Raw genomic sequence first — 57,671 nt, 5'->3', positions numbered from 1 at the left:
CCGCTGGGGATCGTGATTCTTACCGTGCTGACTTACAACTTCCTAGGTGACGGGATGCGGGATGCCGCCGATCCGTACAAGAAATGATCTGACGATACTATGAAGCGAGCGAGGTGACCGTATGACGACACAAACCTTAGTCGAGCAGCCGCTGCTCTCGGTACGAAACTTGAAGATCCGCATCCAGATGGACAACGGCGTCATGCATGCTGTTGACGGGGTTGATTTTGATATCTATAAAGGGAAGACCTTAGGGCTCGTAGGTGAGTCCGGCTGCGGAAAAAGTCTTACCAGCCGCTCGCTCATCAACCTGAATCCGAAGGAATGCGAGACGACGGGCTCGATTGTCTACCGTCCAACCGACACCAAGGAAGGGAAGGAGGTTGACATCCTCTCCCTTGAACCCAATGGCAAGGCTATCCGCTCCATTCGCGGCCGCCGCATCTCCATGATCTTTCAAGAGCCGATGACGGCCTTCTCTCCGATGTATACGATCGGTAATCAGATTGTGGAAGCGATTCGGATACACCGGACGAAGGATAAGAAGGAAGCCAAAAAAATCGCGCTCGAAATGCTATCCAAGGTCGGTATTTCGGACGAGGAGAAGCGGTTCGATCAATATCCGCACGAGTTTTCGGGAGGCATGCGGCAGCGCGCGATGATCTCGATGGCGCTGTCGTGCAACCCCGAGCTCTTGATCGCCGACGAGCCAACGACAGCGCTGGATGTGACGATTCAGGCGCAGGTGCTTGAACTGATGCGGGCGCTTCAGCAGGAATTTGGCATGTCGATCTTGCTCGTCACGCACGACCTTGGCATCATCGCTCAAATGTGTGACGAGGTCGCGGTGATGTACCTTGGCAAGATCGTCGAGCAGGCGCCGGTGAAGGAATTGTTCCGCAATCCCAAGCATCCGTACACCAAAGGCTTAATGCGATCGATGCCGCGGCTTGGGGGCGGCAAGGAGAAGCGCCTCGAGTCCATCGAAGGCTCGGTGCCGATGGCGATCGACATGCCGCCGATGTGCGGCTTCTATGAACGCTGCAAGGACCGCATCGAAGGGGTCTGTAATGCGGCCGCCGTGCCGATGACATCGATCTCTGAAGGGCATTCGGTCAGATGCTTCCTGTATTCGGAACCGCAAGGAGGCGAAACGCCATGACCAACGCGCTGCTTGACGTCGTCGGGTTAAACAAAGAATTTCAGGTTAAGCCGAAGTCAGCGAGGATCTTTGCGAAGCCAACAAAGGTCCAGGTCCTGAATGACATCTCGTTTGAGATGTACGAAGGGGAGACGCTAAGTATCGTTGGGGAATCAGGCTGCGGCAAAACGACGCTAGGTCGTTGTCTGGTCCGAGGGATTCCCGCTACCTCTGGGCAAGTCATTTACCGTACTGAGGAGGATGAACGCGTTGACTTCTTGAAGTTAAAGGGGAAGGAAGCCAAGCGGCTGCGCAGAGATATCCAGATGATTTTTCAGGATCCGTATTCTTCCCTTAGCCCGCGCATGAGCGTGTTCGATATTATTTCGGAGCCGCTCGTTGCGAACTTCAAGCTGAGTCGAGATGAAGTTGAGGAGAGAGTGAAGGATATCGCGGAAAAAGCCGGCCTCAACCCCAGTTACCTGCGCCGCTACCCGCACGCGTTCTCCGGCGGCCAACGGCAGCGGATCGCGATCGCTCGTGCACTGATCATGAAGCCGCGGCTCATTGTCTGCGATGAGGCGGTGTCCGCGCTGGACGTGTCCATCCAAGCGCAGATCATTAATCTGCTTAAGGATCTGCAGGAACAGTTCAAGATTACGTACTTATTTATCTCGCACGACTTATCCATTGTGCAGAACATATCAGATCGTGTGGCCGTCATGCACTTGGGACGTATTGTGGAGTTGGCGCCAACCAAGGAGCTGTTCGAGGCTCCCAAGCATCCATATACGGAAGCCTTGATGTCGGCCGTGCCGCAGCCTGATCCGGAAGCGAACCATAGCCGGATCATTTTGGAAGGAGAGGTGCCGAATCCAGCTCATCCGCCAAGCGGCTGCCATTTCCATCCGCGTTGTGCCTACCGTACCGAGAAGTGTATGCAGCAATCGCCGGAACTGCGAGAGATTAACAACGGCCATTTTGTGGCCTGCCACTATGCAGAACAATTAAACTTAAGAGGTGTAACGATATGATTGTTGAACATGCCCCAGCAAATCCGAATCCGAGAAAGCTGATTATTTTCCTGGATTGCGGGGATACGATTATTGACGAAAGCTCGGAGACTCGAGACGAGGAGGGCATCGTACTGGACGGCCGGGTCATTCCCGACGCGGACGTGATGGTCAAGACATTGGCGGAGCGGGGATTCCGGCTGGCTATCGTCGCCGACGGCGCCGCGCAGTCCTTCAAAAACCTGCTGACCCGAAACGGGATCTATGAATGCTTCGAGACGCTGATCTATTCCGAGAACATCCGGGCCACGAAACCCAGCCCAAGGATGTTCAAGGCCGCGATGGGCGCCATGGAGTTGGAGGAAGCCGACATCCCCCGAATCATTATGGTCGGCAACAACCTCAGCCGCGACGTGAAAGGAGCGAACGCACTCGGCATTACGAGCGTGTTCCTCAGCTGGACGCCGCGTTATCCGAAGACGCCGGCAGACGATTCGGAGATTCCGCGTTACACGATTGAGACTCCGCTGGAGCTGATCGAGCTGGCAGAAAAATTGGATAGACAACTGTCCTCGTGATGAAAAAAGCGGGACGCAGCGGAGCTATTCCGCTGCGTCCCGTTTTTGGTTTTAACGATCGGTTTAGTGGCCCGCACTCAACGCAGCGTTGCGGCCGGCCGTATATCCGGTTGAGAAAGCTGCCGTAATGTTATATCCGCCGGTATAGCCGTGAACGTCCAAAATTTCTCCGCAGAAATAAAGTCCTGGCATCAGCTTCGATTGCATCGTTCTAGGATCGATTTCTTTTATATTCACACCGCCGCCCGTTACGAAGGCTTCTTCAATCGATAACGTTCCGTAGACCCGAATCGGGAAACGTTTAACCAACTGGGCAAATTGCAGCCACTTTTGCTTTGGAATATTCGCGTAAGTCAGGAGAGGGTCTAATTCGGCTTTTTGCAGCAGGATCGGGATGATTTTCTCTGGCAAATACGCTTTTAATACATTTTTAATTGATTTTTTGGGATCTTGTTCAGCAAGCTTCAGCGTTTCGTTGTAGACTTCATTCTTCGTTTTATCAGGAGTAAAGTCAATGGAAACTTCAATATTGCCAGTGCCAAACTGCTTTAGCGCTTTGACGACGAACTGGCTGCACCGTAAAGCAATTGGTCCTGATATCCCGAAGTGTGTAAACAGCATATCGCCATAGTGCTCGATCAGCTTCTTGCCCTTAGGGTTCCATACGGAAAGGGAGACGTTTCTTAAGGACAGCCCTTGCAGCTCCTTGCTTTGGATAAAAGGTTCATTCGAAGTAAGCGGAACTTCGGTCGGGAACAGTTCAGTAATCGTGTGACCGGCTTTTTCGGCCCAAGCATATCCGTCACCGGTCGACCCGGTATGCGGGACGGATTTGCCTCCTACAGCGATAATCACCGCATGGCTCTCCAGCACTTCTCCGGTTTTTAGCTTGACGCCCACAGTTTGACCATTGTCGTAGAGCACTTCTGCGACGGGGCTGTTGACCCGGATTTGTACGCCTTGCGAGCGCACTTGGTTGATCAGCGCATCGACCACGGTTTTGGCTTTATCAGAGACAGGGAACATTCGCCCGTTATCTTCCTCTTTGAGCTTGATTCCAAGTCCTTCAAAGAAAGCGATGATCTCTTTATTGCCGAACGTGCTTAAAGCACTGTAGAGGAAACGGCCGTTACCGGGAATAAACTGGATGAGCTCATCCAGCTCCTTGTTATTGGTGACATTACATCTTCCGCCGCCGGAGATGCCTAATTTCCGTCCTAACTTGTCTCCCTTGTCCACTAAAAGAACCTTTGCACCCTGCTCACTTGCCGCGATGGCGGCCATCAGACCGGAGGGGCCGCCGCCGATGACGATGACATCTGCTTTTTTCATGTAGATATCCTCTCTATTTGTACTATTCTTACTATTTAATAAATCATGAATTATTGTAAAACTTTGTCGGCTATGATTTAATCGAAACTAGAGTCGTATTCTTGTATTCTTCCGCCAGAGGAGGGAGAACGTGGATGTTGTTAAAGAGATCCTGCTTCAAGTCCTGATCGCCAGTTTGCCTGCATTTCTATTTCCGTTGACGTTTGAGAAAACGAATTGCTGCTGGCCTCATAACAACCGTAGCACTGAGGGACATTCATACGCCGTTGGCTTAATGTATACCTGCTTGTCCAGCATGCTGCTTTGCGATATCTTTGCCTCACGGTTATGGGAAGTTATCCCATTAAATTTCGGGATATTGCCCCTTTTTGCTCTCATGCTGTATGGTCGGTTCCGGGACGGGGTTGCTTTAGCTCTGCTGCAGATCATACTTCATCCTCTGTTTGCAGTAAATTACACCCTTATCGGGTTTATCATGGAGACGGGAATTCTCCTGTATCCATTTGTTCTACTCACTTCCCGTTATTTCAAAAGAACCGGTCGCCAGGGCAAAGTGGCCATCCTCTCTCTTTACTTTATGGGCGGAGAGACGATGATTGGCATGTCTCCATTTTTGACCGGAAGTCTATCATTTAATTCAGACCTTAACGCTTTAACGAATGGATTCATTAATGTGTTGGTCACGATGGTAGTTGGCAGCTTGTTCGTTTACATGATCGAAAGCACCATGGAGAAGGAGAAGCTGCGCGGCCAAGTGATGGAGCTGTCGCGCGAATATTTCCGTGAAGCGGAGAAGCTTCAACAAATGATGGACGCTGCTCCATTAGGTATCGTTCTGTTGGATCAACAAGGTTATATTATATCGATAAATGAAACGTTTCTCCAACTCTATCGGACGTACCAAAAAGAGCCGAACGAATCGCGACGCGAGGATCTGCTGCTGCGCCGGTTGAGCGATGTGCTCAGCGGCGTGCCGATTGAGTCCATCGCCTCCCGAGTCGAGCAGTCGCTCGAAGGGCAAACGAAAGTGACCGACTTGATCAAAGCGGATAATCATATTTATTTTACCAGTACGTCTCCGATTCAAAAAAGCAAATCCAACGAAGTGATCGGTGCGGTAGCTATCGTTCAGGATATCACCGAACTGGAAACGCTGCGGATGGAGCTGAACCATGTGGAGCGGCTGAGTCTGGTGGGTCAGATGGCTGCCGGGATCACGCACGAAATCCGCAATCCGATGGCGGTGGTGCGGGGCTTTCTGCAGCTCATGCGGGAGAAGAGCCCGCCAACGCTTGATCATTATTACCGGATCGTGATGGAGGAGCTCGATCGGGCCAATGGCATCATCAATGACTTTCTTTCCCTGGCGCAGAATCGTCCGGTTGAAAGCGAGAAATGCCATCTCCACGATATCATTAAGGAACTGACGCCGTTGCTTTGGGCAGATGCGAACCTCCGCGGTCAAACGATTGAGGTCAAGCTGGATGATTCCATGCCGGAATTGTTGCTGAATGCCAAAGAGATCAAGCAGCTGATCTTAAATCTGTCGCGTAATGCGATGGAGGCGATGACCGAAAAAGGGCAGCTCACTATAGAGACCCGCGTTACTAATCAGGGGGGCCTCCTGATGGTCAGCGACACAGGGCCTGGGATTCCTTCCGGGCAGCGAGAGAAGCTGTTTGAGCCATTTTTTACGACGAAAGCGAAGGGAACAGGGCTGGGGCTGGCGTTATGCCTTAGCATCGTCGAACGCCACGGCGGCAAAATTACTGTCGATTCAACAGAAGGCCAAGGCACAACCTTTACCGTTCTTTTTCCGCTCGCCTAAGCTAAGGTTGGGCCTATTGACGTCGATAGGCGGAGTTGCTTTCCTTCCCTATGAATGTATAATTAAATTAATCTGGCTAAGAGCGAGGCGAGTGCGAGAGCTCAAAATAGAGCCATATGATTATGCATAAGGAGTGATGGGTAATGTCGATGTCATTTGATCAATATATGAGAGACATGGTACAACCGATGAGAGACGAATTAACCGTGCTGGGGATTCAAGAACTGCGTACGCCGGAGGAAGTCGAAGAACAGTTGCCTAACGCGAAAGGCACTGCGCTGGTCGTTGTCAATTCCGTTTGCGGATGCGCAGCGGGACAATGCCGCCCGGGCGTAGCAAAGGCGTTGCAGCATGATGTGACACCGGACCACTTGTTTACCGTGTTTGCCGGTCAAGATAAAGAAGCTACGGCGAAAGCACGCGAATATTTCGCACCGTATCCGCCGTCTTCGCCTTCGATCGCTTTGATGAAGGACGGCGAGCTCGTCCATTTCATCGAACGTCACCAAATTGAAGACCGTTCGGCTGAAGAAATCGCCGCTGATCTGACCAGCGCGTTCGACCGCTTCTGCCGATAAGCTGTAGCGGCCGTTAATCAGTCGCTTTCGCCCCGCCATCCAGCTTGTCTGGATGGTTTGGGGCGTTTTTCGATTTAGGGCATACTACTGACATGAAATGTTATATCTTGGATGTGGAGGGATTTAAGATGAGTTTGCAGCAGGAAATCATTAAACGGCTTGGGGTTAAACCTGTCATTGATGTGGATGAAGAAATTCGCCGTCGGGTTGACTTTTTGAAGGAGCAGGTCAAAGCGGCACGCACGACCGGTTTATTAATCGCGATCAGCGGCGGGATTGATAGTGCAGTAACCACCGGCTTGTGTAAACGGGCAACGGACGAGCTGACGCAGGAGACCGGCCAACCATACATGACACTGGGCGTATTCCAGCCTTACGGGAAGCAGGAGGACATCGAGCACAGCTACGAGGTGGCCAAGGCGTTTGGCCTTGAACATACCGTGGAGACGAATATTGAGGAAGCCGTAGATGAAATCGCCCTCGAAGTCGAGCACAGCCTGAAAAATATCGGGCAATCCCGTCACCTCAGCCCGCAAGGCAAAGGTAACGTGAAAGCACGGACCCGGATGGTCATGCAATATGCGCTGGCTTTTGAGCTGAACCTGCTCGTTGTGGGTACCGACCATGCGTCAGAAGCAATTACCGGCTTTTACACCAAATGGGGGGATGGAGCCGTTGACGTGACGCCGCTCAGCTCGCTGAACAAACGTCAAGTCCGTCAGCTTGCCGTCCGCCTCGGCGTACCGCAAAGCGTAATCGACAAGGCGCCAACCGCTGGTCTGTGGGAAGGACAAACGGACGAGAAGGAGCTCGGAATCAGCTACGAAGATAACAGCGATTATCTGGAAGGCAAGCAGATCGATCCAGCCGTCCAAGAGCGCCTAGAGGCCTTCTACCGTAAGACCGAGCACAAACGCAGCCCAATCCCAGGCATTTAATTCAACATAGGCGCAGGAGTGTCGTTGTGTGATAGGCATGGACTCAAACGGCACGCCATCGCCAATTAAATTTATCGCCACCCTCAACGCGTAACGCGGGCCCGGGCGCTAATGCCCGGAGCCCGCGTTTTTTTCAGGATAAGTGTACGGAGCTAGTATTCCGGCCGCTCTCTTTCAATGATTATCCCGTTGCCTCAGGCGGTGAGTGAAACAAGGTAGCAGATCTGCACGGCAGTAGTTATTACTAGCAAGGGAAATTGGTAGCAATAAGAAATTGCGAGAAAATCAATGGGTTGAGATCGTTTCAACAGGGGTACTCTGGCCTCTTCTCTCTTCGCCACCCTCTTTTGATGATTATCCCGTTGAGTCAGTTAGTGGAGTGGAAGAAAGAGAAGGGATGGGAGTAGGCGCGCCAGTACTTCAATTAGTATCATTAGTAACTCACTCGTATACAATAAGCATCGAGCAAGTATTTTAAGAATCAGTAAGAACAAGCATCGAATAAACATCGAATAAATATCGAACAAGTACTGGCAAGCACTAGTAAGTATCTAATAAGTATCTAATAAGTATCTAATAAGTATCTAATAAGTATCTAATAAGTATCTAATAAGTATCCCATTAGCTAAGTATCCCATTAGCTAAGTATCCCATTAGCCCCCTTACGATCATAATCACATAACTGTCTACGAGCATTACAGCACCAGATTAGCACCTAGCCAGCTCTCATTAGTCTCTCATTGTCCCCTCATTATGACCCCACTCGTATCTCGATAGCAAAGTAATTTTAAGCCGCTGCTGCAAAGTACGGCTTCTGATGATGTGCGTTCTGATGGCGTTCGATTAACTGGCGGTAAGGAATCGCTGGAATAGACAAGCACATCTGCAGCAAGCTCTGACGGATTGCTTCCTCGGAAAAGGACATGCGAAGGTAACGACGGACGGTGTACTCATTCAAATAGGCTTGCAAGTGAGTTAGCCCCAAGGCAACATACGTGCGCTTCAGCGAATTCCACGCCGCTCTAACTTCTTTGCGCAAAGGCAAATACAGTCGAAATGCCAAAGGGAATGACTGAACGGTGGAGGTCGGGACATCGACATGCTTATGGATGAACGCGGCGACATCGTGCTTATTGGCTCGTTGTCCGTCTCCTCTTTTATGTGAAATCAATTGGATCTTTACTCGCTCCGGCTCGCCAGACTCCTTGACCGTGCATCCGGCGACAACCGGGGTCGCATAAGGCTGAGCCGCCGGATGATAGCGTAACGAATCATACGCATATTGATCGCAGTTGACCTTCACGTCTCCAGAGAGCAGTTCCCGGGCATCGCATTCGCCGAGGGTATGACGGATTTTGTGCAGCATGAGCCAGGCGGTCTTGTAGGTCACTTCAATGACCTGACTCAACCGCAGCGCTGAGATGCCATCGGGAAGCAGGAATAACTCGAGGGCACGAAACCACTTTACCAGGGGCAGATGGGTTCTTTCAAAAATCGTACCAACCAAAGGCGACGCTTGATAGCTGCATCGTCCACACTCGAACAAAGGAAGTCGCCGGGAGGACAGGCGGGTGCACTCCGTATAAGCACAACGCGGGCAAACGAAGCCATTTGGCCACTTCATCGCGATGATGGCCTCTATGCAATCACCCTCGCTTTGAAAGCGGCTGCTAACAGTTTGAAACAGCTCCGTATTCATACCAAGCTCCATGTCCGATCCCTCCAACTCAAATTCCGCATCCCAATAATGCGTACAGATGTTCTCTTTTTCATTATAACAAACATATGTTCTGTTAACAAGAAAAAAATCCCAAAAAATTATTCCTATATAAAAATGTTCTCCCAGAGGAGCTTATATCACTTTTCGTCCCATGTAACTCCTAATTCTGAGCAAAACGGATAGCCTTGTGCAGAGAAGCGGTAGAAAGCCCTTCTTTACACGATTCTTCCGTTCTGAGTTAAAGGGATATTCACGTAAAGTGGGCGTAACGAGAGGATCCCTACCTTGATCTTGTTATTCTGAACCAAAGGGATAATCATACAAAAAAGCAGCAGGAAGGACTCCAACCTAGCCCCTGCATTTCTGAGTCAAAGGGATAATAGTGTAAAGAGGTGTAGCAAGAGGAGCTCCTCTTTAAAGATTTAGTCACGAAAGGTCGCAAGGTCCGCGAGGTCCACAATGGGACGCTGACTTTTTTGCAAATTGAGTGGGGTTGGGCTTAGGTCTAGCAGTGATCCTGGTCTTGAGACTGTGGCGGAATCGAAATAGAGGGGTATAATGGCAGGGAAACCCAGTGAGATTCCTAGGGATGCGATGTTCACGAGATTTTGCATGAGTTGTAAAATGTGCCTAACTTGAATCTCTTTGCGACTTTGTTCGTATATATAACATGATTCTAGTCTTACATATTTATGGGATGGAACAATGTTGGGAGATTTGAGGAGGAGTTTCTATGAAAAACGTGTTTACGATTTTTACAGCTCCGGTGGAAACGTTCAGGCGGGTGCGGGAGAGTAAGACCGCTTGGCTCTTTGCGCTTGCGGCAATGATCATTGTTTCCGTTGTCGTAATCTACATGCAGATGCCGGTGATCGAGAAGGAATTTCTACGGCAGATCCAAAGTCAATCAGTGGATGCCTCGATGCAATCGACGATGATGGCAACAGCGAAGACGTCTGCTTACGTAATGGGTGTGGTGATGCCGGTTATTACGTTTTTTGTGACGGGCTTGTTGTTGTTGCTGCTGAATTTAGTCGTTCGCGGTGAAGGCAAGTACATGCAGTTCGTTTCCATCGCTGCTTATGCCGCATTGCCAGGGTTGTTAGGCAGCTTGATCACGGGAATTATGATCATGACGATGGACGTGCAGTCTGTTACGGATGTTTCGCTGAGCTTGGGAGCTCTTGTCTCTGATAAGTCCAGTGCAATGTACCAGTTCTTATCCTTGATGAATCCATTTTCAATTTGGGGCCTCGTACTGTATATCATCGGCTCTTCCGTCATGATGAAACGGCCTTACAAATCGGTGGCTGTTTGGATTATTGCAGCATGGCTCGTGTTATCGCTGGGATCGCTGTTGCTGGTTTAAGTCCGGAATTATACATAACAGGATAGGTGATGGACTTGTTGAAGAAGAAGTGGTTTTGGGGCGCTGTCGTCGGATTGGCGGTCATCGCGTTGGTCATTGCCAATATGATCGGGTTGAATCGGGCCGCTGAAGTGAAGGTCGCCACCGTAGAGATGGGCAAAATCGTCGAGCAAATCTATACGAACGGCAAGCTGGAACCGGGACAGACGACCTCCGTGTACGCTCCGGGAAGCGGGGTGATCGAAGAGGTAAAGGTGAAATCGGGCGATACGGTTAAGAAAGGGCAGGTTCTCCTTACGCTGAGCATGGAGCAGGTACGGGAACAGCTGGAGAAGGAACGGATTAATCTGCAATTGACTGAAGCGGAACGACTGGCGGCCAAAAAACAGCATTTTGAGAGCTTTAAGCAAGCGCGTCTCGAAAACCCGGACCTCGAACCGGAGGAGTTGGACCTTACCACCTATGATTTGCGCATTCGTTCCAGTGAGCTGACGATTCAATCCCTGGAGAAGCAGCTTGCTAACCAGAAGGTGCTGGCCCCAGCCGACGGCGTTGTTACCAGCCTGACGGTAAACGCAGGTCAAATGCTGGCCGAAGGCAGCGAGATCGCGACAATTGCCGATGTGAGCAAGCTTAAAGTAAGTGCATACCTGAATGAGCTGGATGCAGGCAAAGCGGAGCAAGGGATGAAGGCTGTGGTTACGGGGGAGGCTTTTTCGAATAGTTATGAAGGCAGTATCTCGTATTTGGCGCCTACCGCCGGTTTGGCCGATCCAACCTCCAAGGATACGTCGGTGGAAATGGAGGTCAGCCTGAACCAAGTATCATCAGAACTTCGTCCGGGGTATAACGTCACGGTAGAGATGGAGATTCCCGATAAGGAACGGCTTCTTGTGCCAATTGATGCGGTTCAATATGACGGTGAGCAGGCCTACGTATTTAAGGTTCAGGACAGTGTTGCTGTTAAGGTGCCAGTGACAACCGGGAAAGAGGGCGAGGCTCAAATCGAACTGGTCTCCGGGGTGGCCGCAGGCGATTTGGTTGTAGTGGAAGGCGGCGACAAGCTGCAGGATGGCGCTAAGGTGAAGGTGAAATGATTACGCTCAAAGGCATCACCAAAGTATACAAAAACGGCCCCCTTGAAGTACAAGCTTTGACCCCCATTGACCTGCACATCGAGAAAGGTGAGTTCGTGGCGATCATGGGCTCATCCGGCTCCGGTAAATCAACGCTGATGAACATTATCGGATGTCTGGACGTCCCGACCTCCGGCAGCTATGAGTTGGACGGAGCAGCGGTAGAGTCGCTGAATGAGGAGGAATTGGCACGCGTACGGAACCGGAAAATCGGGTTCGTGTTCCAAAGCTTTAATTTGCTGGGCAGGCAAACCGTGCTGCAAAACGTCACGCTGCCGATGATGTACGCCGGCATCCCCCGGGAGGAGCGTAACGAACGGGCCCTTGAGTTGCTTCGCAGGGTGGGACTGGCTGAACGGGTTAAGCATCGTCCAAACGAGCTTTCCGGCGGTCAGAAGCAACGGGTGGCGATTGCTCGGGCGTTGACCATGAATGCACCGATCCTGTTGGCCGACGAGCCTACCGGGAACCTAGATACGAAATCATCCTATGAAATCATGGATCTGTTCAAAGAAATTCACGCCGAAGGGACGACGATCGTGCTCGTTACCCACGAACCGGACATTGCCGAGCATGCCGAACGGATCATCACATTTGGGGATGGACGGATCCTAAGCGACAAGCGTAAAGGGAGTGTTGGCGGATGAGCATTTGGGAGAGCATCCTTGTTGCCCTGGACAATCTCCGAATGAACAAGCTGCGTTCCTTCCTGACGATGATCGGCATCGTTTTTGGCGTCGCTGCAGTGGTCACGGTAGTGTCTATTGGTCAGGCTGGACAAAGCTCGATTATGTCGGAGATGTCGAACTATGAGGATGGGTATTTTCTGATCTATCCGAACTATAGCAACGGGGAGCCCGAAGACAATGTCTATTTCCGGCAGCGTGAAATGGCAGAAATTCGTAAGCTCCCGGGGGTCCGTTATGTTTCGTCGTCGTCTTCCTACGGAATGAGCGGTAAGCTTAAGAAGGAAGAACTGCAATTTAGTATCACGGGCACGACTTCGGATTCACCTAAAATGCAAAAGATCGATTTGGTGGCGGGCAGATTTTTTAATTCCCAAGAGGAGCGAGCGCGTCAAAAAATTCTTGTAGTTGAGGCCAAGTATGCCAATAAAGCATTTGGTTCTCCACAAGGTGCCATCGGTCGGAAAATCCAACTATCTGGAGGGATGTTCCGAATTGTTGGCGTGTACAAGGTGCAGGAGAGTCTCATGAGCGGTTTTGGCGGAGAGCGTTACTCTGCTTACGCACCAATTACGACGATGCTGGACGTGGAAGGGTCAAGTGATCGTTTAAGTATGCTGGAGATTCTGCCCACATCGCCGGAAAGAATGGATGAAACGGTGGAGTCGGTCAAGGCTTGGCTGGCAGATCGGAAAAACGTGAGCAAAGATGCTTATGTCTCGGAATCGGCAAGGGATGCGGAGCAAATGATCAAAAGCACGTTCTCTATCCTGCAAACGATCATCGGTTCGATCGCCGGTATCTCCCTGCTAGTCGGGGGGATCGGTGTCATGAACATCATGTTAGTCTCGGTTACAGAACGGACCCGGGAAATCGGGATCCGCAAAGCGATTGGCGCCACGCCAGGGACGATCATGCTTCAATTTATGATTGAAGCGGTAATTCTCTCGTTTATCGGGGGGACGATTGGCGCCCTCTTCGGGCTATTGGCGGCCTGGGTGTTCGCTTTAATCTCGGGGTGGCCGTTCGTCATTTCGATTTGGGCCATTTTGCTGGCGTTTGGATTTTCGGCAGCGGTGGGTATTTTCTTCGGCTTGTACCCGGCAAACAAAGCCTCCAAGCTGCACCCTATCGAATCGCTGCGTTACGAATAATAAAACAACCCGGTTCTCCATTGGGTGGAGCCCGGGTTGTTTCTTTTTTGCTGCGGGTTACTATTCGATATAATCGATGCTTTTTTGAATGATGTTGATTTGATTCATAACTGCCTCCAGACCGGTCTATGGTTCAAGTATAGCGGACCGAAAAATTGGCTTCTTGATCATTCTTGCGGTTGGGAAGATAACGCAGCTTCAGTATAGCATGGAGGAAGGGAGGGCTGTGTTGCTTGTTTTCTGGGTGGACGGTGATTGGTCATTCCCGATGGGAAGACTCGCGCCTCCTCCCGTTCCCTGCTACAATGGGGGAAGCGGCCGTTATGGGCTTGGCTCAGGACAGGGCGCAATGATAGAAGTAAGGTTCGAAGTTTACGTTTTGTAGGAAGAAGGGCTGCCTGTTGATTTTCGGAATCGGACATGACATCGTCGAAATCCAGCGCATAGAGCGCTTGCTCAACAAGACGATCGGCGAACGGCTGCGCCGGCGGATTTTAACTGCGGCGGAGCTTGCGCTGCCTGGGCAAGCTGCCCGACCGGCGGAGTTTTTGGCGGGGCGGTTTGCAGCAAAGGAAGCCGTCAGCAAGGCGTTTGGCTGTGGTATCGGTCAGGTGCTAAGCTTTACTGATATAGAGATTTTGCCCAATGCGCAAGGGAAACCGTGTGTGACGCTGACGCCGGGGGCCTGGGTGCGGCTCGGGCTGTCTGGAGTTGGTCAACCGGAGGGCAGCGGGTATACCATACATCTTAGTATTACGCATGAGCGGCAGCTGGCTTCGGCCTTTGCTGTGGTGGAACGCGTGCAATAGAAGGAGAGCAGGATGCGGGGAAATAGAGAAACACGGGTATTTTTCAGTACAGAACTGCTTAGTTGGTACGAGCGGTCGAAGCGGGACCTGCCTTGGCGCAGGCATCGTGATCCGTATTATATTTGGGTGTCGGAAATTATGCTGCAGCAGACGCGGGTAGATACGGTGATCCCGTATTTTCAGCGGTTTATTGAGCGTTTCCCGACGATTCGGGATTTAGCCGAGGCGCCGGAGGAAGAGGTGCTGAAATGCTGGGAAGGGCTTGGTTATTATTCGCGAGCCCGCAATCTGCAGGCGGCGGCCAAGCAGGTGATGGAACGGCACGGCGGGATCGTGCCGGATACCAAGGCGGAGGTCTCCGCCTTAAAGGGGGTTGGCCCGTATACGACCGGGGCGATCTTGAGCATTGCTTTTAACCGCCCGGAACCGGCGGTGGACGGCAACGTCATGCGGGTGCTGTCACGCTACTTCCTGATCGAGGAAGACGTCGCGAAGGCCGGGACACGCACCCTCATGGAGGAGCTGGCCGCGGAGCTGATCCCGGAAGGGCGGGCCTCCGATTTTAATCAGGCTCTGATGGAGCTGGGCGCGCTCGTCTGTACGCCCAAGTCACCGCAATGCCTGATCTGCCCGGTCATGGCTCGCTGCGCCGGCCGGCTCGAAGGCGCAGAGGAGCGCCTGCCGGTCAAGAGCAAGGCGAAGCCGCCGCGGCCGGAGTATCGACTCGCCGCCCTCGTCGAGGGCAGCGGGGCGCTGGCCGGTCGCGTGCTCGTGCGCCGGCGGCCGGACACGGGGCTGCTCGCACGTATGTGGGAGCTGCCCCACATCCCCGCCGACGCCGTGCCGGGCGAAGGCGCCGGCCTCCCCGACGGCCCGGCGATGGACCGGCTGGCGGCGGCGCTGGCCGCCGCCGGGGTGCCCGCCCGGCCGGGCGGGGCGTTGCTGAACGCGGAGCACACGTTCAGCCATATCCATTGGAATCTCCGCGTGTTTCGTTTTGACGCGGAGATTCCAATGGAGGCAGCCGGCCGCGGGGCAGGGCTCGCGGCCGTGGCCGAGACCGCCGCGGCGTATGACGCGGCGGGCGGCGCCGGCTCGGCGGCCCAGCCGCAGGCCTTGGACGCCGGGGCCGCCGCCGATGACACCGCAGCCGAGTACCGGTGGATCACTCGGGAAGACATGGACAACCTGGCGTTCCCGAACGTGTTCCTGCGGATTCTGAACGGGTACTTTGGCGCTTAATACGCTGAAGCGCACTGCGAGGAGAAGCAGACTAGGAGGAAGCGAAGAAGCAAAGGAATAAAAGGAAGAAAGGGAAGCGACGAAGTAAAGGAAGTAGGCAAGCAACAGCACTCAATCAAGGATCAGTGCAGTAACAGCACACGAGCGGGAATCAGAGGGGCAGCAGCCATACGTTCAGTGGAGATTGGTTTAGTCCTGAATCAGAGGGATAATGCACATTTACGTTAGAAAAATAGCGGTAAATCATACCGCTATTTTTGCGTGGATTCCCCATTTAGCACCCATTAGCGGTAAAAAGGGACGTTAATTTCGGTATTTTCGCCTGTTGTGGCAGTAACCGGGCTAAATAAGGGCATAAATTACTGTTAATTACGGTGCATCTGCTCTGCATGAGGGGAATAACGGTACTTTTTACCGTTATTCCTGTTGGCGTCTTACGCGCTGGGGACTTGCTATTTGTGGGGGAGACCAGCACCAGCATATTAGGGTAGAGCTTGTTTGCCCAAGTATGTTGATTTGGAAGACTAGTGTGTAAGGATGGAATGTTCATGTGGAGCGCTAATGGGACTGGTCAGCACGGTGTAACCAGGGGGAGGGACTAACTAGTTTGTATGAAAAGTGTGCGGTGAGGCACTAGGGCTTATTTGCACGACGGATGCGGTATGAGGGGGCTTCAGAATAGCCTTATTAAGGTCACTCCCGCTTGATGAGGCGCTAATTGAACTCAATATGGCCATAACTACCGCAATCAGCCGCTCCCCGCCACAGACCGCCGCACCCCGCGAACATCAAAAAAGGAAGGCGCATCTCATGCGTCTTCCTTTTTTTGCAATTACATCATGCGGTTCTCCACAGATTTCATATGGTTCTGGGTGTCGGGTTCGCGGTGCTCCTCGTCCGAGACTTTGCCGAGGTCGGGGGTGGCTCCGCCGCCGGTGACGCTGTGGGCGAAGTTCGTGAATTGCTGCTTATGCACGTCCTCCGCGTGTTTAGCGGCGAGAAGCTCCTCTGGGTCATTCGTCAGTTTACGCTTTTGCTCTGCCATAGATGTATCCTCCTTCGTTTGTCGTGAACGCAGCGTTATTTTTTCGCAGCCTCATACCGACGGTTCACTTCGTCCCAGTTGATAACGTTCCAGAACGCCGCGATGTAATCCGGTCGTTTGTTTTGATATTTCAAATAATACGCGTGCTCCCATACGTCCAGGCCAAGAATCGGCGTTAAGCCTTCGAAGAGCGGGCTGTCTTGGTTGGGCGTACTAGTGACGGCAAGCTTGCCATCCTTGCCAACGACCAGCCATGCCCAGCCGCTGCCGAAACGGGTGGTCGCCGCCTTGGTGAAGTCCTCTTTGAATTTATCGAAGCCGCCGAGATCGCTGTCAATCGCGGCAGCGACTGCACCGGTTGGCGCACCGCCGCCGCCCGGGCCGATGACCTTCCAGAACAAGCTGTGGTTGGCATGACCGCCGCCGTTGTTGCGTACCGCCGTGCGGATGCTTTCGGGAACGGAATCCAGGTTGGAGATCAGCTCCTCCACGCTTTTGCTCTGCAGTTCCGGCGCGCTTTCCAACGCGGCGTTCAAGTTGGTGACATACGTGTTATGGTGCCGATCATGGTGGATGATCATCGTTTGTTCATCGATATAAGGTTCCAGTGCATTTGCCGGATAAGGCAAAGCAGGCAATTCATGTGCCATGGTTGTTCTTACCTCCCGTTAATAATTCAATCCCGCTTTGTCATCCGAGTGTTAAGCGAAGGCATCGCCTCCTCGCCGTTAACACCCGCATAACAATCCTATTATTGGCAGCACATAAAAATATATGCATAAATTCGAGTCGGGACAGGGGTGTTTGTAAAAGTTCATAATTGTAACCGCTTAATTTAAAGCGCTTTCAGAAGAAAATTGATGTATTCTGGAGATATCTATGGTTTAATGGACAAGAAAGCTGTTTTTTTCTCGTTTTTGTCTGGAATCAAATATTCGGTTGATGTAAATCAGGGGGGTTATGTTTTACATCGGCCTATCTTGCGTGAAGAAAAGGGAGATCTTAGCATGCTTATTCGTTCCTTTCAGTTGAGTGATGTAAATCAAGTGATGGAGCTATTGCAGTTGGCCTTATCGGAGGATTGCTACGAAGACACCAAGTGCGCGTTTGCCAGACAACTTTCTTGGGATTCTGAGCTGATTATGGTTGCAGAAGTCGAGGAAGAGATCAAAGGGGTATTGATCGGGACGATCGATCAGAACACGGGGTGTATCTACCGCATGGCCGTACATCCTGATTACCGCCGGCGCGGCGTTGGACGCAGCCTTGTAACCGCAATGGAACAACGGTTCCAGCAGCGGAATGTCCGTCGGATTATGGTCGCAGGAGATGAACATAATAAAGCGATCATGCCGCTCTACGAGGCGATGGGCTATGGGGCAGGCAAGTTTTTGGAAGCCTTCCAGAAGCTTGGCATCGCAGCCCGGACGCTGACGGGATCCAATTGATGAAACTTCCCATGACAGAAATGGGAAATGTTCAAGCATATCTTCCATCCGTTGCAAATGGGTGAAGGATATGCTTTTCTATTTATATAGTTTGTTTCATTTTGAAGAGGTGCCAATGGAACCGATGATGGATTCGGAACACAAGGCAGCGTTAGCCCCTGAACGCTCTGCTAATGAACCGCAAGCGGACGCTCCGCAATCGCGGTGGGCCGCAGAACTGTGGGAGATGCTAAAGACGATCGTGATCGCCTTTGTCATTATGCTGCTGTTAAACGTATTTGTTTTTAACTTATCCATGGTGAAGGGACAATCGATGCAGCCTACCCTGGAAGAGCAGGAGCGGCTGTTCGTGGATAAATTGGTGTATCGGTTTCAACATCCGAAGCGCGGCGAGGTCGTCGTGCTGAAGGATCCGAGTGTGGATGCGGACCAGAAGCCGTTTCTGGTGAAGCGAATCGTGGCGGTTCCGGGGGATACCGTTGAGGTGCAAGACGGCCGACTGCTCCTTAACGGGCAGCCGCTGGACGAGCCGTACACCGACTCGGTTATCGAGGACGGCGACATGCCGGAGCTGAAACTGGAGGACGGACAATATTTCGTGATGGGGGATAACCGTCACGCGGGACGAAGCAAAGACAGCCGTTATTTTGGCAGCGTGAAAGAGAAGTGGATCGTTGGCCGCGCTGAGTTCGTTTTTTGGCCGATTCCCAAGATCCGTAGTTTATAGCCGTTAGTTTGGGAGGATGAACAGTGAAGGAAGTGACGATTTATACGGACGGAGCTTGCTCCGGAAATCCCGGTCCTGGGGGATGGGGCGCGGTGCTGATGTTTAACGGGCATCGGAAGGACCTGTCCGGCGGCGAAAAAATGACCACCAACAACCGCATGGAAATCCAGGCGGTCATTTCGGCGCTGAGTCAATTAAAGGAGCCTTGTCATGTGAAGGTCTACAGCGACTCCGCTTATGTGGTGAACTGCTTTCAGCAGAACTGGATTCGCGGCTGGCTAAAGAACGGTTGGAAGAACAGCAAGAACCAGCCTGTCGAGAACCGCGATCTTTGGGAGGAACTGTGGCGGCTCATGGGCATTCACAAGGTGGAGTACATCAAAGTTAAGGGACACAGCGACAACGAGCTGAACAATTATTGCGACCAGTTAGCAAGGGAAGCGATTAAACGTTTATCTTCTTAAAAATACAACAGACAGCCTTTACGGCAACATGAACAGGAAGGAGGGAGACATATGTCTATGGCGGAAACCGGCGCAACGCGTTTACCGGAAGGAGGCAACCGCTGGGCGCAGCTGAAGCGGGAGATACAGGAGGCCTCAACGGAGCTGGGGATCGACGATATCGGCTTTGCCAGCGCGGATCCGTTCTTGTCGCTGAAGGCGATTTTGCAGGACCGGCGGGATAAAGGCTATGAATCTGGCTTTGAGGAGCCGGATCTGGACAAGCGGGTGTATCCGGAATTATCGCTTACGGAGCCGGCTTCATTAATATCCATCGCGGTCGCCTATCCGTCGAAGATGGAGAATCCCCCGAAGTCATCGCCCGGCGAGCGGCGAGGCATCCTAGCCCGCTCCGCATGGGGGCGGGACTACCATCAGGTGCTTCGCGAGGCGATGGCGAAGCTGGAAGCCTTCATCCGCGAGCGCGTCCCCGAAGCGCGGATCGAGAGCATGGTCGACACCGGCGCCCTGGTGGACCGGGCGGTGGCGGATCGTGCAGGGATCGGCTTTAAGGGGAAAAACTGCGCGATCATCTCCCCCAAGTGGGGCTCGTGGATTTACCTCGGCGAGCTGATCACCAATATTCCGTTTCCTCCCGACACCCCGGTCGAGGAGGATTGCGGTGAGTGCACCAAATGCATCGACGCGTGCCCGACGGGAGCGTTAGTGGGTCCCGGGGAGTTGAACGCACAGCGGTGCATTTCTTTTTTGACGCAAAAGAAAGGCTTTCTGGACGAGGAATTTATGGTGAAGATGGGCAACCGCCTTTATGGTTGTGATACTTGCCAGATTGTCTGCCCGAAAAATAAAGGCAAGTTCTGGAATCATCGGCCGGAGTTGGCCCCTGATCCCGAAACGGTTAAGCCGCTGTTACTCCCCTTGCTGGACTTAAGTAACCGTGAGTTTAAAGAACGTTTTGGTGACAGCGCTGCAGCTTGGCGGGGCAAAAAACCGATCCAACGCAACGCGGTCATCGCGCTGGGCAACTTCAAAGATTCGGCGTCCGTGCCGAAATTAATAGATATACTGCTTCATGACCCGCGGCCAGAGCTAAGAGGAACTGCAGCTTGGGCGCTGAGCCGAATCGGCGGCAAGGAGGCCGAGGAAGCGATCGACCGGGCGCTTGACGCCGAGCAGGAGGAAGAAGTGCGGGTTCGGCTTCAGACAGCCAAGCAGAAGCTGCAGGCTTCCAACGGGGACTGATATCCAGCAAGGGGGATAACATAAAATATGCGTTTCATCAGTATCGAGGATATCGAACCGGGGCAATATTTAGGTAAAACGGTGTATTCCGCCAACGGCACCGTGTTATTGTCGGCAGGGGTTCAGCTTACGGTTTTTATGATTAACACGCTTAAGCGGATCGGTGTGACCATGCTATACATTAAAGATCCGGACTTCGATGATATCGAAATCGAAGATGTGCTCAGCGAGGCGACCAAGCAGGCGATGTTCCGGGAAATGTCCGAGACGCTGCAGGCGATTCGTTCCGGCAAGGATTGGAGCACACGCAAAATCAACGCCAGCGTGGATTTCCTGTTAACCGACGTGTTGAATAACAAAGAGGTTCTGTTACAGCTCACCGACATTCGGACAGCGGACAATGCCGCTTATATCCATGCGGTGAACGTCAGCTTGATCGCCTCGATGATTGGACTGAACTTGGGGCTCGGGTACTCCCAGCTCAAGGATTTGGCGATTGGCGCGCTGCTGCACGATATCGGCAAATCCGTGCCGTTGCCGGAAGGCGCCAACGCCAAGGACCCGAAGCACCATCACACCTGGAGAGGCTATGAACTGCTTCGCCACAAACGCGAATTTAATCTGTTGATTGCCCATACGGCACTGCAACATCATGAACGGCCGGACGGCAAAGGAATCCCGCGGGGGATATCCGGGGATGAAATTCATCTGTTTCCACGCATCGTCGCTGTTGCGAACATGTACGATAATTTGGTCAGCGGTGCAAGCAAGGACGGGCGGGTCTTGCTGCCGCATGAGGCTTGCGAGCATTTGATGGCCTGCTCGGAACAGGAGTTGGATCACGAGGTGCTGGTGGAGTTTATGCGCATTATCTCCGTGTACCCGAACGGGACTTCGGTTCGTCTTGGGACGAAGGAGACCGGCGTGGTGGTCCGACAGCACCGGGGATTACCAGGCCGACCGGTGATTCGGATCGTACGCGGAACCGGCGATGAGCTGGACGTGAGTGAGATTGACCTCGCCACAGAGACAACGTTGTTTATTGAGGCAGTTTTGGCGTGAATCCTTGAATCACGTGAGGCTGGATGCTATGATATTTGGAGTGTGCAAGCCTTACAAGCTAAGGTAACACGATTATTATTCAGGGGTGGCTGAAACATGGATATCGTTATTCCAATTATTACTTTAATCGTCGGTCTGGTTGGCGGTTTTGTGATCGGGGTCTTTTATCTCCGCAGACAGTTAACGAAAATGCAAAACGACCCGCAAATGCTGCAAAAAATGGCGAAGCAAATGGGGTATAACCTGAACAGCAAGCAAATGCAGCGCGCGCAGCAGATGATGAAGAATCAAGGTGGCCCATTGCCGGGGGCGGGACGGCCGACGAAGAAGAGAAAATAAAGTAACGTTTCGCCATACTCTATGAAAGGAGGGGCGCTGAAGATGTCCGGATTGAAAGATTACGTTAATACACAGGTAGGCGATCATCGGGAGCAAATCGAATATCATGTTCGGGAAATCCTGAAGCTGATCGGGGAAGACGTGGAACGCGAAGGGCTGATCGAAACACCGGCCCGGGTGACGCGGATGTATGAAGAGATTTTTGCCGGGTATGAAGTCGATCCTCGGGATGTGCTGGGAGTTACCTTCGAAGAAAACCATGAAGAGCTTGTCATTGTAAAGGACATCGTCTATTACAGTCAATGCGAGCATCATATGGCGCCTTTCTTCGGCAAAGCCCATATCGGATATATTCCAAGCGGTCGAATCGCCGGGCTCAGCAAGCTGGCCCGTTTGGTAGAAGCAGTAACCCGACGCCTGCAGGTGCAGGAGCGGATTACTTCGCAAATTGCCGACATCATGGAAGAAGTGCTGCAGCCCAAAGGCGTCATGGTTGTCGTGGAGGGCGAGCATCTGTGCATGTGCTCCCGCGGCGTCAAGAAGCCCGGCAGCAAAACCGTGACCTCGGCCGTACGCGGAAGCTTCCGTAAGGATGCGGCTTCCCGGGCGGAGTTCCTTTCGCTCATAAAGGAATAGTCTTTATTAAAGACCTTTGGTTTCGAGGATAAGCCTCGGGAACCAGAGGTCTTTTAGCGCCAAATGGCAGCCGATTAAAACGGCTGCCATTTTAGTTTTTTCGCGGCTTCGTAGCGTTTGGTAACGGCGGGCCAATAGACGACGTTCCACCAATCTTTGATGTAGTTGGCGCGTGCGTTTTGATGCTTCAGGTAATAGGCATGCTCCCAAACGTCCAGCGGAAGCAGTGGAATGACGTCCCATTGCGACAGGTTCTGATGCTTCTCTGCTGTGAGAATTTCCAGCCGGTGAGCGCGCGGGCTCCACACCAGGATGGCCCAGCCGCCGCCTTCGACTTTGGCTGCGGCTTCAGAGAACTGCTTGTGGAACGCGTCGTAGCTGCCAAAATCGCGTTTGATCTGCTCCAGCAGCTCGCCTTGCGGTTTGCCGCCGCCCTTCGGATTCATAATGTCCCAGAAAATCGTATGCAGATAATGCCCCGCGCCGTTAAAGGCAAGCTCCCGCTCCCAATGCTTCACTAAATCAAAATTGCCGGATTTCCGTGCGTCCTGCAGCTTAAGCTCCGCTTTGTTCAAATCGTCCACATACGTTTTATGATGCTTGTCGTGATGAATGCGCATCGTTTGTTCATCTATATAGGGTTCCAGCGCATTGTAAGGATAAGGCAGCGGGGGGAGGGTATGTCCGCCAATCGGGACAGAACGTTCCGGTACGCGCGCCGTGGTCGTTTCCGTGTTGTCATCAGCGCTTGGTTCTTGGCGAAGGCTGAGTTCATCCTGTTCCTGTTCTTCCTGTTTATGTTCTTGCTCAGCTTCCACTTCAAGGCTGGCTTCGGAGATGTCGGCTGTTTCTATGCCATCTGGCTCTTCGGGCGGGTTTGCCACCTCAGAGGTTTCGAATCTGTTCAACTCATCGGTGATGGCAGGGGATGCATCGTCCGTCAGTTCCGGATGCTCAGACGTGGGGGGGGCCGCCAGCTCCTGAGCCTCTTCTTCACGATAGAATGGCTGCGCTCCAGCCGCGTGATAAGGATCGGGATACGGTGGCGCTGCGGCCATGCTGCCGGCGATTTCTCCCGGCCGATTTAGCCGCTCAAGCACCTCAAGGAAATACGCTGATTCCCGGATGATGTGCAGCAGCACCACGGGCGCCAACGGCACCGATTTCACGGCTGCGCTGTGCTTCAACATGTATTCTAGGTGCCGGATAAATTCCTGCGACTGCTGACATGAGGCCCGCAGAAGCCGTTCCGTCTGGCGGATGACCTCATGACTCGTAGCGGCATGGGGCGTGGCCAAGGCGTATTGCAGCAGCTTGTCAGCGGCGGCCTCCGTCCTTTCAAAAATCGGCTTCCATTCCTCCAGCAGCTTCACGTAATCGGCTTCCAGGCTGGGAACGATCGCCTGAATCACTTCCGTATGCTCGGCTTCTTGCTGCTTCCAGAAACGGATTTCCTCTAATATGCGTACAGGCAAAAAAGGCCCGTATACGAACAACATTCGGCCTACCTCCTCGGGGATAAGAAATACATTACTACTAACTTATTGGTGAGGAGGGTTGGATTATGCTATTCGGATACGGACCCGGTTTGAATATTCGTTTTTTGCGATGCGAGCTTGATCTGGCCCAGGAACAGCGACACCTTGCGCAGATACTCCTTAGGATGCTCGCGAAAAATCAACTCATGATGCGCACCGTCTACAATCCATACGCCGGAAGTGGGGTTCGTTTGGTTCTCCGCGAGTTTCTCGGCGATCGGGTAAGGCGCTTTCTCATCCTCTGTACCGTGGATAAACAGGATCGGAAAAGGATAATCCTCCGATTTGACCTGGCTATATGGAATTTGCCGCAGGCTGGTACCGTTGAGCACTGGAAGCAGCATGCCGATAATCTCCAGCGACGGATGGCGCGGCAGATCGATATGCTGGCGGATGTTGTGGTACATCGTATCCGGCTCCAACAGGAACGTACTGTCGAGGATCATGCCGTCGATATCCGGGTTTTTGAGACCAGCTTGCAGCGCGGTACCGGCTCCCATGGAGAAACCCCAGACGATGATCTCTTGGCTTCCCAATTGTTTGGCCACCTGAATCGCTCCGAGCAGCTGTTGGGCTTCCTTTTTGCCGCCGGTGGCGACCTCCTTGCTGTTTTGTGCGGCAAAGCCGTAATCAAACATCAGGACATTAAAATTCAGACGATGGGCAAAATTGGCCAGATCATACATCGGAATCCAATACTCTTCTCGGTTGGCCCCGTACCCATGGCTGAATACGATCGTTCTGTCGGAATGTTCCGCTGGAATATACCATCCTTGCATCATTCGGCTCCCGTCAGCCGCAGGGAAGGTGATGTTCTGGTAATCCAAGTTAATAGACAGCTTCGGATTGGAATAAAGCGGCGCTACTTTGGGGTTAGAGAGCACCCAGGCGATATAGCCGTGCAGCGAGATGAAGCAGAAGAAGAAGAAGAACAGCACGGATAGTAAGAGGGCAATAATAATGTTTTTGATGCTAATTCGCCGAGCAGTCGCCGTGGGAACATCGCCGGAAACGTACGCCGAAGGAGGCAAGGGAAGATCATTTCGACCGGTGTGGCTCATACGCTTCCCCTCCCATTACTAGATGATATGATTAAATTTTGGACTGTTTACCATATTAGAAAACGCTTTTAATGTTGGGGAATCGAAGAAAATGTCGAAATAACACGATTCTCCTGAATTTAATCGTAAGTCGATCCCCAGTGAATGTCAATGGAAGGTGTTTCATTGACGGAAATTCGCTTCTTTCATATAATTTATGTAACCGAGTTTCATATGGTGAAACCTAAGGAGGATGCCGGATGGAAGACCGGAAGCTGACAGTGCGCGCAGTCGAGCGGGCGTTGGATATACTGGGATGCTTCACCAAAGCAAGCGATTTGGGGCTGACGGAGATCGCTGCCGAAATTGGCCTCCATAAAAGCACGGTCCATCGCTTGTTGACCACATTGGAGGATCGGGGTTATGTAATCCGCGATCCTGCTACGGAGAAGTATCGACTCGGCTTGAAGATTTGGGAGCTGTCGACCCATATGTCCCACAGCGACGATCCCGCGGTGCTGCTGCTGCCGCAGATGGAGCGGCTGCGCGACCGCCTTGGCGAGACGGTCAGCCTCTATTTACGTGACGGCATCGAGCGGATACGGATTCAGGCGGTGCAGAGCAACCAGGCCATCCGCCGGGTGGCGCCGGTCGGGGCGCGGCTGCCGCTGTATGTGGGCGCGTCCAGCAAGGTGCTTGTCGCCTACTCGGGCGACGAAGTGCTCCAGGCGGTGCTGGACAGCCCGGACTGGCCGCCGACGATCGATAAGGCGGCCTATGTGGCGCAGCTGGAGGATATCCGCAAGATCGGATATGCCACCAGCTACGAGGAGCGGGAGCCCGGGGCGTCGGCGGTGTCCGCGCCGATTTTTGACCGGACAGGGAAGCTTGCCGCCGCCCTGTCCGTGTCGGGGCCGGTCAGCCGCTTGACGCTGCAGCGGCTGGAGGAGTACGGGCCGATCCTGGTGGAGGCGGCCCGGGAGATGGGCATGCTGATGTAGGCGCGCCTGGCGGCAGCCGCGGATCAGCATGCAGTGCACGGCAAAAACGCCTGCGCAGGGAGGGACCCTTGCGCAGGCGTTTTTATTATGGCCTTATTGGTGAGCTCACTAGACGCCGTGGCAGTCAGCAAGCATCACGTGCCTTATTTGATTCCCAGAACCCAAGCGGCGATATCGTCGATGATCTCCTTGGAGACGTTGGACGGCTGGGCGTATTCGGCGCCGATCGAAAGGCCATCCACCTTAGCCAGCAGGTGGTTGACCTGCGGGTAAGACTTAAACGTGACGTCGTTGCGGTTTTGCAGGGCGGTTTTCCAGCCTTCAAATTGCTTCATCGTCACTTGCCAATCGTTCTCGCCTTGCAGGATCAGCATCGGAACGGATTGCTGTTTGGCGAGCTCGGTCGGCACGTAATTCTTCTGCTCGAACCACCAGTAAGCCGGTTGGGCCGGGAATTGCTCCGGCATATGATCTACCGTATACTGCGGGTCGTTAACCATCGCAGCGATGGACGTATACACCGCAGCTTGCTGCTCATACGGTGCTGAGTCCAACCCCAGCTGCTTGACGCGGCTGACGAGCCCGGCTTGCTGCTCCGCCAACAGATCGGCGAACTTGCCGCTTGGCCCGGACAGCAGAATCGTCCCGGCGATGTCGCCGCTGGTATCGCCTGCGATGATCAGCGGCATCGCATAACCGCCTTGGCTGTGGCCCGCAACGAAGATGCGCGAGGCATCGATTTCCGGTGTCTGTTTCAATAACGCCACCGCTTTCAGGGCATCGTCAACCGTCTCTTTTTTCAGCGTAAACTTTGGATCGGCGGCGACTTTGAAGGTATGCTCATAGGTCACTTTGTCGTACCGCAGGACGGCGATGCCTTGCGCAGCCAGGCCCACCGCCAGGTCACGGAATGGCTTGCCGCCGCCAATCGTCTCATCCCGGTCGTTAGTTCCGGAGCCGTGCACCAGCACGACAGCTGGGAACGGACCTTTGCCCGCAGGCAGCGTTAGGGTGCCCGGTAAGGCCATGGCGCCTTCCCCAACGGTGACTTCCCGCTCGGTATAAGCGGAGGGGTCTTCGTAGGCCGGCTTCTGGTAGGCCGATTCGGCTGCAGCGGCGATATACATATCGTCGATTTCACCAGCGGCATTCAGCCGCAGCGTTAAGTTCACAGGAACGGCACTTGTCTGAAAGACGTACGTCACGTTGCGGTGGACGGAATTGATCGATACGTTCTTGGTTGGTGTGCCAACCGCTTTACCGAACAGGGTTTCATAATTGGCCCAGAGCTGATTCAGCAGGGGAGCCGGAAGGTAAGCCGAAGCAGAGGCGCTTACATATTTCGCCGCTTCGGTACCGTTCCCGGCAAGCAACGCGTTCAGGAACAAGTCGGCGGTGTCCGTCACTCCCGCATCGGCGGTTTCATTTTTCCCAAACACCCCGGTCAGCCATTTGGCATCCACCAGCGCTCGGCCTTGTGTGATGCGTACAGGCGCTTCCAAAACAACACGTTTGCCATCCACCAACGCTTCTGACGAACCAAGGGTCAGCTCCAGCTTATGGCCGTCCTTGGTGATGATGATGCTGTGGCTGCTAGGCACCCAATCCACTTGCGCGCCAAACCCCTCGGCTGCCTCCCGTACAGGGATGAGTGCGGTGGCGCTTTGCTGAGAAGCCATTGCGGATACCGGCGGAAGTGCCAGACTTAAGGTGAGTGCAGCAGCGGTGGCATGCTTGAACAGTTGGGATCGCTTCGTCATTTCAAATTCCTCCTTAATGATTCAAATAAGTACCATTTATTTCGCCTATTTCGCCAGCCAGGCAGACCAGAAGATAACGACCAGAATGCCCAGCAGGGTAAGCCACGATATCGGATTTGCGAAGTTCATCGTCCAGCCGATTCCCGTTCTTTTCTCCACAAATAGAGTGGGGTCCTGCGGATTAAAATAAATGGCGCCCAGCTTCCAGTAACGGTCATCCTGAACCGGAGCGGTACCTCCATGGCCGAGGATACGCCCGCGCCCAATCCGGCTGCCGCCTTGACCCGTCGTAAAGCTCAGTACTATAGCAAACAACACAATCAATACAGGGACAGCCAGGCTCACCAGCATGATGACGCCGTTATCCATGGGACGAATCATGTTGACTTGAATGAACGAAAACATCAGGATCAACGCCAAGGACGAGGCTACCGTAAAGACGGACCATCTCCGGCGGAACGCGGCATTTTGACGGAGCGAGCGCTCTGGATCGGAGGCTTGGAGCTGTTGCTTGCTGTGATGGATCGACCAATTCACAAACCAGAACAGTAACGTTAAGATGACCTGCATCACGTTAGGAAACAGTACGACGCGGTAGGATTTGGCTGCACTGCTGACCACTTGACCCGAAAAATCAAACTTCATCGCCACCGTATCAGGGATAGACGCATATTGGCTTAGAGTCAGAGCTGCGCTTACGACAATGATGACAGCGTGGATCAGGAACCACTTGCCCGATAACGTCAGCCTTTGGCGGCGAAACCCGGTGTCCACCGCAATCACGGCAGGAGAGGACGGAGCAGCGGGCAGGGACGGGCGGAGTTTCTTCATCCGGAAGTAAAACGTTAGATAAAGTCCCGTGGAGATTACAAGGACAGCCCCGAGATAAATGGCAAACAGGACGCCCTGCTCATTGCCATCCATGTTCCACAGGCTGACGAAGCAGGCAATCAGCAGGAGCGAGTAGATAGTTGCGCTGATGGAGGCGTACAGCCTGCGCAGCCGCCGCACCGGTTCGCTCCAGTATTGCTCCTCGCTCACGGATACGCCAAAGCTGACCGTCTCCCGAGTCAAATAAGGCATCAAGGCTAAGAACACCAGCAAGGGCAAAAATATCAACAATAAGAGAAACGTAGATAGCAGGTGCATATCGTTCTACTCCTTTCGAGAAATCTCTTGATGGATTTCCTCTACGATCCGAAGCAATTCTTCCTTCTCCATCCCGCGGCAGATCGCTTCGGCCACGATGGGACGCAGCTCGCGCCGCTGCTTCTCGCGGAATTCCGGCGTAATCGGCGGCATGGCCACCGGATCGACGACAACGCCCTTTTGGCGGTGGACTTGGATATAACCTTCCTGCTTCAGAATCGTGTAGGCTTTGTTGACCGTGTGCAGGTTAACGCCGATATCGGAAGCCAAGCTGCGTACGGACGGCAACGGTTCGCCCAGTTGAAGCCGTCCGCTGGCAATTCCTTCGATAATTTGATTGACCAGTTGTGTGTAAATCGGGACGTCCGATTGTAAATCCAACTGAATGATCACGGACAGGCATCTCCTTTTTGTTCTAACTGTTATACATTAAATATAACAGATAGTTTATATGATGTAAAGTAGGAGGAGTACATGAATTGACGGGGATATGAAATCATGATTAGATTATCCTTACCATGAATGGGGGAGTTAGAGGTGGCGGATTATTTACTTACTCAATTAACGAACTTCTCTCCTGAAGCTCTCGATCCGATCCGCGAGTTGGAGCAGATTTGCCGTGAGACAGATGGAACTGATCTTCGCATTGGCTTAGACAATTTGACAGCAGATAGCAGCGACCGCGTCTATCTTTATCAGACCGAGGGGCGCTTGATCGGATACTTCAGCTGGTATTCCGTAGATGGGATCGAGGCGAACATCAGCGCGATGGTGCATCCTAAGCGGCGTCGCCAAGGAGTATTTCGAGCTTTGCTGGAGGCGGCGGCAAAGGATATGCGCGAGCAGGGGATTCAATCCTGTCGATTTAAAGTTCCGGCGGATTCGGATGCCGGTCAACATACCATGGAGCATCTTAGCGCCAAGTTCGACAAATCGCAGTACGCAATGGAGTTTCAAGCATTACATCGTGAGGAGCTCAGAAATCCGAACCTCGTGATCCGCCCGGAAACGCTGGAGGATTTCGGTTTTATGGTACGCTGCTCCACTCAAGCCTTTGGCGATTCGGAGGAGTGGACGCTTCGCTATTTCGGGAATACCCGGGAGCCTAATCGGCATGCGTACATTGGCTTTGACGGGGCGGAGCGGGTCGGTATGATCCGGGTGAAGCTTCTGGGGAGCGATACGGCGGTGATCCATGATTTTTGCGTGTCGCCGGACATCCAAGGGCGCGGGTATGGACGGGACATACTGATGCAAACCGTGCGACTGCTGCTTTCGGAAGGACGAACGCGGATTCGCTTAAGCGTCATTACGGAAAATCGCAATGCGCTGGAGCTCTACCGCAGAACAGGCTTTGGGATCGTGTCGAAATCGGATTACTACATTTGCAATCTAGAGGCATGGCGATAAGAAAAAAAAGAGTTCCCTTCACGGCAACTGAAGGGAACTCTTTTTCATGTTGATTTACGCGTTTGCTGCGATCATCTGACGCAACACGGTTTGCAGGATACCGCCGTTGTGATAGTAATCCACATCGACCATGCTGTCGAGGCGGGCAATCACGTTGAACTGGAACGTGCTGCCGTCCTGACGGGTTGCCGTTACCGTTAATTCTTGGCCCGGCTTCACGTCATTGCTCAGGCCTTCGATATCAAACGTTTCGGTGCCGTCGATGCCAAGCGTTTTCCAGCTTAAACCTTCCTTAAATTGCAGCGGCAGAACGCCCATGCCCACCAGGTTGCTGCGATGGATGCGTTCGAAGCTCTCTGCGATAACCGCTTTAACGCCCAACAGGTACGTGCCTTTCGCTGCCCAGTCACGGGAGCTTCCGGTACCGTATTCTTTGCCGGCAATCACGACGAGGTTTTTGCCTTCGGCTTGATATTTCATCGAAGCGTCGTAGATCGACATCACTTCGTCTGTTGGCAGGTATTTCGTTACGCCGCCTTCTGTCCCCGGTGCCACTTGGTTGCGGATGCGGATGTTCGCGAACGTACCGCGCATCATCACCTCATGGTTACCGCGGCGGGACCCGTAGGAGTTGAAGTCCTTGCGTTCAACGCCATGCTCGGTCAAATATTTGCCGGCCGGGCTGCTTGGTGAAATGTTACCTGCTGGTGAGATATGGTCAGTCGTTACCGAATCGCCGAGCAGAGCCAACACGCGTGCGCCGCGAATGTCCGCGATGTCGGACAAGCCTTCGCCAATCTTCTCGAAGAACGGTGGATTTTGGATATACGTCGATTTCTCATCCCATTCGTACAGCTCGCCTTGTGGAACCGGGATGGAATTCCAACGTTCATTCTGCGTGAAGACATTCTCGTATTTGCTGCGGAACATTTCCGGACTCATCGATTGACCGATCGCTTCCTTAATTTCTTGGGAAGTAGGCCAGATGTCCTTCAGGTAAACCGGTTGATTGTCGCGGTCGTAGCCGATCGGATCGTTCTGCAGGTCGATATTTACCGTACCTGCGAGCGCATAAGCAACGACCAACGGCGGAGAAGCCAGGTAGTTCGCCTTCACTTGCGCATGGACGCGGCCTTCAAAGTTCCGGTTCCCCGAGAGCACGGCCGCAACGGTCAGATCGTTATCGGCGATCGCCGCGCTGACTTCGTCCGGCAACGGACCGGAGTTCCCGATACAGGTTGCGCATCCGTAACCGGCAACGTGGAAGCCCAGCGCTTCGAGCGGCTCGATTAAGCCGGCTTTTTGCAGATACTCCGTTACCACGAGGGAGCCCGGCGTCAAGCTGCTCTTCACATAACCCGGCTTGGTCAGACCGCGTTCAACGGCTTTCTTCGCCAGCAGGCCGGCGCCGACCATAACGCTTGGATTGGAGGTATTCGTACAGCTCGTAATCGCCGCGATCACGACAGCACCGGTCTTCAGTTCGCTCGTCGAACCGTCCGGATGCTTCACCGGTACGCTCTGTTCGATCTTCTCTTCAGTCAGGCCGTAACCGCCTTTCTCAACCGGCGTGCGGATGATCGAGTTGAAGCTCTCTTTCATGGCGGTCAGCTCGATGCGGTCCTGCGGACGCTTCGGTCCAGCCAAGCTTGGGACAACGGAGCCAAGATCCAGCTCGATCAGATCGGTAAATACCGGATCCGGGGTATCGTCCGTGCGGAACATGCCTTGGGCTTTGTAATAAGCTTCAACCAGCGCAATTTGCTCTTCGGAGCGGCCGGTGCTGCGCAGATAAGCGAGCGTTTCCTTGTCTACCGGGAAGTAACCAATCGTTGCACCGTATTCCGGGGCCATGTTTGCCACGGTTGCGCGATCGGCAAGGCTGATGTTGGTCAGGCCTGGACCGTAGAATTCTACGAATTTGCCGACAACGCCTTTCTTCCGCAGCATTTGCGTAACGGTCAGTGCCAAGTCGGTTGCCGTAGCGCCCTCAGCCAGACTTCCCGTGAGTTTAAACCCGATAACCTCTGGAGCGACAAAATAGAGCGGTTGCCCCAGCATACCCGCTTCGGCCTCGATCCCGCCAACGCCCCAGCCAACGACGCCAAGACCGTTGATCATCGTCGTATGGGAGTCGGTACCTACGAGGGAATCTGGATAAACAAACGTTTCGCCGTTTACGTTCTTCGTAGCGGCTACAGATGCCAGATACTCCAGGTTAACCTGGTGAACGATCCCGGTAGCCGGAGGTACGGCGCGGAAGTTATTGAAAGCGGTTTGCGCCCAGCGCAGGAAGCGATAACGTTCTTCATTGCGCTCGAACTCTACCTTCATGTTGTACTCGAGCGCATCTGGAGAACCAAATGCGTCGACCATGACCGAGTGGTCGATGACGAGGTCAACCGGCACAAGCGGGTTGATCTGTTTTGGATCTCCGCCGGCTTTCTTCACGGTGTCGCGCATCGCAGCGAGGTCAACGACAACCGGTACACCGGTGAAATCTTGCAACACAATACGAGCGGGGATAAAAGGAATCTCTTTATTCTCATCGCGGCCCTCGCTCCAACCGGCGATTTGCTTCACGTGTTCTTGGGTGATCGCTCTTCCGTCATATTGGCGGACAGCGGCTTCAAGCAATACTTTAATGGAGAACGGAAGTCTGGAAATCTTGCCCAGACCTTGCTGTTCAAGAGCCTGCAGGTCATAGTAACGGTAGCTCTTGCCGCCGACCTCCAACGTGCGGGCAGCGGAGAAAAAATCGTTCGCTGACATGAATGAACCTCCTTGATTCGTAGTTTCACTAGATGAAACATTATTTCAAAAATTCCTGACTTAAGTATACCTTTCCTGCCGTGGGGAGTAAAGTACTTTTTGTACCTGATTCTGGCTCGTTTGGGCTTTAGCGGTGCGGTTGAATAGGCTTTCAAGCCTAGCGCGGCGAGGTGCAGAACATACTCCCTCCCAGGCATTCATATAATGGCTAATAGTGAAAAGGAGGCGTGGACGTATGGCGGAGGAATGGAAGAAGACGTTATCGGTTTATGTAAACGAACAGAACCAGGACGAAGTGGACTATCGCACGCCTAGCGGGGGCACGGTCGTAACCGATGTGGATTATCTCATGCGGCGGGGAGAGCGGAAGCGCAGACTGGAGAGCTGGTATCGTCTGCGGGGCGCCTCGCCGCTGCGCTGCGAGACCCGAGCCAAGCTGGTGCGTGAGATCGAGAAGCGTGAGGGCGAGATTGAGGTCGATCTGCAGTTGTCCCGCAAAATCTACTATGAAAAAGGCGGAGCCCGCCATCAGGAGGAGCGAATCGAAAAGCAGCGCCTCACCTTGGCGCGCGACGGTTCCGGCTGGATCGTGAGCAAGGTGGAACAGCCGGTGCCTGAGCGGCATCCGGTGATGGTGCTCCCTGATCATAATGAAGCAGAAGCGGCGGGGCGGAAGGGAGCTGTGCCGCGGCCTTTTTTGAACTATGAGGTTCTCGGGGGAGGAGGCTCACGCAGCATCGCATACCGTCGTGAGGAAGCCGTGTTATACGCGGATCGGTGGTGGGACAGCTTTAATCCTGAATTCGCCGCGTTTGAGGTGGATTGCACGAACTATATCTCCCAGTGCCTCTTTGCAGGCGGAGCCCCAATAAACTATACTGGAAAAAGAGAATCGGGCTGGTGGTACAAAGGTTATGTCGGTGGACGGGAGCTGTGGAGCTACAGCTGGTCAGTGGCCAATGCGTTAGCGCGCTATCTCGGCCAGAGCCGAACCGGACTTCGCGCCGAACAGCTCGAGCGTCCGGAGCAACTCCAGCTGGGCGATGTAATCGCCTATGACTGGGACGGCAACGGCATGTTTCAACACAATACGATCGTGACCGCGTTCGACGCTGGCGGCATGCCGCTGGTTAACGCCCATACGACACCAAGCAAGCACCGTTATTGGGATTACCGGGATTCCTATGCCTGGACCGAAAAGACAGTGTATCGTTTTTATCATATCGCGGACCGCTTCTAGAGATGAATTCAGTGAAGGTTCATTGAATTACCTAATATGAAGGAAAGAGGTTGCTCATGGGACAGGACAGAATAACCGTAGGCCTTATCTACGGGGGTAAATCAGGAGAGCATGAGGTTTCGCTGCAGACGGCCTTCGCCGTATCTAAGGCGTTTAATTTTGACAAGTACGAGTTGCTTCCTTTTTATATTGATAAGCAGGGCAAATGGAAGGTAGGCGAGAAGCTGCACGCGCCGTTTGCTGCACTGGAAGAGCTGAAGCTGGAAGAGAGCAAAGGCGATACGGCTGCTGCGATGGGGCTGTTGTTCAGCAAGCTTTCGACGGGCCAATCGGAAATTGACGTCGTGTTCCCGCTGCTGCACGGCACCAACGGTGAAGACGGCACGATTCAAGGGCTGTTCGAAATGGCAGATCTGCCTTACGTTGGAGCGGGCGTGCTGGCTTCCGCGGCCGGGATGGATAAGGTCATCATGAAGAAGTTGTTCGCCGAAGCCGGACTTGAGCAATGTGCGTACTGCTATTTCACTGCATCTGAATGGGAGCGTTCAAGCCATACGCTGATCCAGAGCATCGAGGAGAAGCTGGGTTATCCGTGCTTTGTCAAACCAGCCAATCTTGGCTCCAGCGTAGGGATCTCCAAAGCGCGCAACCGTGAAGAGCTGCTGTCCTCCGTGGCGCTGGCCTTCCGTTATGATCTGAAAGTGATCGTCGAGGAGTTTGTCGATGCTCGCGAAGTGGAGGTTGGGGTGCTTGGCAACGATGAGCCGCTGGCCTCTGTACCCGGAGAAATCGTCTCCTCCAGCGAATATTACGATTATCAAGCCAAATATTTGGATGGAAAATCGCAAATGCTGATTCCTGCGCCGATCGATACCGAGTTGGCTGATCGCATCCGGGAACTGGCGGTTAAGGCGTTTAAAGCGATTGCCGGCAGCGGGCTGTGCCGGGCTGATTTTTTTGTGCGGAAGTCAGATCACAAAATTTGGATTAACGAAGTGAACACCATGCCGGGCTTCACGCCGTTTAGCATGTATCCGCTCCTGTGGCGCGAAACCGGAGTAGCTTATGAGGTGTTGCTGGATCGCTTGATCGAGCTGGCGCTGGAGCGCTACGAAGCCCGGCAGGCGCTGGAATTCGAAAGCGGCATTTAGTCTGCGGCGGCGATAGCCGCCCGGACAGCCGGCTGAGAAAGGAAGAGATAACAGTGGGATTTCAAACGGAATTTAACTCAGTTTGTAAATTCAAGAAAGAGCAGGAGCTGTACGAGCTGTTAGAATACGGCAAGGGTAAAATGCTCAAAGAAGGGCTGCGCGTGTTCCCGACAGGTCAGAAAGTCATCGCGTATTCGCCGGATAACAAGGCGGTGGCGATCGTGAAGATCACCGCTTGTGTTGCTGAGATTAACTTCAATGGAGAGGAAGTTACTTCGGTTGAGCTGGAGTTGATCCGTCCGCTGACGGAGGAGGAGTCTGCCGTGCAGACCGCTCTGGCGCACGAAATGTTCTTCGGAGATCCGGACCGGAAATGATCGTGCGCTTCGGTTATGTGGCGATGTCCACCGTAATCGCCAACGCGTCGCCTTCCAAGACGATGACGTTAAAGACGTTTAACGGAATTGCGGATCGTGAGGCAGCGATCCGTAGACTGGAGACGATTGCGGAGGAGAACCTGCATAACACACTGCGCCTGCTTCGGCATAACGTCGGCAACGATATTCAGGTGTACCGCTTCTCTTCGAAGCTGATTCCTCTGGCGACGCATGAGTCGCTGTCTGACTGGAATCCTTACGAAGCGCTGCGCGAGCCATTTGCCGCCGTGGGGAAATATGTCAAGGAGCACGGCCTTCGGGTGTCTTTTCACCCGGACCATTTTACGGTACTGAGTACACCGCGGCCTGAGGTGCTGAAATCCTCGATCCGCGATCTGTATCATCATGTTGCGATGTTTGATGCGATGGGCCTGGATGCCCGGGCGAAGAACAATATCCATGTTGGCGGCGCCTACGGGGACAAGCTGTCTGCAGGAGCCCGGTTCCGCGAGAATGTCACGGGACTTCCGGAACGCATCAAGCAGCGGTTGACGTTCGAAAACGATGACAAGACGTTTAACGCTCGCGAGACGCTGGAGCTGTGCGAAGCGCTGGGGGTTCCGATGGTGCTGGATATTCACCACCATTGGGTGAACAATGAAGGCGAAAGCCCGGCGGAGCTGTGGCCGCGAATTCTGGCGACATGGCAAACGCCGTATGCGCAGGCCGATTCGCCGGCTGACGATCCGCTGCCGCCGAAGATCCATGCGTCCAGTCCGAAGAGCGCCAGCGATCCGCGTGGGCACGCCGATCACGTCATCGTTCTGCCGCTGCTTGAGTTTCTGCGCAGCATCGCTCCGATCACCGATCGGGTGGACGTGATGCTGGAGGCGAAGCTTAAGGACGGGGCGCTATTTGCGTTAATGGAGGATTTGGCGCGATACCGGGAGGAAGGCGTGGAGATTTTGGATGGAGCAAGCGTGCGCATCCAGCCGTAATTTTCGTGGACAAGCCGCCCGCTGAACGCTGGTTCTCTTGAAAAATGAAGGGAAATACGGTAAGTTGTACAAAATGAAGGTGTATTTAATATAGAGGAGGATTTTCATGGGTGATTTGTTAGCGGGGAAAAATGTGATCGTGATGGGGGTTGCTAACGAGCGCAGTATCGCATGGGCAATTGCGCAAAGCTTGGCAGAGCAAGGTGCCCGTCTGGCATTTACATATGAAAGTGAACGCGTAGAGGGCCGGGTCCGCAAACTGGCCGAAACGATTCCAGGTTCGTTGATCCTGCCGTGCAATGTGACGGTAGATGAGGAGATCGACCGACTGGCCGACACACTGAAATCTGAATTTGGCGTTCTGCATGGTCTGGTGCACAGTATTGCGTTTGCCAAAGGTGAAGATCTGGCGGGTGAGTTTATGGACACGTCCCGTGAAGGTTTTGCATTGGCTAACGACATCAGCGTCTATTCCCTGGTGGCCGTATCGAAGCGCTTGTCGCCGCTCATGACGGAAGGCGGAAGCATTATGACGATGACGTATATGGGATCGGAGCGCGTAATGCGCAACTATAACGTAATGGGCGTGGCAAAAGCCGGACTGGAAGCATCGGTACGTTACTTGGCTAACGACCTTGGGCCGAAGAACATCCGCGTTAATGCGATTTCGGCTGGACCGATCCGTACATTGGCTGCGAAGGGGATCAGCGATTTCAACTCCATCCTCAAGCAAGTTGAGGAGAAAGCCCCGTTGCGCAAAACGACGGACACCGCTGAAGTTGGCGACACGGCGATGTTCCTGATCAGCCATCTGTCCCGCGGAATTACCGGAGAGGTCATTTTTGTAGACGGCGGGTATAATATTGTAGGTGCATAACGTAAAGACCGCTTGCGGTTAGTCAGCAAAAAGTTCGTTTCCGGCGGGGTACATTCCCTGCGATTGGACACGGACTTTTTGCATATAAAGTAAAGCGGCTTTCGTTTGATTTCCATGGCGGGCAGGCGAAAGGACGCAACTTTGCATATTTCAAGACGTATAGTTTTTAGGGAGTAAATTATCAGTATAAGATGAAAGTAGAGTGAATCGATTGGAATCGAATCCGAAAGTTCCATATGTGGTAGGCAGCAAGAGTCCGACGGCCGTAGCGATCAACTGCGCTGCGAAAGCGGGAGAATGGATTAAGAGCCGGCTGGGGGACTACCGTGATCTGAGTACGAAGCAATCGCCGCAGGATTTGGTAACGGATGTGGATAAGGGTGCGGAAGCGATGATTCGCAAGCTGATCTTGACGCATTTTCCAGATCATGAGATCCTTGGCGAAGAAGGTGTAGCCCCAGGAGCGGCGGCATCTGCTGCAGCGCTGAAGCAGGGGAGCGAGTCGGAGTATTTGTGGATCGTCGACCCGGTGGACGGAACGACCAATTTCGTGCACGGATTTCCGTTTTTCTGCGTATCGATAGCGCTGGCATATAAAGGGGATGTCATAATCGGCGTGATATATGACCCAATTCGCGACGAGATGTTTGTGGCAGAGAAAGGCAAAGGCGCCTACATCCACGGGCAGAAGTCGAAGGTGTCCAACGATGCAACATTGTCCGGCAGCGTGATTGCGGTAGGGTTTAACCCGGACCGGGATTTTGCTTTGCCGGTAAATATGCGCGGTCTGAACGCGTTGTCTGGACAAGTGCGCAGCCTGCGCGCTGCCGGTTCAGCTGCATTGCATTTGGCGTATGTTGCTGCGGGACGGCTTAGCGGTTATTATGAGGTTGGATTGAACGCTTGGGACGTTGCGGCGGGTGCACTAATCGTAAAGGAATCCGGAGGTATAGTGACGGATACCGCGGGCAACCCTTATCACATCGGCGTACGTCATTTGGTTGCCAGCAATGGCAAAATTCATGACGAACTGCTTGGAGTTATCCGGGCTGCCGACGCGACGGGCCTGTAATGGTTATTGATTTAGATTTGGCGACAGCAAATGCTTAATCCATATTTACCGGAAGGAGTGTCCAGGATGAGCGATAGCAAGGATTTGGAACGCGAGCTCAGCGAGATGCTGACGGAAGGGGAATACGGCAATGAGAAAGAACGCCGTGAGGAGGAACGCAGAAGATTGTCACCGAAGTACGAAATCCGAATTCAGACCACGTTGGATCCGATTGTGGAGGAGACGCTGAATTACCGGAAGATGGCCAAGGAAGTCGATGGCCGTTATGATGAGTATTTAAAAAGGACCGGGCGCGCGGAGAATAAACCGGAATAGCACAGAGTGTGCAGCATTCGCCGGTGTATGATGCATCAACGAGACCTGAGGCCAACAGCGAAAAACCTCAGGTTTTTCGCGTTATTATACTTAATTCTTATCCAAGGAGTTGAAAAGCTTGAAGCATCATCGTATGAACAAGGTTTCCGCTGTTGCGGGAGCTCTCGCCCTCATTCTTATCTTGGTCAGCGGCATTGCCGCAAAACCGGCCCAAGCTGCGCAAGCTGATGACTACCTGATCGTTGCGCTGGGCGATTCCATTACAGCCGGGTACGAGCCGGGCATGACTGAGCAGAGCGTCCCTTACGGCTTCGTGGAACGCCTGAAAGAACAGGGGCTGTTCCATGCACGGACGTCTGCCGTGAATTACGGTATTCTGGGTCTGACCAGCGAAGGTTTGAAAAATTACGTGACCGCAATCCAGAAAGGAGTACCGGTGGCTGGCGCAGACATTCAAGCGAACTTGCCGGATCCACGCATTGCTTCCTTTGCATCGGGAATCGCTCAAGCGAAGGCTGATCTGCAGAAAGCTGATTTGATCACGATTACGATCGGCGGGAACGACCTGCTGAAACTGCTTCCGGATATGAAAAACATCTCGCTGGATCAACTCCTCGCCCAAGGCGATGAGGTGTTGACGCATTATGGCGACAACCTGCGCGAGATCGTCCACATCTTGCAGGAGTTGAATCCTTCGGCGCAAATCGTGATTGCGGACCAATACCAGCCGGTGCCGAAGCTGGCCGGCACAGCGATCTACGATGAGCTGCAGCAGTTCGCCGGTAAGTTTACCGGGATCGTGGATGGTATTGTTGCCGATCACGCTGGGGATGCGAAGCCAGTCAAAGCAGCCCATGTGGCAGCCGCTTTTACCGGGCGGGAAATTTCGCTGACGCATATTTTCTCCGACACGGATATCCATCCGAACCAAGCGGGATATGAGGAAATCGCCAAGATTTTTGCTGAATCGGTTTGGGGAAGCTATCGGACGACGACCGCTAAAACAGGTGGCGCCCCGATATCTGTTGTGGTGAAGGGCCAAGAGTTGAACACGCCGTATCCGCCAATCTTGAAGAACGGGCAGACGTTCGTGGCCATCAAGGACATCACCGATGCGGTCGGAGCGCAAAGCAAATGGGATTCACGCACCTCCACTGCCACGATTACTTATGGCAGCCGGACGGTTGTAATCCCGATTGGCGCGAAGCAAATCAAAGTAGATGGAACGTCGGCGACGACGGCAACCCCAGCGTTCCTGCAAAAGGTCGGCAAAGAGAACAAAACCTATGTTCCGCTGGCTTTGCTCGTTCAGGGACTTGGGCTTGATGTGCAATACAGCAGCAAAATGAAGACGGTATTTATCAACGAACTTTAATTTTTGATAGAGTTGGCCAATAAATCAGCCGGAGCGTGGAGAACGCTCCGGTTTTTTTGTGTTGCGGGGCCGCAAGCTCGGCGGGATATATGGCGTCCGGTTCTTCTCGACATTATCCCGATGAGTCAGGGGGGGGAGTTGAAGAAGAGGGACGAGTGAAAAAAGCGGCGACTGAATAAAAGCGGCAACTGAATAAAAGGGAAGATAAAGCCATAAGAGAGGCCTGAATGAACGGGATAATGATGCAGAAGGTCAGCAGGACCTGACACAAAGGGATACAGATGTAAAGAGACTGTCCTGAAGGAAAGGGATACAGATGTAAAGGGGCAGGTCCTGATGGAAAGGGATAAAGGTGCAAAAGGGTGGGGTCTGAACGAAAGGGATAATCATGAAAAAAGGTGGCTGAGCGAAAGGGATATTCGTGGAAAAGAGGGGGAAAGGGAGGTTCCTAGGGGCTACGGCGGTTTGGACGCCAGGATGCCAAATCCGTACGATTGCACATAAGCTCCTTAGTCCTGGACATTTGGCCGCAACGGGCGTTCCGCTAAGCTAAGTGGGAGAGGTTTAACTTATGGATACACATAGAAGGAGATGGCGGAACATGCCGAAAATCGCGGACAAATATTTACAGGTCGACCCTTGGAAGGTCGTGGAGGTAGGTTTTGATCCGGGGCGTAACCGGGTCAGCGAGTCGATTTTTTCACTGGGGAATGAATATATGGGGGTCCGAGGCTACCCGGAGGAAGGATATAGCGGTGATACGTTGCTGGGCAGCTATTTCAATGGATTGTTTGAGGAGAGCCCGGTGACAGCTCATTACAAGGGAATTATCAAATCGTTGCGCTTTATGGTAAACGCAGTGGATTGGTTGCATACGCGGATTACGTTGGACGGAGAAACGCTGGATCTAGTGGAGAGCCGGTTCAGCGGCTTTCGGCGGGAGTTGGATTTCCGCACGGGCATCTATTCTCGGGAGTTCGTGTGGCATACTGCCAGCGGGAAAGATGTTCAGCTCACATTTGAACGCTTCGTCAGCATGAAGGTGTCTCATATCGGGGCACAGCGAATCACATTGACACCGCTCAATTTCTCTGGTTCAATCCAGGTGCAAACCGGCCTGAACCTGAAGGTGATCCATGAGGATCAGCAACGGTGTTACTGGAAGGAACTGAAGCAAGATGAAGCCAAGGCGAGCGATGGAACCCCGATCGCAGCAATTCTAGGGGAGACAGTGAACACGAGGAACCGGTTGTTTTCCGGGTTTCATGTCGTTGCACCGGACGCGGTTACGGACGAGTTGGTGCAGGAAGACAGCTACATCGGCCGGGTTCTGACTTTGACGCTGGAGCAAGGCAAGCGCAGCACGCTGGATAAACTGGTGGTGAACGTGGCTGATAAAGATCGCTCCACCCAGGATAATGACCTTTGGCTGCGAGGGATCGAGCTGACAGCGCAACTCACACAGGCTGGATTTGATGCGGCGGCGGCCGACCAGCGGGCATACTGGGATCAGGTATGGGTGGAATCGGATATTGTCATCGAAGGTGATCCGGAGAATCAGCAGGGAATTCGCTTTTGCATTTTTCAGCTGTATCAGACTTACCATGGGGATAACCCCGGCTTTAACATCGGGGCGAAGGGGCTGACCGGCGAGGCGTATCGCGGGCTGGCTTTCTGGGATACGGAGTCGTATTGCTTGCCGTTTTATATTTTCAACAATCCGAAGGCAGCGCGGAGCTTGCTTGAGTTCCGTTACCGGACGCTCCCTGAGGCGCTGAAGCGGGCCAAGGAGTTGGACTGTGAAGGAGCGTTTTATCCGATTGCGACCATCGACGGAACGGAAAGCTGCGATCTGTGGCAACACTCGAATCTGCAGCTGCATGTCGGCACGGCGGTTGCGTACGGGTTGCGCCATTATGTGAAGATTACGGGCGATAAGTCGTTTTTGTATGAAAAAGGTGCGGAAATGCTGATTCAGATCAGCCGTTTTTATGCGTCACGCGGTCAGTGGGGGCAGCAGTCGGGCAAATACGGCTATTTCGGCGTCATGGGCCCGGATGAGTTCCAGCTGATGGTAAACAACAACTGTTATATCAACCTGATGGCCAAGAAGCTGTTCGAGTACACGCTGGAGGTGCTGGAAGCGATGCGGAATAAGGCTTCCGCTGCTTATGACGAGCTGGCAGCCCGGCTTGGCCTGACGGAGGAAGAACAGCAGGATTGGCAGAACAAAGCGCAGCATATGAAAATTCCGCGGGATGAACGGACGGGAATTTTTGAGGAGCATGATGGCTTTTTTGACCTGCCGCATCTGGACATCCATTCGATCCCGGTCACGGAGTTCCCGCTGTATTCGCATTGGTCGTATGATCGACTCTACCGTTATGACATGATTAAGCAGCCGGATGTGTTGATGTTCATGTTCCTGTACAGCAGCGAATATTCGCTCGAGGAGAAGCGCGCCAACTACGATTATTACGAGCCGCGCTGTATCCACGAATCGTCGTTGTCGCCGTCGATCCACTCGATTTTGGCGGCGGAAATCGGACGTTCGGATGAGGCGTATAGGTTCTTCGAATTTGCGACCCGGTTAGATCTGGACAACTACAACCGCAATACGCGGGAAGGTCTGCATACCACGTCGATCGCTGCCGCTTGGATGAACATCGTGTACGGTTTCGGCGGGATGCGGTCTGATGGGGAGCTGCTTGCGTTGAATCCAAGCATCCCTGAACGCTGGGAGAGCTATCGATTTATGGTGACGTATCGCGGCACGAAGCTGCAAGTTGAAGTTGACCAGAAACAGGTCAGTATCCGTGCGATGTCCGGCGGCGTGGCGGAAGTTCAGGTATACGGCAACCTGGTGAACATCGATGAAGCCGGGATCCAGTTGCCGCTGCGAAAGGCGGTCGTTCAATGAGCTGGATCATTCGTGAAAGCGGGTTTGACCCGGAACGAATCGCACATCACGGCAACAAGTTTATGATTGGGAACGGGGTTCTCGGATACCGGGGGACATTGGAGGAGTTTGGCAAAAAAGAGCTGACTGCAACGATCGTCGCTGGACTGTACGACCAAGTGGGGGGCAAGTGGCGTGAGCCGGTGAATGCTCCTAATGGGCTGGATACGAAAGTTTATTGGAACGGTACGCGGCTAAGCGTGTTGGAGGCCGGAAATGTGGCCGCAGGAGACAAAGCGGTGAACAGCGTAAATGTAGGCAGAGAGCTTGATCACAGCCGAGTGGAGCTGGCGAGCCATGAGCAGTCGCTGGACCTGCGTCAGGCGGTGCACCGCAGACGGTCGGTGTTCCGCACCGCGGATGGCGCGGAGGTCACGATCACTGCGGAGAGGTTCTGCAGTGCGGCGCGCACAGAACTGACTGTATGCCGGTTCACCGTGGAGAGTAGCCGCGATGGCGAACTGACGATTGTCACCGGCATTAACGGTGACGTATGGGACATCAATGGACCGCATCTTGTGCAGATGGAGAGCGCCGTGGACGGGGCAGAGGGCGGCGCGGCTTGGGAAGTCGTATCGCTTAGCGCTGCGACGCAGGAGCTTGGCTTGCCGATCACCGTAGCGGAAGCGGCAGAGGTGGCGAGCGGAGGGGAGCATGAAGTTTTACGGGAGGAACTATCTATCCGCCGCCGGTTTCATGTGCATTGCCGGGCTGGGGAGCCGGTCGTGCTTGTGAAAACTGTCGCCGTGGCAGCCGGCCTGGAAGGGGAAACGGCTGATGAGGTTCGAGCGGCTGCGATCCAGTGGGCCCGGGAAGCGGGGCAGCTTGGATATGATCAGCTGCTAAGCGAGCACGCTGAATATTGGGAGCGCAAGTGGAGCGCCTCCGACATCCTCATTGAAGGCGATGAGGAAGCCCAACTGGCCTTGCGCTATAGCATGTATCAGCTGCATATCATCGCTCCGGATCGCTCGGAGAAAGTGTCCATTCCGGCCCGGGGGTTATCCGGCCAGGTGTACAAGGGTGCGGTGTTCTGGGATACGGAGATGTTTATGCTGCCGTTCTTCCTGTATACCCAGCCCGAGGTGGCGCGGAATCTGATGATGTATCGGGTGCATACGCTGGCTGGGGCGAAGCGCAAAGCAGCCGATTACGGCTATGAAGGCGCCTTTTATGCCTGGGAGAGCCAAGAAACCGGGGACGACGCCTGCACCTTGTTTAACGTCAATGACGTGTTCACCGGCCGTCCGATGCGAACCTATTTCCGTGATAAGCAGGTGCATATCAGCGCAGACGTAGCATACGGAATCTGGCAGGTTTACGCGTTTACCGGCGATGACCGTCTGCTGTTAGATGGCGGCGCAGAGGTTGCGTGGGAGTGTGCGAAGTTCTTTTATTCCTATGGATATTTCAATCCTCGGAAGCAGCGCTACGAAATTCTCGACGTGACGGGGCCGGACGAATATCATGAGCGGGTGAATAACAACGCGTTCACGAACCGGATGGTGAAGGAGTGCCTGCGCATCGCTTTGGATGCGATGGAGATTTTGAAGCGGGGTAACGTTGAGCGTTATGAGCAGCTGCTGGCAGACAGCCCTATACAGCCGGAACATATCCGCGACATGTATGAACGGTTGTACGTTCCCGAGCCGGATGCCCAAAGCCGCTTGATTGAGCAGTTTGATCGCTATTATACGCTGGAGGATGTTACGCTCCCGCAGCTGAAGTCGCTCATGCTGCATCCTCACGAATATCTCGGCGGAGGGAACGGACTTGCGACGACAACGCAAATTCTTAAGCAAGCCGATGTCGTGCTGATGCTGCATCTATTTAAGGACGATTACAATTCAGCCGTTAAACAAGCGAACTGGGCTTACTACGAGCCCCGCACCGAGCATGGATCGAGCCTCAGCGCCTGCATTTATGCGCTGGTCGCGGCGGATACGGGATCACCGGATTGGGGTTACCCTTACTTTATGCGGACGGCGACGATTGACTTAACCGGTGATTCTAAGCAATACGTCGGTGACTTATACATTGGCGGGACGCATCCCGCGGCGAATGGCGGGGCATGGATGGCGGCAGTGTTGGGATTTGCCGGCTTGCGGTATGACGGAGACAAGGCGGTGCTTCGACCGGCGTTGCCGTCGGCCTGGCAGGCAATCGAATTCCCGGTGCGCTTAGGCGGCGGTTCTTATCGAATCCGGGTCAGCCGGGAAGGGGTGACCATCACGGCACCTCGCGATAATCCGGCTGCACTGCGGTTTATCGTGGGAGACCGAGAGCTGACGGTGGCGCCGGGCCACGAAGTTCACATCGCGTAGAAAAAGAGCCATTTGGAAGCTAGCATAAGAGATTAAAGGAGAATCCATCATGTTAGAAACGATGAACGGTGCGATCTTCGACCTCGACGGCGTGATCGTGGATACGGCCAAATACCACTATCTCGCCTGGCGGGCGTTGGCGCATCGGTTAGGCTTCGAGTTTACCGAAGCCGACAATGAGCGGCTGAAGGGCGTCAGCCGCATGGAATCGCTGCGCATTCTGCTCGAGGTGGGCGGCGTGGAAGCCACGGAGGAAGAACGCGAGAAGATGGCAGCCGAGAAGAATCGCGAATATGTTGAGTATATTTCGAAGCTGGAGCCTTCGGAAATTTTGCCGGGGGCGAAGGAGTATTTGCTGCAGCTGCGCGAGCGGGGCGTCAAGGTCGCGCTGGGGTCGGCGAGCAAAAACGCCGGGTTCATTTTATCCCGGCTCGGCATCGCGGAGCTGTTCGACGCGGTGATCGACGGCACCAAGGTGTCCAAAGCGAAGCCGGACCCGGAGGTGTTCCTCGCGGCCTGCACCGCGCTGGCGTTGCCGCCGTCTGATTGCGTCGTGTTTGAGGACGCGGAGGCGGGCGTGCAGGCGGGCAAAGCCGCCGGCTGCCGCGTCGTTGGCATCGGCAGCCCGGACATCCTGGCTGAGGCCGACCTTGTCGTCAGCGGGTTGCATGAACTGGTGTAATGGGCACGTTTGATCGCTTGGCCCGGCACTGAAGTAAGTCCCTCGGAAATTTCCGAGGGACTTTTTGTTATGGCTTTAGCCAGTTGAGCTCGCGAAGCGTGCGAAACAAAAAACCACCCGCTATGCGGGTGGAGGAACGAAGGTTTGACCAACTAGACCATTCCCATAAAATTGAGATGTTCAGGCTCAATAAAAGAAAGGAATGGTCTTAGATGGCAAACAAGAGCTATAGTTTAGCTCACACGAAGTGGATGTGCAAATACCATATCGTGTTCACCCCGAAGTATAGACGGAAAGAGATCTATAATCAAGTGAGGAGAGATTTGATCGAAATATTTAAGCGTCTGTGCAAATACAAGGGAGTGGAGATCATAGAAGGCCACATGATGCCGGATCATGTACACATGCTGGTAGCGATACCACCCAAAATCTCAGTATCCTCATTTATGGGGTATCTGAAGGGAAAGAGCTCACTAATGATATTCGAAAAGCATGCCACCCTAAAGTATAAATATGGAAATCGGAAATTTTGGGCGGAGGGATACTACGTAAGCACAGTGGGCTTGAATGAGGCCACTGTCGCAAAGTATATCCGCGAGCAGGAAGCACATGACCAGGCAATCGATAAACTGAGCGTCAAAGAGTATGAAGATCCATTTAGCAGAAACGGTAGCAAGAAAAAGTAAACCAGTTTAACTGGTAAGTGAAAGTGACAAAAACACTGAGCCTGAACAATTTTATTGTCAGGCTAGCGTCTTTAGGCGCAGTTTGGCAACAAGGGGTTATACCCCAAGAGCAAACCACCCGTTGGACGGGTGGTTATGATTTTTTTTAACTGGCAAGAAACTCAAAATCCCCTACACTAAGAATTAGGCAGAGGCCCGCCATCCGCGAGAACAGGAGGAACCGCCACGATCTTCGTAGAAACGCGCATACTTGCCGGTTTTTAGAATTGCTATAGTTAAATTGCCGGAGGTGCAACACAAGTGAAGCTAAAACTTAGGAACCCGCTAGCTAATTTAAATGTGAAACAGCAGATGATCCTCCTCTTCATTGTGATGGTCATTCCGTTATTTATTCTGAACGCCTACGGTAACTATAAAGCGGATCAAGTGTTGAAGCGAAATGTCACCAACGCCTATATCGAGCTGAATAAGCAGAATTTCCGGCTTATCACCCGGGATATCGAGGCGATTAACAAAGTGACGTCAACCGTCTTCCAGCATCCGTTGCTTCAGCAACTGAACCCTAGCGGTGAAAGCTCGGAAACCGTTCTGGATCGGGTCAAACATTACGAAAGGCTGGAGAACCTGCTGCTCAATTATTCACAGGAAACCGATCAGCGCGAGCCGGTGTATTATTCGCTGTACGTTTACGATCCGGACAACGCATATTTCTTTGCTCCGTACTATCCGGATGCGCGGAAAGCTGGAGTCTATTTTTTTCTTGAGAACGAGAAGCCGGAATGGTTTGATGAAGCTGTTGCGCAAAAAGGGAACGGTTATCTGCGTATCATTGAGCACCTGTCTCCCTCTGGCCAAGGCCTGCAAAATCAAAAAACGCTCGCTTATATCCGGGCGATTAACAGCATTTACAAAAACGGGACGATTGGCGTGCTGGTCGTGTCCAATGTAGACGGGCGCATCGGCGAATCGCTGCAAACCGTCTCAATTCCAGAGGGCGAGCTGTATTTTACCGATTGGAACAACCGGATCCTGACCTCCACACCGAACCTTTCGTCCACGCCAACGGGTTCCATATTGGATTTGCCGCCGGAAGCGGATCTAGGCGATTCGCTGATTGGGGTAAAGGATGTCATTACTGAGGATTTCATTTATGTGATTAATTATAATTACGTTCTGCAGGAAAAGCTGGTGTACAAAGTGCCCATCAAGGCCATGCTGCAACAGCAAAACGAAATCAAACGAATTATTCAGCTTATTTCCATTGCTTATTTTGCGGTGGGGCTGGTGTTAATCTTATATTTCTGGCGGTCGCTGATGACCCCGATTCAAAAATTGGTTTATTTCGTCCGCCGTTACGAGCCGGGCAATGTGGTGCCGGAGACGCCGCACCGGGATCGCAACGACGAGGTTAGCGTGTTGATTTCCACGATTTACGAGATGGCGCGCCGGCTGAATGGACTGATTCATTATAAATATCAGATGGACATCAAGCAGAAGGAAGCCCAGCTGCAAATTTTGTATCAGCAGATTAACCCGCATTTGCTGTACAACACGCTGGAGAGTATTTATTGGAAAAGCGCGATGGAAGGGAACACCGCCTCCGCGGAAATGATCAAGGAGCTGTCCAAGCTGATGAAAATCAGCCTAAGCCGCGGCCGAGAGCTGATCACACTGGAGGAAGAGCTGGAGCATGCTTCGGCTTACATTAAGCTGCAGGAGCATCGTTACGAGTACGGGTTCCGCGTGACGTGGGACATTCCCTTGGAGCTTCATTCCACAATCATTCCCAAAATCACGCTGCAGCCGCTGATTGAGAACGCTATCATTCACGGTGTTAAACATATGGGAGAGGACGGCGAAATCCAGATTTGTGCCGAGGCGGACGAAGCGCTGGGCCGGGTCTACATTCGGATCGCGGACAATGGGTATAAGCCGGTCGATTTCGATGCGATCGACAAGCTGCTGAACGATGAAACGCCAAGTCCGTCGTTTGGTTACGGCATCCGCAATATTCATCAGCGGCTTCGGCTGCATTTTGGGCCGGAGTACGGCTTGAACTATGTGGGCCGCCCTGAAGGCGGAACCCTCGTCACCATTACCCTGCCGCTCACGGTGAATCGGAACGAATAACACGAACAGGGGGAACTACAATGTACAACGTATTGGTCGTCGACGACGAACCGTTGATCTGCAAAGGCTTATCCGGACTTCTAACCGCTTCAGGACTGGATATCGGTCAGATCTACACCGCGTATAACGGGCACGAAGCGCTGGATTACGTAAGAATGGAGGAAGTGGATCTGCTCGTCACCGACATCCAGATGGGAGAAATGAACGGGATCGAGTTGATGCAGCAGGCGAAGCTGATCAAGCCTTGGGTGCAGACGATCATCATCTCTGCGCATGAAACGTTCCAATACGCCCAGATGGCGATCCGGCTGGGTGCCAAGGACTATTTGATCAAGCCGCTGAACAGCGAGCAGTTCCTGGACTCGGTGCGCAACGCGCTGTTGAAAATGGATAAACCGCTGCCGCAGGGCGAGGAGATTTTGGCCCGAGGCGCGGAGCATTTCCACATGGAGGAGCCGCTTCCGGAATACGGCGAACGGCTGAACCGCCTGATTAGTGACCTCGCTGAAGGGGATGACGAACAGCGGGTTGCGGAAGCTGAGAGGTTGGGGCTGACAGGACCGTATTTTTCCGTGATCAAAATAAAGTTGGTGATCCCCGATGACAAGCAACAATCCGGGGATCGGGATCGGGATGCCTGTCTGTTCCGTTACGCGGCGCTTAATATCGTGAACGAGCTGCTGCATCAGGAGTGGCGCGCAGCGTCTTTTTATACCGAGAGTTTGGAGATCGCTTTGATCTTGCAGTGGAGTGAAACGGAGTATGCCGAGCCGAATCTCAACAAAATCAATCAGCTCGAAATGCTTGGCCGCAGCTTGCATCATCACATTCATAAATATCTTGGCTTGCGGTGCACGGTCGGGATCAGCCAGATTCTTAAAGGAACGGGGTTCCTAAGCTTGCTCAGCCGGCAGGCGGACAAAGCGATGCTGTGGGGAGGCGAGCACGGGGATCATCATGTGTTTTATTATGGCGATTTTAACTGGCACAACTATTCCCAGGACCCTTCCACAGAAGAGCTGACCAAGCAGAATAACCAGATTGTGGAGAGCGCCAAGAAGTATATCGAGGAGAATTACCGGCAGAAGGGACTGACTATCCACGAGGTGGCCCGCAACAATCACGTCAGCCCCAATTACTTGAGCTACTTGTTCAAGAAAAATACCGGCTACAACCTCTGGGAATACGTGATTAAGCTGAGGATGGAAGAGAGCAAAGCGCTGATTCTGAACACGGATCTGCGCCGTTACGAGATCGCCGAACGCGTGGGATATGAGTCGCCGGAGCATTTTAGCAAGATATTTAAGAAATACTTTGGCGTCAGTCCTACCGAGCTGAAGAAATAACGATGAAGTAAGAACGACCATAGTTCACATAGTTTTAGACATGTTCGACATACGGCTGCTTTTCTACAATGAAAAAAGACACTACGTAGAAAAGAGGGAGAACGATGGGGGAACCCGTGATTTCACCGGGGAACATGCAGCAGAACACGGTTAAAGCATCCACCTCCGCTTCGCAGAAGCCGCGGCGGGGATCGAACTGGAAGCAGTACATGTGGGGGTATCTTTTTCTGGTACCGGCGATTGCCATCTTTATCGTGTTCTTGTGGGTCCCGATCATCAAAGGGATGGTTTACAGCTTCTACAATATCGATTTCGTCAAAGGCAACACATTTGTCGGATTCGACAATTACGTAAAGGTGTTTCATAACCCAGACGTGCTGTTGTCGGTTCGCAACACCTTGTATTATATGCTCCTCTGTTTGGTTATCGGCTTCTGGGTGCCGATCGCAGCGTCAATCGCGATTTCCGAGCTGCGCTGGTTCCAAGGATTTGCGCGGATCGCCGCTTACCTGCCGTTTGTCGTACCGGGCGTTGTCCTGTATGGGATGTGGCGCTGGATGTACGATCCGGTGGGACCAATCAACGCCTTGCTCGGATGGTTTGGGGCCGATCCGGTGTCCTTTATTTCCGACGGCAGGTGGTCGATGGTTTCGATCGTCTTTATGGAGACGTGGCAGCAGTTTGGTTCAGCGATGCTGATTTACCTGGCTGGGGTGCTGAGCATTCCGCGGGATTGGTACGAAGCGGCGGAAATCGATGGAGCCGGCGTCTGGGCCCGGATCAAATACATCACGCTGCCGTCGATGCGGAACCTGATCGTGCTGATGTTGATTTTGCAGCTGATCGGCACATCTCAGGCGTACCAATCGCAGCTAGCATTGCTGGACGGCGGGCCAAACAAGGCCACGTTAACCTATGCCCTCCTGACCGTCAAATACGCCTTTACCCAGCTCGATTATGGGGCCGGGACTGCGCTTGGGGTTCTGATGTTCATCGTGCTAAGCGTGCTGGGCGTGTTGCAATACAAGCTGAACAAGGAGGAGTACTGATATGAAAGAAAGAGGCATCCTGTCGCCCTCCGATCTGCAGAAGCCGCTGAATAAAGTGGTCTACGGATTGATGTGCTTGTGCATTGCGGTGATGACGTTTACGATGTTGTATCCGATCGCGATGACGATGTTCAACGGATTGAAGAGTAACCAGGAGGTTAACTCGTTTCCGCCGCGATTCTTCCCGAAGGAATGGCATTGGGACAATTTCCCGAAAGCTTGGAATTATATCGATCTGCCGATGTTTTTGAAAAATACGCTGCTCATCTTCGGCGGCAACCTGCTGATGACCATTCTGGTGCTGGGGCTGGCTTCGTTCAGCATTTCGCGGATCCGCGTGCCGTACAGCCGGGCGATCTACTTTTTTATTCTGCTGACGTTGTTCATCCCGGCGTCGAGCTATATGATCCCGAACTTCGTGAACCTGAAGGAGCTGGGGCTGCTGAACACCTATTGGGCGTTCTGGCTGCCGGCGGGAGCGAATGCGTATTATTTTCTGCTGATGAAAAATTTCTTCGACGGCATCCACCCGGAAATCTTCGAAGCGGCCCGGATTGACGGAGCTTCGGAGTGGACCAGTTACTTGCGGATTGCGGTGCCGCTGTCCGTGCCGATCTTCGCGACGTTGGCGATTTTTATTTTCTCTACGGCGTGGAATGATTGGTTCTGGCCATCGCTGGTGATGCACACGGAAGACAAATACACGCTGGCCACCGCGATCTACAAATATGTCATTAACGCGCGGAACATGGATAGCAGTGTGAAGTTCAGCATTTTGTTTATGGTGATGATTCCGCCGATCTTCGTGTTCCTGGGTTTCCAGAAGTTTATCATGCGCAGTGTGAGCCTGTCTGCGGTTAAGGGATAGTGGTAACGGTTACAAAATCGTAGGCCTGCACACGAAAGTCATAAGATCACACATCGAATGCTAAATGTTTCTCTTTTATGATAAAAATGCAAGATTACCTAACTTATGAAAAGGGGAGTTTCAATGCGCAAGTTTTCAGCGGTGTTGATGTGTCTGATGTTGCTTGGTTCGCTGCTCGCGGCCTGCGGCGGAGGCGGGAACAAGGAAGCCCAAAATAACGGCGGCGGTAACAACGGCGGAAATACGGCGGCTACAAGCAACAACGGGGGAGGCAATGCGGACGCGTCGTCGGCTGAAGCCGATGATATCACGCAGCGCAAGGTCACGATCAAGATCCACTACCCGTTGCCGGACGAAACGACGCTTCGCCAACAGGAAGACGATAAAATCGCTCGTTTCCAAGCCAAATATCCGAACGTGACGATCGTTAAGGATGATTGGCAATACAGCGTCAATGAAATCGGCGTAAAAATGGCTTCCAACGAAGCACCAACCTTTTACAATACGTGGGCAACAGAAGCTCAATTCCTGGTAGAACGCGGCTGGGTTGCTGACATTACTGATTTGTGGAACAACTGGGAGTATAAGGATGAAATTAACCCGGTGCTGCAAAATCAATTTATCGTGGACGGCCGAGTGTACGGGATCACCCAAAACGGTTACGTCACTTCGACAGTAGTGAATAAGAAGCTGTTGGACGAAAAGGGCATTGCTGCTCCTCCGTTCGACTGGACTTGGGATGATATGTACAATGTCGCCAAAGGCGTTGCCGATCCGAAGAAAGGAATTTCGGGGATCGCTCCGATGGGGAAAGGGAACGAAGCTGGCTGGAACTGGACCAACTTCCTGTTTGAAGCCGGCGGCGACATTCAAAAGAACGAAAACGGCAAAGTTACTGCCGTGTTCAACTCCGAGGCTGGGGTGAAGGCACTGGACTTCTACAAGAAGCTGAGATGGGAAGCTAACGCCATCCCGCAAGACTGGGCGTTGGGCTGGGGCGATGCCGTCAGCTCCTTCCAACAAGGACGGACAGCGATGGTAATCGCTGGTGCATTTGACGTCATTCAAGCCGCGCTGAATGAAGGCGGTATGAAGCCGGAGGATGTGGTCGCTTATCCGATGCCTGCTGCCGAGAAAGGCGGCAAGCATTACGGGGTGCTCGGCGGCAACTACCTCGTCATTAACCCGAATGCGACGAAAGACGAACAAGAAATGGCGTTCCGTTATATTACGTTTGATTACTTCACCGACGATGCTTTGAAAGCGGTAGAAGATACGATCCAAGCCCGTAAAGCAGAAGGTAAGTATTATGTGCCGACACCGCTGGAGTATTTTAGCGAAGATTCCGAATACGCCAGCAAAGTGAAAGCCATTTACGACAAATACGACAACGTATACAAATACGATCCGCAGCTCTTCACTCTGCTCGAAGGCAAGCCGGAAGCGCAGTTTGGGACACAGGACTACTACGCTACGATGTCCAACGTCGTTCAGGAGTCGTTCTCGAAGAAGGGTACCGATTCCAAGCAGCAGCTGGATATCGCTGCGAAGTACGTGCAAGAGAATTTCTTTGACAAAATTCAAGCGCAATAATGGGTTGTAAAAGGCCTCCCTGGTTCAGTTTGGACCGGGGAGGCCTTTTTGCGTTGGGGTGTATGGAGGCGCTGTCTTGTTGAAGTATTCGCTGCCCCTATGCTAGGGGTAATGCCAGCCAACTCTAGGGCTAGCTTTGTCTGGCCGAGTGCGAGCGTCAACATTACAGCGCCTTTGTCTGGCCCGCTAACGGAACTAGGAGTCGTTATTTTGCGGTTTTCGGCGCGTTTTGAATTCTAACGGACCGGAGAGACGTTATTTGCAATTGGGAGTGTAGTTCAGTGCGGATTTTGGCCAATTAGCGGCATCTTGTTCCGTTAGGATGGGAAATGTCCGGGAAATGAGCGAATAAGGTCATCTGGTTCCGTTAGAAGGGACGGGAGGTGGAGAAGGGAGGGCGAGAAAGGGGGAGGCGCTAGAGCTGGAGGCGCTAGAGCCAGAGTATGCTAGAGCTTGAGCGCGCGTTAGGGCCAGAGAACATTAGAGCGGCGGAATGCATTAGAGTCAGAGTGCCCTAGAGCGGAATGCACTAGAGTACGTGCGAACTAGAGCAAGTTCGAAGTAGAAGCGCCGCGCCTTCCCGAGCCCTAAATCATGCCGACGTTGCTGTTTTGTCCGTTGGCTGATGCGCGCGGGCTTGCCGTCCGAGTACAAGGCCGACGAGGGAGGCCATCACCTGCTGGAACACCATGCCCAGCACGACCGGCACAGCCACCGGAGCGGGGAAGTAGGTGACAGCCAGCACAGCGCCGGCGCTGATGTTGCGCATGCCGCCGTTGAAGACGAGCGCGACTTTGTCGGCTTCGTTCAGGGCGATCAGCCGGGACAAGCCAAAGCCCAGCGCGTAGCCGATAGCCGCGAGCAGGACGATGATGGCGGCGAGCCCCAGCAACTGCGGGCTGAAATCGGTCAGGTAAGGGGCGACCACCGCGCCGTTAATCGCCACGACCGAAGCCATGGCAAGCTTCGAGAACGGGTTCAACCAAGGCCCCCAGGTGGTGATCACTTTGCCTTGGGTCCACTGGTTCAACAGCATGCCCACCAGTGATGGGACAACGATCATCCAGAACAGGCTGGTCATCATCGCCACAGCATCAAGCCGAACGCTGGTGCCCACCAGCAACGCCAGAATGCCGGGAACGACAAAGGGGGCCAGCAGCGTATCGATCAGGATGATCGACAGCGTCAAGGCAATGTTGCCCTTGTAGATGCTGACCCAGACAAAGCTGCTGACTCCGGTTGGAATTGCTGCGGCGAGAATAAAGCCGGTTATCGTATAAAAATCCCCGGGGAACGCCAAATGCCCCATTCCCATCGCCACCAGCGGCATCGCCAGGTGGAGGATAAACAGGCAGAGTACCAGGGGGAGCGGTTTTTTGAGCACGTTCAGGAAATCTTTGAAGCTGAGACTAATGCTCCCGGCAAAGGTCATGAAGGCAAACAGCCATGGAGACAGATAAGTATAAGGAGCCAGGTTACTCCCGCAAAGGACGCCAATCAATATGCTGGTAGGCGTAATGAGGGGCATCATTTTGTTCAGTTGTCGGTTCAGCGTTTGCAGCATGGGCACGACATCCTTTGGTTGATAGGCTTCTTGTAGTATAGAACGTTCGCGGAGAATCGTAAATGGGACGAAAACACGATCTCTTCCCATCAAAAAAAGTCTGCCGGTTCACAAACGAACCAGGCAGACTTGATTGGTTAGCGAGCGATTTCCTTAAACGCCGCTTCAGCGGCTTCCAGCGTAAAGTCGATGTCGGCTTCCGTATGCGCCGTCGTCAGGAACCAAGCCTCGAACTTCGACGGGGCGAGGTTAACCCCGCGGTTCAGCATGGCGCGGAAGAAGGCAGCGAACGCTTCGCTGTCGGTGTCTTGCGCCTCCGCATAGTTCGTGACCGGATGGTCACAGAAATGCGTTGAGAACGAGCCGCGGATCCGGTTGATGGTCAGCGGTACTCCATGGCGGCGGGCCGAGTCGGCCAGCCCGTCGGTCAGCTTCACGGCGAGACGGTCCATCTCTTCGTAGACCCCGGCGCCTTGCAGCACCTCGAGGCAGGCGATGCCGGCGGAGATGGAAGCAGGGTTGCCCGCCATCGTTCCGGCCTGATAGGCCGGACCCAACGGTGCTACCTGCTCCATGATCTCTTTGCTGCCGCCGTACGCCCCGATCGGCAGCCCGCCGCCGATGATTTTGCCGAGGGCGGTGAGGTCCGGCCGGATCGCTTCATGGTTGGAGAGGCCGGCGTAGGTTTGCGCCGAGCCGTAATGGAAGCGGAAGGCCGTAATGACCTCGTCGTAAATGACGAGGGCGCCGTACTGCCGTGCAAGCCGGCAGAGCTCTTCCAAGAACCCGGGCTTCGGCATCACCATGCCGAAGTTCCCAACGATCGGCTCGACCATGACGGCGGCGACGTCGTCGCCCCACTTGTCGAGCGCATCTTTCAGCGCCGAAGCATCGTTAAACGGCACGGTGATCACCTCGTGCGCGATGCTGGTCGGGATGCCGGCGCTGTCAGGGATGCCCAGCGTGGACGGGCCGGAGCCCGCGGCCACAAGCACGAGATCAGAATGGCCGTGGTAGCAACCGGCAAATTTGATGATTTTGTTGCGCTTCGTATACGCGCGCGCGACGCGGATCGTCGTCATGACCGCTTCCGTGCCGGAGTTCACGAAGCGCACCTTGTCCATCGAAGGAATCGCTTCTTTCAGCATGCGAGCCAAGCGGATCTCGAGCTCGGTTGGAGTCCCGTACAACGTGCCATTCGCGGCAGCTTCTTGAATGGCCTTCGTCACATGCGGGTGGGCATGTCCGGTAATGATCGGTCCGTAAGCCGCCAAATAATCGACGTAGCGGTTGCCGTCCACGTCCCAGAAATACGCGCCCTCCGCTTTTTTCATAAAAACAGGCGCCCCGCCGCCAACCGCCTTAAAGGAACGGGAGGGGCTGTTGACGCCGCCTACAATATGTTGCAACGCTTCTTCATACAATCGTTCGGATTGTGATCGATTCATCTCAATAAACTTCCTTTCTGAATTGAATTACTGGAATGAGCTCGTTATTGTGCCAGCCAGCTTACGATTTAACTGCAAAAGTACATTTGATTTGTCCGAAAAACCGACACTTACGCGCGATCAACTGTAAAAGCGGCTAGGCCCCCTAAATCCGGAGTCCTGACCTACAAGTTTTGTGTTATCGCAGTCCAGCTCATTTTCTTGTGTGTTTACATCGATTTATGGAACTTTGAGGTATCCTCTAGCATTTTGACCCATAACGAAAACTTCATGGGAGCCATATGCTTCAGGCTACCATGCATTCTTCGATAATTATAAAAGTCCATATATTGATCAAGTGCGATAAACGCTTCTTCAAACGTCATAAATTCTCGTCTGCTAAACAAGTCGCGTTCCAATATGCTATGAAATGATTCGATATAGGCATTCATATTGGGAGTCCTTGGGGGAATTCGCTCAT

The 57,671-nt window shown here is 53.3% G+C and carries 52 protein-coding genes (1 of these 52 running past the window's edge); 39 read left to right on the top strand and 13 right to left on the bottom strand.

Annotated elements, in window-relative coordinates; translation table 11 throughout:
* The 4 genes in view from C812_RS15350 to C812_RS15335 are tightly spaced (at most 34 nt apart) and all read left to right on the top strand, a layout consistent with a single transcriptional unit that may run on beyond the window.
* Positions 1–87, top strand: partial view of an ABC transporter permease gene (locus C812_RS15350; protein ID WP_016313567.1) — the 3' portion only. The gene continues 1,077 nt to the left of window position 1, outside the view; 87 of the gene's 1,164 nt are visible here — the last part of the coding sequence; the start codon falls outside the window, past its left edge; the stop codon is at positions 85–87.
* Between the two features lie 34 nt (positions 88–121).
* Entirely contained in the window at positions 122–1,162 is a 1,041-nt protein-coding gene (locus C812_RS15345; protein ID WP_016313566.1) for an ABC transporter ATP-binding protein, read from the top strand.
* Entirely contained in the window at positions 1,159–2,175 is a 1,017-nt protein-coding gene (locus C812_RS15340; protein ID WP_016313565.1) for an ABC transporter ATP-binding protein, read from the top strand. Before C812_RS15345 ends, C812_RS15340 begins: the two co-directional genes overlap by 4 nt.
* Positions 2,172–2,732, top strand: coding sequence for an HAD family hydrolase (locus C812_RS15335; protein ID WP_016313564.1), 561 nt, complete (start codon positions 2,172–2,174; stop codon positions 2,730–2,732). Before C812_RS15340 ends, C812_RS15335 begins: the two co-directional genes overlap by 4 nt.
* A 63-nt stretch (positions 2,733–2,795) precedes the next feature.
* Here the strand turns inward: C812_RS15335 and C812_RS15330 are convergent, their stop codons facing one another.
* Positions 2,796–4,064 carry a BaiN/RdsA family NAD(P)/FAD-dependent oxidoreductase gene (locus C812_RS15330; RefSeq protein WP_016313563.1) on the bottom strand — a complete coding sequence of 423 codons (1,269 nt, stop codon included), beginning with the start codon at positions 4,062–4,064 and terminating at the stop codon, positions 2,796–2,798.
* A 130-nt stretch (positions 4,065–4,194) separates the two neighbouring features.
* On the opposite strand from C812_RS15330, the gene C812_RS15325 reads away from it, so the two are divergent.
* From C812_RS15325 to nadE, 3 genes are all read left to right on the top strand, one after another.
* Positions 4,195–5,892, top strand: coding sequence for a two-component system sensor histidine kinase NtrB (locus C812_RS15325; protein WP_016313562.1), 1,698 nt, complete (start codon positions 4,195–4,197; stop codon positions 5,890–5,892).
* Positions 5,893–6,035: 143 nt separating this feature from the next.
* Positions 6,036–6,470: a BrxA/BrxB family bacilliredoxin gene (locus C812_RS15320; RefSeq protein WP_016313561.1), complete on the top strand. Its 435-nt coding sequence runs from the start codon at positions 6,036–6,038 to the stop codon at positions 6,468–6,470.
* 128 nt (positions 6,471–6,598) lie between these two features.
* Complete coding sequence (gene nadE, locus C812_RS15315; RefSeq protein ID WP_016313560.1) at positions 6,599–7,408, top strand: ammonia-dependent NAD(+) synthetase; 810 nt, start codon at positions 6,599–6,601, stop codon at positions 7,406–7,408.
* A gap of 787 nt (positions 7,409–8,195) precedes the next feature.
* On the opposite strand, the gene C812_RS15310 is transcribed toward nadE, so the two are convergent.
* A complete protein-coding gene (locus C812_RS15310; protein WP_016313559.1) occupies positions 8,196–9,119 on the bottom strand; it encodes a transposase in 924 nt (307 codons plus the stop codon).
* 742 nt (positions 9,120–9,861) lie between these two features.
* Between C812_RS15310 and C812_RS15305 the strand changes: the two genes are divergently transcribed.
* The 6 genes from C812_RS15305 (at position 9,862) to mutY (ending at position 15,524) form a co-directional block, all read left to right on the top strand.
* Positions 9,862–10,497, top strand: a complete 636-nt coding sequence (locus C812_RS15305) for a YIP1 family protein (protein WP_016313558.1) — start codon at positions 9,862–9,864, stop codon at positions 10,495–10,497.
* Positions 10,498–10,526: 29 nt separating this feature from the next.
* Positions 10,527–11,594: an efflux RND transporter periplasmic adaptor subunit gene (locus C812_RS15300; RefSeq protein WP_016313557.1), complete on the top strand. Its 1,068-nt coding sequence runs from the start codon at positions 10,527–10,529 to the stop codon at positions 11,592–11,594.
* Positions 11,591–12,280 (top strand): ABC transporter ATP-binding protein, encoded by a 690-nt coding sequence (locus C812_RS15295; protein WP_016313556.1) that lies wholly within the window; start codon positions 11,591–11,593, stop codon positions 12,278–12,280. Before C812_RS15300 ends, C812_RS15295 begins: the two co-directional genes overlap by 4 nt.
* Positions 12,277–13,473, top strand: a complete 1,197-nt coding sequence (locus C812_RS15290) for an ABC transporter permease (RefSeq protein ID WP_016313555.1) — start codon at positions 12,277–12,279, stop codon at positions 13,471–13,473. Before C812_RS15295 ends, C812_RS15290 begins: the two co-directional genes overlap by 4 nt.
* A gap of 401 nt (positions 13,474–13,874) precedes the next feature.
* A complete protein-coding gene (gene acpS / locus C812_RS15285; protein WP_016313554.1) occupies positions 13,875–14,282 on the top strand; it encodes a holo-ACP synthase in 408 nt (135 codons plus the stop codon).
* A gap of 12 nt (positions 14,283–14,294) precedes the next feature.
* Positions 14,295–15,524: an A/G-specific adenine glycosylase gene (gene mutY, locus C812_RS15280; RefSeq protein ID WP_016313553.1), complete on the top strand. Its 1,230-nt coding sequence runs from the start codon at positions 14,295–14,297 to the stop codon at positions 15,522–15,524.
* Between the two features lie 832 nt (positions 15,525–16,356).
* On the opposite strand, the gene C812_RS15275 is transcribed toward mutY, so the two are convergent.
* Together C812_RS15275 and C812_RS15270 are read right to left on the bottom strand one after the other, a co-directional pair.
* Positions 16,357–16,569, bottom strand: coding sequence for a hypothetical protein (locus C812_RS15275; protein WP_016313552.1), 213 nt, complete (start codon positions 16,567–16,569; stop codon positions 16,357–16,359).
* A 35-nt stretch (positions 16,570–16,604) separates the two neighbouring features.
* A complete protein-coding gene (locus C812_RS15270; RefSeq protein ID WP_016313551.1) occupies positions 16,605–17,219 on the bottom strand; it encodes a superoxide dismutase in 615 nt (204 codons plus the stop codon).
* Positions 17,220–17,576: 357 nt separating this feature from the next.
* Here C812_RS15270 and C812_RS15265 point away from each other — a divergent pair, with 357 nt between their 5' ends.
* The 7 genes from C812_RS15265 (at position 17,577) to folE (ending at position 22,487) form a co-directional block, all read left to right on the top strand.
* On the top strand, positions 17,577–18,017 hold the full coding sequence (locus C812_RS15265; protein ID WP_028539405.1) for a GNAT family N-acetyltransferase: 441 nt from the start codon (positions 17,577–17,579) through the stop codon (positions 18,015–18,017).
* Between the two features lie 115 nt (positions 18,018–18,132).
* Positions 18,133–18,744 carry a signal peptidase I gene (lepB, locus tag C812_RS15260; protein ID WP_016313549.1) on the top strand — a complete coding sequence of 204 codons (612 nt, stop codon included), beginning with the start codon at positions 18,133–18,135 and terminating at the stop codon, positions 18,742–18,744.
* Between the two features lie 23 nt (positions 18,745–18,767).
* Positions 18,768–19,208 (top strand): ribonuclease HI, encoded by a 441-nt coding sequence (gene rnhA / locus C812_RS15255; protein ID WP_016313548.1) that lies wholly within the window; start codon positions 18,768–18,770, stop codon positions 19,206–19,208.
* A 51-nt stretch (positions 19,209–19,259) separates the two neighbouring features.
* Positions 19,260–20,450, top strand: coding sequence for a tRNA epoxyqueuosine(34) reductase QueG (queG, locus tag C812_RS15250; protein WP_016313547.1), 1,191 nt, complete (start codon positions 19,260–19,262; stop codon positions 20,448–20,450).
* A gap of 27 nt (positions 20,451–20,477) precedes the next feature.
* Positions 20,478–21,512 carry an HD-GYP domain-containing protein gene (locus C812_RS15245; RefSeq protein WP_016313546.1) on the top strand — a complete coding sequence of 345 codons (1,035 nt, stop codon included), beginning with the start codon at positions 20,478–20,480 and terminating at the stop codon, positions 21,510–21,512.
* Between the two features lie 96 nt (positions 21,513–21,608).
* Positions 21,609–21,851: a YneF family protein gene (locus C812_RS15240; protein ID WP_016313545.1), complete on the top strand. Its 243-nt coding sequence runs from the start codon at positions 21,609–21,611 to the stop codon at positions 21,849–21,851.
* Positions 21,852–21,893: 42 nt separating this feature from the next.
* Positions 21,894–22,487, top strand: coding sequence for a GTP cyclohydrolase I FolE (gene folE / locus C812_RS15235; protein ID WP_016313544.1), 594 nt, complete (start codon positions 21,894–21,896; stop codon positions 22,485–22,487).
* Between the two features lie 74 nt (positions 22,488–22,561).
* Here the strand turns inward: folE and C812_RS15230 are convergent, their stop codons facing one another.
* Both C812_RS15230 and C812_RS15225 read right to left on the bottom strand, forming a co-directional pair.
* Positions 22,562–23,986, bottom strand: coding sequence for a Fe-Mn family superoxide dismutase (locus C812_RS15230; RefSeq protein WP_016313543.1), 1,425 nt, complete (start codon positions 23,984–23,986; stop codon positions 22,562–22,564).
* Between the two features lie 68 nt (positions 23,987–24,054).
* Positions 24,055–25,086: an alpha/beta hydrolase gene (locus C812_RS15225; RefSeq protein ID WP_016313542.1), complete on the bottom strand. Its 1,032-nt coding sequence runs from the start codon at positions 25,084–25,086 to the stop codon at positions 24,055–24,057.
* Positions 25,087–25,325: 239 nt separating this feature from the next.
* On the opposite strand from C812_RS15225, the gene C812_RS15220 reads away from it, so the two are divergent.
* Positions 25,326–26,066, top strand: coding sequence for an IclR family transcriptional regulator (locus C812_RS15220; protein ID WP_016313541.1), 741 nt, complete (start codon positions 25,326–25,328; stop codon positions 26,064–26,066).
* A 143-nt stretch (positions 26,067–26,209) separates the two neighbouring features.
* Here the strand turns inward: C812_RS15220 and C812_RS15215 are convergent, their stop codons facing one another.
* From C812_RS15215 to C812_RS15205, 3 genes are read right to left on the bottom strand one after another with little or no spacing between them, the layout of a single operon-like run.
* A complete protein-coding gene (locus tag C812_RS15215) occupies positions 26,210–27,826 on the bottom strand; it encodes an alpha/beta hydrolase family protein (RefSeq protein WP_016313540.1) in 1,617 nt (538 codons plus the stop codon).
* A gap of 45 nt (positions 27,827–27,871) precedes the next feature.
* Positions 27,872–28,975, bottom strand: coding sequence for a DUF1648 domain-containing protein (locus C812_RS15210; protein WP_016313539.1), 1,104 nt, complete (start codon positions 28,973–28,975; stop codon positions 27,872–27,874).
* Positions 28,976–28,981: 6 nt separating this feature from the next.
* Positions 28,982–29,368, bottom strand: coding sequence for a GntR family transcriptional regulator (locus tag C812_RS15205; RefSeq protein ID WP_016313538.1), 387 nt, complete (start codon positions 29,366–29,368; stop codon positions 28,982–28,984).
* Positions 29,369–29,512: 144 nt separating this feature from the next.
* On the opposite strand from C812_RS15205, the gene C812_RS21590 reads away from it, so the two are divergent.
* Entirely contained in the window at positions 29,513–30,385 is an 873-nt protein-coding gene (locus tag C812_RS21590) for a GNAT family N-acetyltransferase (protein ID WP_016313537.1), read from the top strand.
* Positions 30,386–30,439: 54 nt separating this feature from the next.
* Here C812_RS21590 and acnA read toward each other — a convergent pair whose 3' ends face one another.
* The gene (acnA, locus tag C812_RS15195) at positions 30,440–33,157 is read right to left on the bottom strand and encodes an aconitate hydratase AcnA (protein ID WP_016313536.1); all 2,718 of its coding nucleotides are present in this window, start codon (positions 33,155–33,157) and stop codon (positions 30,440–30,442) included.
* A gap of 235 nt (positions 33,158–33,392) precedes the next feature.
* Here acnA and C812_RS15190 point away from each other — a divergent pair, with 235 nt between their 5' ends.
* The 17 genes from C812_RS15190 (at position 33,393) to C812_RS15110 (ending at position 54,199) form a co-directional block, all read left to right on the top strand.
* Positions 33,393–34,397 (top strand): amidase domain-containing protein, encoded by a 1,005-nt coding sequence (locus C812_RS15190; RefSeq protein WP_016313535.1) that lies wholly within the window; start codon positions 33,393–33,395, stop codon positions 34,395–34,397.
* A 56-nt stretch (positions 34,398–34,453) separates the two neighbouring features.
* Positions 34,454–35,548 (top strand): D-alanine--D-alanine ligase, encoded by a 1,095-nt coding sequence (locus C812_RS15185; protein ID WP_016313534.1) that lies wholly within the window; start codon positions 34,454–34,456, stop codon positions 35,546–35,548.
* A 53-nt stretch (positions 35,549–35,601) separates the two neighbouring features.
* Positions 35,602–35,925: a hypothetical protein gene (locus C812_RS15180; protein WP_016313533.1), complete on the top strand. Its 324-nt coding sequence runs from the start codon at positions 35,602–35,604 to the stop codon at positions 35,923–35,925.
* Positions 35,922–36,923, top strand: a complete 1,002-nt coding sequence (uvsE, locus tag C812_RS15175) for a UV DNA damage repair endonuclease UvsE (RefSeq protein ID WP_016313532.1) — start codon at positions 35,922–35,924, stop codon at positions 36,921–36,923. Before C812_RS15180 ends, uvsE begins: the two co-directional genes overlap by 4 nt.
* Positions 36,924–37,029: 106 nt before the next feature.
* On the top strand, positions 37,030–37,800 hold the full coding sequence (gene fabI, locus C812_RS15170; RefSeq protein ID WP_016313531.1) for an enoyl-ACP reductase FabI: 771 nt from the start codon (positions 37,030–37,032) through the stop codon (positions 37,798–37,800).
* A gap of 202 nt (positions 37,801–38,002) precedes the next feature.
* On the top strand, positions 38,003–38,872 hold the full coding sequence (locus C812_RS15165; protein ID WP_174844485.1) for an inositol monophosphatase family protein: 870 nt from the start codon (positions 38,003–38,005) through the stop codon (positions 38,870–38,872).
* A 66-nt stretch (positions 38,873–38,938) separates the two neighbouring features.
* Positions 38,939–39,187 (top strand): hypothetical protein, encoded by a 249-nt coding sequence (locus C812_RS15160; protein ID WP_016313529.1) that lies wholly within the window; start codon positions 38,939–38,941, stop codon positions 39,185–39,187.
* 118 nt (positions 39,188–39,305) lie between these two features.
* Entirely contained in the window at positions 39,306–40,562 is a 1,257-nt protein-coding gene (locus C812_RS15155; RefSeq protein ID WP_016313528.1) for a stalk domain-containing protein, read from the top strand.
* Positions 40,563–41,163: 601 nt separating this feature from the next.
* The gene (locus tag C812_RS15150) at positions 41,164–43,482 is read left to right on the top strand and encodes a glycoside hydrolase family 65 protein (RefSeq protein ID WP_016313527.1); all 2,319 of its coding nucleotides are present in this window, start codon (positions 41,164–41,166) and stop codon (positions 43,480–43,482) included.
* A complete protein-coding gene (locus C812_RS15145) occupies positions 43,479–45,845 on the top strand; it encodes a glycoside hydrolase family 65 protein (RefSeq protein WP_016313526.1) in 2,367 nt (788 codons plus the stop codon). The genes C812_RS15150 and C812_RS15145 overlap by 4 nt, the downstream gene beginning before the upstream one ends.
* 49 nt (positions 45,846–45,894) lie before the next feature.
* A complete protein-coding gene (gene pgmB, locus C812_RS15140; protein ID WP_016313525.1) occupies positions 45,895–46,527 on the top strand; it encodes a beta-phosphoglucomutase in 633 nt (210 codons plus the stop codon).
* A 212-nt stretch (positions 46,528–46,739) separates the two neighbouring features.
* A complete protein-coding gene (gene tnpA, locus C812_RS15135) occupies positions 46,740–47,213 on the top strand; it encodes an IS200/IS605 family transposase (RefSeq protein WP_016311435.1) in 474 nt (157 codons plus the stop codon).
* A gap of 351 nt (positions 47,214–47,564) precedes the next feature.
* Complete coding sequence (locus C812_RS15130) at positions 47,565–49,343, top strand: sensor histidine kinase (protein WP_244268351.1); 1,779 nt, start codon at positions 47,565–47,567, stop codon at positions 49,341–49,343.
* 20 nt (positions 49,344–49,363) lie between these two features.
* Positions 49,364–50,689: a response regulator gene (locus C812_RS15125; protein ID WP_016313523.1), complete on the top strand. Its 1,326-nt coding sequence runs from the start codon at positions 49,364–49,366 to the stop codon at positions 50,687–50,689.
* Positions 50,690–50,793: 104 nt separating this feature from the next.
* Entirely contained in the window at positions 50,794–51,738 is a 945-nt protein-coding gene (locus tag C812_RS15120; protein WP_016313522.1) for a carbohydrate ABC transporter permease, read from the top strand.
* Between the two features lies 1 nt (position 51,739).
* On the top strand, positions 51,740–52,606 hold the full coding sequence (locus C812_RS15115) for a carbohydrate ABC transporter permease (protein WP_016313521.1): 867 nt from the start codon (positions 51,740–51,742) through the stop codon (positions 52,604–52,606).
* A gap of 123 nt (positions 52,607–52,729) precedes the next feature.
* Positions 52,730–54,199, top strand: a complete 1,470-nt coding sequence (locus tag C812_RS15110) for an ABC transporter substrate-binding protein (protein ID WP_016313520.1) — start codon at positions 52,730–52,732, stop codon at positions 54,197–54,199.
* A gap of 592 nt (positions 54,200–54,791) precedes the next feature.
* Here C812_RS15110 and C812_RS15105 read toward each other — a convergent pair.
* The 3 genes from C812_RS15105 to C812_RS15095 all read right to left on the bottom strand — a co-directional run.
* Positions 54,792–55,763 carry a bile acid:sodium symporter family protein gene (locus tag C812_RS15105; protein ID WP_016313519.1) on the bottom strand — a complete coding sequence of 324 codons (972 nt, stop codon included), beginning with the start codon at positions 55,761–55,763 and terminating at the stop codon, positions 54,792–54,794.
* A gap of 137 nt (positions 55,764–55,900) precedes the next feature.
* Positions 55,901–57,211 (bottom strand): glutamate-1-semialdehyde 2,1-aminomutase, encoded by a 1,311-nt coding sequence (locus C812_RS15100; protein WP_016313518.1) that lies wholly within the window; start codon positions 57,209–57,211, stop codon positions 55,901–55,903.
* A 209-nt stretch (positions 57,212–57,420) separates the two neighbouring features.
* A partial coding sequence (locus tag C812_RS15095) for an integrase core domain-containing protein (RefSeq protein WP_016313517.1) occupies positions 57,421–57,671 on the bottom strand: 251 nt, incomplete at its 5' end.

Source organism: Paenibacillus barengoltzii G22 (assembly GCF_000403375.2).
Taxonomy (GTDB): Bacteria; Bacillota; Bacilli; order Paenibacillales; family Paenibacillaceae; genus Fontibacillus; species Fontibacillus barengoltzii.
Note: the sequence above shows the minus strand (reverse complement) of the source record. Positions and strands in the feature narration are given on the sequence as shown.

Bases quoted from the DNA above. Each gene is read 5' to 3' on its own strand.
- C812_RS15345 (WP_016313566.1), top strand. From the start codon at position 122: ATGACGACACAAACCTTAGTCGAGCAGCCGCTGCTCTCGGTACGAAAC.
- C812_RS15340 (WP_016313565.1), top strand. From the start codon at position 1,159: ATGACCAACGCGCTGCTTGACGTCGTCGGGTTAAACAAAGAATTTCAG.
- C812_RS15335 (WP_016313564.1), top strand. From the start codon at position 2,172: ATGATTGTTGAACATGCCCCAGCAAATCCGAATCCGAGAAAGCTGATT.
- C812_RS15330 (WP_016313563.1), bottom strand. From the start codon at position 4,064: ATGAAAAAAGCAGATGTCATCGTCATCGGCGGCGGCCCCTCCGGTCTG.
- C812_RS15320 (WP_016313561.1), top strand. From the start codon at position 6,036: ATGTCGATGTCATTTGATCAATATATGAGAGACATGGTACAACCGATG.
- nadE (WP_016313560.1), top strand. From the start codon at position 6,599: ATGAGTTTGCAGCAGGAAATCATTAAACGGCTTGGGGTTAAACCTGTC.
- C812_RS15310 (WP_016313559.1), bottom strand. From the start codon at position 9,119: ATGGAGCTTGGTATGAATACGGAGCTGTTTCAAACTGTTAGCAGCCGC.
- C812_RS15305 (WP_016313558.1), top strand. From the start codon at position 9,862: ATGAAAAACGTGTTTACGATTTTTACAGCTCCGGTGGAAACGTTCAGG.
- C812_RS15300 (WP_016313557.1), top strand. From the start codon at position 10,527: ATGGACTTGTTGAAGAAGAAGTGGTTTTGGGGCGCTGTCGTCGGATTG.
- C812_RS15295 (WP_016313556.1), top strand. From the start codon at position 11,591: ATGATTACGCTCAAAGGCATCACCAAAGTATACAAAAACGGCCCCCTT.
- C812_RS15290 (WP_016313555.1), top strand. From the start codon at position 12,277: ATGAGCATTTGGGAGAGCATCCTTGTTGCCCTGGACAATCTCCGAATG.
- mutY (WP_016313553.1), top strand. From the start codon at position 14,295: ATGCGGGGAAATAGAGAAACACGGGTATTTTTCAGTACAGAACTGCTT.
- C812_RS15275 (WP_016313552.1), bottom strand. From the start codon at position 16,569: ATGGCAGAGCAAAAGCGTAAACTGACGAATGACCCAGAGGAGCTTCTC.
- C812_RS15270 (WP_016313551.1), bottom strand. From the start codon at position 17,219: ATGGCACATGAATTGCCTGCTTTGCCTTATCCGGCAAATGCACTGGAA.
- C812_RS15265 (WP_028539405.1), top strand. From the start codon at position 17,577: ATGCTTATTCGTTCCTTTCAGTTGAGTGATGTAAATCAAGTGATGGAG.
- lepB (WP_016313549.1), top strand. From the start codon at position 18,133: ATGGAACCGATGATGGATTCGGAACACAAGGCAGCGTTAGCCCCTGAA.
- queG (WP_016313547.1), top strand. From the start codon at position 19,260: ATGTCTATGGCGGAAACCGGCGCAACGCGTTTACCGGAAGGAGGCAAC.
- C812_RS15245 (WP_016313546.1), top strand. From the start codon at position 20,478: ATGCGTTTCATCAGTATCGAGGATATCGAACCGGGGCAATATTTAGGT.
- C812_RS15240 (WP_016313545.1), top strand. From the start codon at position 21,609: ATGGATATCGTTATTCCAATTATTACTTTAATCGTCGGTCTGGTTGGC.
- folE (WP_016313544.1), top strand. From the start codon at position 21,894: ATGTCCGGATTGAAAGATTACGTTAATACACAGGTAGGCGATCATCGG.
- C812_RS15230 (WP_016313543.1), bottom strand. From the start codon at position 23,986: ATGTTGTTCGTATACGGGCCTTTTTTGCCTGTACGCATATTAGAGGAA.
- C812_RS15225 (WP_016313542.1), bottom strand. From the start codon at position 25,086: ATGAGCCACACCGGTCGAAATGATCTTCCCTTGCCTCCTTCGGCGTAC.
- C812_RS15220 (WP_016313541.1), top strand. From the start codon at position 25,326: ATGGAAGACCGGAAGCTGACAGTGCGCGCAGTCGAGCGGGCGTTGGAT.
- C812_RS15215 (WP_016313540.1), bottom strand. From the start codon at position 27,826: ATGACGAAGCGATCCCAACTGTTCAAGCATGCCACCGCTGCTGCACTC.
- C812_RS15210 (WP_016313539.1), bottom strand. From the start codon at position 28,975: ATGCACCTGCTATCTACGTTTCTCTTATTGTTGATATTTTTGCCCTTG.
- acnA (WP_016313536.1), bottom strand. From the start codon at position 33,157: ATGTCAGCGAACGATTTTTTCTCCGCTGCCCGCACGTTGGAGGTCGGC.
- C812_RS15190 (WP_016313535.1), top strand. From the start codon at position 33,393: ATGGCGGAGGAATGGAAGAAGACGTTATCGGTTTATGTAAACGAACAG.
- C812_RS15185 (WP_016313534.1), top strand. From the start codon at position 34,454: ATGGGACAGGACAGAATAACCGTAGGCCTTATCTACGGGGGTAAATCA.
- uvsE (WP_016313532.1), top strand. From the start codon at position 35,922: ATGATCGTGCGCTTCGGTTATGTGGCGATGTCCACCGTAATCGCCAAC.
- fabI (WP_016313531.1), top strand. From the start codon at position 37,030: ATGGGTGATTTGTTAGCGGGGAAAAATGTGATCGTGATGGGGGTTGCT.
- C812_RS15160 (WP_016313529.1), top strand. From the start codon at position 38,939: ATGAGCGATAGCAAGGATTTGGAACGCGAGCTCAGCGAGATGCTGACG.
- C812_RS15150 (WP_016313527.1), top strand. From the start codon at position 41,164: ATGCCGAAAATCGCGGACAAATATTTACAGGTCGACCCTTGGAAGGTC.
- C812_RS15145 (WP_016313526.1), top strand. From the start codon at position 43,479: ATGAGCTGGATCATTCGTGAAAGCGGGTTTGACCCGGAACGAATCGCA.
- pgmB (WP_016313525.1), top strand. From the start codon at position 45,895: ATGTTAGAAACGATGAACGGTGCGATCTTCGACCTCGACGGCGTGATC.
- tnpA (WP_016311435.1), top strand. From the start codon at position 46,740: ATGGCAAACAAGAGCTATAGTTTAGCTCACACGAAGTGGATGTGCAAA.
- C812_RS15130 (WP_244268351.1), top strand. From the start codon at position 47,565: ATGATCCTCCTCTTCATTGTGATGGTCATTCCGTTATTTATTCTGAAC.
- C812_RS15125 (WP_016313523.1), top strand. From the start codon at position 49,364: ATGTACAACGTATTGGTCGTCGACGACGAACCGTTGATCTGCAAAGGC.
- C812_RS15120 (WP_016313522.1), top strand. From the start codon at position 50,794: ATGGGGGAACCCGTGATTTCACCGGGGAACATGCAGCAGAACACGGTT.
- C812_RS15115 (WP_016313521.1), top strand. From the start codon at position 51,740: ATGAAAGAAAGAGGCATCCTGTCGCCCTCCGATCTGCAGAAGCCGCTG.
- C812_RS15110 (WP_016313520.1), top strand. From the start codon at position 52,730: ATGCGCAAGTTTTCAGCGGTGTTGATGTGTCTGATGTTGCTTGGTTCG.
- C812_RS15105 (WP_016313519.1), bottom strand. From the start codon at position 55,763: ATGCTGCAAACGCTGAACCGACAACTGAACAAAATGATGCCCCTCATT.
- C812_RS15100 (WP_016313518.1), bottom strand. From the start codon at position 57,211: ATGAATCGATCACAATCCGAACGATTGTATGAAGAAGCGTTGCAACAT.